The following is a 49,023-nucleotide window of genomic DNA, read 5'->3' as shown; positions in this document are numbered from 1 at the left end:
GTGCTGCCCGGCAAGGTCACCGTGCTCGGCGGCGGCGTCGTCGGCCTGCATGCCGCCCGCATGGCGGTCGGCCTCGGCGCCGACGTCACCATCATCGACCGCTCGATCCCGCGCCTGCGCCAGCTGGACGACCTCTTTACCGGCCGCGTCCACACCCGCTACTCCACAGTCGAGGCGCTTGAGGAAGAATGCTTCTCGGCCGACATCGTCGTCGGCGCCGTGCTCATCCCGGGTGCTGCTGCACCCAAGCTGGTGACCCGCGAAATGCTGTCGGGCATGAAGAAGGGCTCGGTGCTGGTCGACGTCGCTATCGACCAGGGCGGCTGCTTTGAGACTTCGCACGCCACCACCCATGCCGAGCCGACCTATGAGGTCGACGGCGTGATCCATTACTGCGTCGCCAACATGCCGGGCGCCGTGCCGGTGACCTCGGCGCACGCGCTCAACAACGCGACGCTGCATTATGGCCTGCAGCTGGCCGACAAGGGCCTGAAGGCGCTGGTCGACGACCACCATTTGCGCAACGGCCTCAATGTCCACAGGGGCAAGATCACCAATCGCGCCGTGGCCGAAGCACTCGGCTATGAGCTGGTCGAACCGAAAGTGGTTCTGGCTGCCTGACCAGACCTAAATCCTGATCTCACCTAAATTGGGAAGACTTGCTCCCGTCAGCCCGCCGGCTCATCCCGGTGGGTTTTTTCTTGCGGGCAAAACACCGGCAACAAAAAGCGGAGCCAAAGCCCCGCTTCCTCGATATCGAGATCCCCGCCGGTTCATCCGCGGTCGGCAACCCATCGACACTCACCTTTGAACGTATGAATGCGACGGCAGTACGACAGTTCGCCGCCAGTCGGCGCGCCACCGTGTGCCGGCGATAGTCGCGGCGCTGTGTGAAGCGTTTCACATCAGCCATCCGAAAAACCTGCACAGACAGGGGTGCCAACTTGACGGATCGAGCCGTCACACGGTTCCCAACTGCCCGCCAGACCAACGGCGGGCATTTTTTTGTCAGGCACGTTCGATTCGGCACTGATAGCAATTGTTGCGTGCCGAGCGGACATGGACGTAGGCGATATCGTCGCGTTCGAGCAGGGTTTCGGCCCGCGCCGTGATTGCTGAGGTCACGATGACGCCGCCACTGCCGTAGACGATGCGATTATCCCCGTCATAGCCACGCACGATGTAGTCGGGGCTTTCGAACACCTCTGGCAGCTGCTCGGTCTCGGCGGCGCGTTCGCATTCTTCCGCATGCAGGAAGATCGGACCAGTTTCAGCGTAAGGCTGCAGATCCGGGAATGGGCGATAGGCCAGAACGAGATAGACGTCGCCCCCGGCGATGTTCTTCAGACAATGCCGGCACGGCACCCCGTCGCCATCTGAAACCTTCCGCTCCGGCGTTTGCCCGTAGGCGTCCGGCCCGCCGCGCTGCAGCGCTCTCACATCTTCTGTCGGCAAGGCTTTGAACTGGACGGTCATGGCTAAATTTCCGGTGCGGTTGACCGGAAATTATGCCCCCGCCGAGGTGCTTCCCACCCGATTCCTGTCAACTGTCAGCAGCCCGGCCAGTCTCAGGCCGGACTGCTTCGGCATTGGGCAGGTCCCGCGCCGGCTCATCGGATGAAATCGTCGAAGCGGCGCAGCGTCACCCGGCGGCTGCGCCAGTTCTCGTCCTGGGTCCGCACGAGCAGGAATTCCTCGCCGTGAACGGTCGGTTCGGCCTTCAGTCGGAGAAAGTCACGGCCGCATGACGCTGGCCGAGCGCTCGGCGAACGACAGCGGATGCACGGTCTCCTTCTTTTGCGCCACCGGCGCAAAACCGAGCTTCTGGTAGAGCGGCAAGGCAGCCGGATGGTCGAGCGTACAGGTCTGCACCGTTACCCGTTTCGGCCCATACGACCATGCTGCGGCGATCGCCGCACCGAGGAACCAACGGCCGATGCCTTGCCCGGTCGCATGTTCCATCATGCCGAAATAAGCGAGTTCGACTTCCTCTGGCAAATGCGGCTTGAGGTCGAAGAACCCGGCCGGCGCGCCGTCGAGATAAAGCACCCTGATGTCGCGGTCCTCGCGGTGGATGCCGGCGGCAAGCTCGTCATCGTCCAGCCTCAGCACATTGACCCAGTGCCATTTGCGTCCGACCCGATCCATCAGATAGCGGTAGAAATGCAGCGGAATGTCCTTGGTCCTGAGCAGCGCGATCTGCCTGTTGTAGGGCAACGGCGGCGAATAGGCCGGCGGCACATGCATTTCCAGAAACGTGACCGTGACTTCGATGTCGTCCAGCGCGCCATTTTCCATCGCCATCATTCCTTGCCCGTCACCACAGGCGTGTCTGCCAGCCCGCCCCATTCCGTCCATGAGCCGTCATAGAGCCGGTTGTCGGTGTGACCGAGCGTCTCCAGCGCCAGAGTGACGACGGCCGCCGTTATGCCGGAACCGCAAGAGGTGACGACCGGTTTCGACAGATCGATACCGGCACCCTCAACGGCCTTGCGCAACTGGTCCTTCGACAACAGCGCGCCATTCTGTGACAGCGCCGAATAAGGCAAATTGTGCGCGCCGGGCATGTGGCCGGAGCGAACGCCGGCGCGAGGCTCAGGCTCGGTGCCGGTGAAACGGCCGGCGCCACGGGCGTCGGCAATCTGGCTTTCTTTCGTTTCGACGATGCGACGCATGTCGGCTAGGCTGGCGACGCGGGCGGCGTCGAAATCTGCGTGGAACACGTTTGGCGCGATCTTGGTCGGCTCCGCCGTCACCGGCCGGCCCGCCGCCTTCCAGCGGTCGAAGCCGCCATCCAGCACATAGACCTGGAACACGCCCATGACACGGAACATCCACCAGGCGCGCGGCGCCGAGAAGAAGCCCGGACCGTCATAGACGACGATGGTGTCGTCGGCCGAAATACCCATGGCGCCGACATATTGCGCGAAATGCTGCGGCGAAGGCAGCGTGTGCGGCAGCTTGGCATCTGGGTCCGAGGCCGCATCCTGGTCGAAGAAGCGCGCACCCGGGATATGCGCTGCCTCATACTCGGCGCGCGCATCGCGCTTCTGCGCCGGCAGGTACCAGGACGCATCGACGATCGTCAGGCCGGGCTCGCCAAGACGGCTCTGCAACCAGTCCGCATCGACTGTGAAAGGGCTGTCATCGGCCATCGTTGTTCTCCTGCCTTGTTGGCCGACTACTATATTTTGGCGGCCATTCGGTTCCGGATCCTGTTTGGCCCGACAATCTGAATGCGCAGCGAGCGCACGACGTAGTCAGCCGCAGCAGTGTGTTGATTCTGATTGTTTTCGTGTTTCGTGGCGAGTACGGAGTGATGGTTATGATCTGGGATGGGCGGGGTCAATAAAATCTCGACATGAGCAATCTCTTGTTTTCCCGAACTCCGAGCAATCCGGCTTCGCTCGGGCTTGTTTGCAATTTTCTTGCACACTATCCGCCTTTCGATGGTTACGAATTCGGCTTGATGGTGAAGACGCTACGCTATCAAATGGATCAGCAGACACATATGATCGGCTCGATCGACGACGTTATCGTGGCCTACGTTGGATGGATCCAGACCAGTCGCGAGATAGCGGAGGCATGGGCGAAGAATGGCGGTCCGCTCAATCCTTTTCCCGGCGGCGACGCTACCGCCGTCACGGTGCTGGCGACGCGGTCTTCGTCCCATATCCTGCCACTTATCAAGAACGCCAAGCTCATAAACCTTGACAAGTCGGTGTTCTGGAAACGCGACTTCATTGACAACCGCGGCTCGGTCAAGCGTGCCGTCCGCAAGCGCGACATCTGATGAGTTCGGCCAAGCCTGCCGAGGCACTGACGCAAGAAATACTTATCCGGCTGGATGACCGGTATGCCGCAATGTTCGTGCGCATCTGGCGGCCAGCCGGCACGCCTCACGCCACAGTTTTCTGCCTTCACGGCTTCACCGGCAATGGTGCCGATTTTAACTACCTCGCCACATTCTTGTGCCGCAATGGTTTCCTGGTTGTCTGCCCAGACCTGTTGGGGCGCGGGCGTAGCGCCTATCTGGGCTCCGGCTACGACATCAACGTCTATTCCAAGTGCCTGCGCGCGCTTGGCGAGTTCGCCGGCACGGAGAACCACTTCATCGGCACTTCGTGGGGCGGCACGATCTTGCTGTTGTTTCTGCACATGACTCGCTCCAAGGCCACGAAAATCGTTCTCAACGACGTTCCAATGCTCGGCGGGCCTAAGGTCGACGCTATGAGAGACGACGTCATGAAGGAAAGTGCGCTTAAATTTGAGAGCCGTGCGGCTGCCAAGGACTATCTGGCCACCACCAGATCCCTCATGGGGCCGGTCGAGGACGCAGTGTTCAATCGCTATGTGGAGAACCGGATCGCAGCCGGTCCCGCGGGCTTCCGGCTCGCCTATGACCCCGCAACGACGGGAAATTTTGGCGCACTGACCGGCCGCCGATACGATCTTTTCCCAATCGCTGCCAAGATCGACGCCCGCGTTCTGTTGATGTACGGCCGCGACAGCCAATTCGTCGACCGGCAGGCCATCGAGCGCACACGGCTCGCACGGCCTGATCTGTGGCTTGTCGACAACATCGATGCTGGCGATCCGCCATCGCTGATGACGCTGGACCAGGCTCTGCTCATCCTGGGGTTCCTGTCTGCGGCCTAAATCTGGCGTGTGATTGTGGGTTGGTTCCGGATATGCATTTCGACGATTTGTACAGTGAATACATCTCGGCGACCTATGATCGCCAAAGCTCAAGCGAAAATCCCGCCAAGATCCTGATTTGCACCACTCCGCGAACGGCCGGGCATTCCTATTGCCAAACCTTGCAACAGTTCGGCTTGGGAATCCCAACCGAGTATTTTCAGTGGCAGTATGCCTTGCCGCTGATGATACGCTGGTCGGCCGACAACACAATTGATCTTGAAAAACTCAACGAGCGGGCAATGGCCTATGGTCGCCAGCTCCTGGCGAAAAGGACTGAGAACGGTGTGTTCGCCGCCAAGATCTTTTTTGAAAACCTGCCATTCGCACGCAATTCAATCGGCAACGACGACGGCAACTCGTTCTATGTCTTCCTCTCAAGAAGAAACAAGGTGGATCAAACCATAAGCCTGCTTTCGATGCTCCATACTGGCCAGCCGTTCGACAGTCGGGAGACGCTGCCTGGAATCCCCAAGGTGACAATTTTGACCGAGAGGGTTGCCAGGGATACCGCCCAACATATTTTCGACAGCGAAATCAGGTGGAAAAATTACCTGAACACCCTTGATCAGAGCAGAGTGGCTGAGGTCTGCTACGAGGACTTCATCGCCAACCAGCAGGAAAACGTTTCCGCCACGATGAGCAACTGGTTCCCAGGTTTCGAGTTGAAATCAAAAGCCGTATCGACGGGTGCGCGCTATGCGCATGATGCCGAACTCAAGGCGATGATCAAAAGGCAATTTGGGGACTATGTCGCTCGGTTTTGGCAGGACCATGCCTGACCCTGCGTTTCATCGACGCGAAACACTGACGGAGGCACCCTGCGCCGGGCGCAGTGCCAGCGCATAGTCGAACCGGATGACATCGTCGGCCCGGCTAAAAGCAAACTGGCGCACAATGGCAAGGACTGCCTCCCGAACCTCCAGCCGGCCGAGACGCGCGCCACCGCACATGCGCGGTCCGGTGAGGAAAGGAATGAAGGCCCTCCGATCAAAGCTGTTGTCGAGGAACTCCTTCCGGCTGGCATCGAAGACACGCGGGTTTGACCAGAAAGCCGGGTTCTGGTGCACGCCGACGATCGACACCATGATCAATTGCCCGGCGTAGAGACGCCGACCTTCGAGAACCGTATCGGCACCGACTTCCCGGGTCAGGAACGGAATCGGCGGGAAAAAGCGCATCGTTTCGTTGATCATGCAGTCGGTATACGGCGTCTGCGCATCGCCCGAGAGAACCTCGGCATGGATACGGTCTTGCACCTGCTGGTTTGCCCCCAGTCGATCGATCACCCAAAGTGCGGTCGTCACCGATGTCTCGACGCCTGCGAAGAAGTTCATGACAAACTCCTCCACAGGCGAGAAGCCTTCGATATCTGTGGCTTCGCTTTTAAAGCGGTCCATCTCCGCAGCGGCGCGGGGATCCGCCATCAGCAGCGATGCGAAATCGNATGTAGCCGTGACTGGAGTTCAGACGTGTGCTCTTCCGATCTATTGGAGACGCCTCAGAACGTCGCGGACCCTGTCGAGCAGCAACAGCGTCGCCGCCATATCGGGAACAAGGCCGAAAGCCCGGTAAAATATGGTCATCGACGCGGCGAACAACGCTTGCTGGATGGCTGGTAGCGTGGCGTCGCTACTGGACAGACAGGTGGCGAAGATTTCCGCAACGGGATGCTGCTGCGCCGGCTTGGCGGCCGCCAAATAGACGTCCTGGGTGATGGTACGCCGGACCGACCAATCCTGATCGTTCGTGTTGAAACGGCTGAAACCGAGCGCCGAGATCAGGGAGAAGTTCTTCCGAAAGAGCTCCGGCGCCTTGACGATTGTGTCGACGGCTTCCGGATTGTCAAAGACAACCATGTTGCCGAAGTCGCTGGGCCGACCACTCGTTTCCGCCTGCCCGCCATGAGCAAAAAGCGCATAGACGAGGTTGTTGAGAACGCTTTCGATTTGTATCCGGTCGTCCATCGATGCCCCCCGCGCAGCCGTAGACACCAGGCGGCCAGCGCCGACATCTCGACCAGAAACTCCTACGCTATCATATTCGATTCGCAGAGATAAAACGGGTTCTGTGGCAAACGCGTAACACTGCCCGATAAATGATTATGGCAGCTATGACGAAAGGTGCCGCTGCGGTAGTGTGCGAGTGGGCTAATATCAATTCAGTTCGATTCCAGGCGGGGAAAAATGCGAAATCAGGTTTCAAGTAAGCTTCTTGCTACGGTTGCAGCGTCTGCCGCTTCGGTGACATCAGTTGGTGTGGTCGCGGCTCATGCCGCCGATGCACAGGTAACCGATCCTGCAGTGGTCGATTCCCGCATCAAGATTGCCTTCGAAGGCGCGGTCTATCAATCCAACGTCGACAAGCTTGGCGATACCAGCGACAAGCTCGGCAGTGGCAATGATTTCGGCGATCTCTACGGATCAGTGGCGCTCACCAAAGCGATTTCTTCGGATGTGGACTGGAGGCTCGCTGGTACTTTCCACGCCGGCCAGGACAACGACTTTAGTCTGAATGTCCCGCAAAGTGGCGGCGTCATCGGCCTGTCGTTCGGCAACAGCTACAATTTCCAGACGCTCGACTTCGATATCGGCAAGCATGTCGAGGCGCAGGGCGCCGACATCCGGTTCTTCGGCGGTCTGCGCTTGCTGCACTCCAAGGAGAAGCTGAATTTCAATGTGAGCGCCACTCCCAATGATCCGGCCGACAAGGGCGGCAACGCTGACAAGCTTGGCTCATCCGAGTTCTACGGCATCGGTCCGCGCCTCGGCGCCGAAGTCTACTATCCGCTGGGTGAAACGTGGGGTCTTACCGGTGCGGTTTCGGGCTCGGCTATGTGGGGCCGACGGACGGACAAGTTTAGCCTCCACGAACATGAGAGCGATCCAAGCGATCCTACTCCTGATCCAGATATCAACGTCAGCGAAAGCCAGCATTCCAACAAGGTTGTTACCAGCATAGACCTTTCCGGTGGCGTGACTTTCAAACCGTGGGAAAATACCACGTTCACCGCAGGCTATCGGGTCGAACAGTGGCACAATCTGCTTGAGATGGCGGACAAGAGCACCCAGACATTCAACGGCCCGTTCCTGCGCCTCGAAGTCAAGATGTAGGCCGGCGGTTCGAGCCTCCCAGCTCGGACTACTGCTTCGAACGGATTGCAATTGACGGAACAGGAAGTGGCGTTTGAATCTAGGGTTGCCGTCAATGGCAACGTCAAACTGCACTACACAGCGGCGGGCTCAGGCCCGCCGATTGTGTTTCTGCATGGCATTCCGGATCACGGAATGGGCTGGCGCCGGCAGATGCAAGCGCTCTGCGACCGATATCGGGTGATCGCGCCGGACCTGAGGGGCTTCGGACAAAGCGATGGACCACAAGGCCATGGCAACTATGCGCTGACCCACCTGGTCAACGACGTGCTGGCTGTTCTTGCAGCGGAAAAGCTGACCCAGGCCGCTATTGTCGGCCATGACTGGGGTGGCATCATCGCATGGTGGCTGGCCATACGCGTGCCGCAGGTCGTGCGCCATCTCATCCTGCTGTCGGCACCGCACCCCCGCAACTATCTGCGTGCGGTCGCCGATCCGGCCAATGCCGAGATCATCGGATATGTACGTGGCTTCCAGGTCCCGGGCGCCACCCAGATGCTGGACATCGACAAACTCGCCACCTGGGTCGCCGATCCGCAGGACAGGCAGGCCCTGACAGATTCGCTCAGGCGATCCGATCCGGAAGCGATGCTGGGCTACTACAGGGCCAACATACCGCTTGGCAGGGTGCCGGATCTGGGCCAGCTGCCTTTGGTCAAGGCGCCGACCCTTGTGCTGTTTGGCTCCGACGATCCCTATGTGCCGTCAAGCGCTTTTGACGGGACCTTCCGAGAAGTCGACAACGTTACCGCCTTGATTGCTGTGCCCGGGGCTGGCCACTTCATCCACCATCAAGCAGCCAAGTTTGTCACCGAGCAGATCGAAGCATGGGTTGAGCGATCACCGTCCAGTTTCCGACACCTTGGTTAAGCCAAGGTGTCTCAGACCGGCTGAGCAATATAGAGGCCACGTGCTATTTGACCCTAATTCGCCGGCAGCGGTCCGAAGCGAATGCGAAAACGCCGGTTTTCGCGGCCCTTCTTCTCGATCTTGCCGATATGGATTTCACCGACTTCGCCGGTGCTTTTGACATGGGTGCCGCCGCAGGGCTGGCTGTCGATCGAAGCGTTGTCGCCGATGCAGACCAGGCGGATCTTGCCGGTGCCGGCGGGCGGCCGGACATTCTTGGATTTCACCAGGCCAGGATTGGCTGCCAGTTCCTCGTCGGTGATCAGCCTGATGAAGATCGGATGATCGGCTCGCACCAGTTCCATCAGCCCGGCGGTGACGTCTTCCCTGGTGAAGCCGGCATCGGGAGCGTCGAAGTCGACGCGGCTGTCATCTTCGGAAACCGCAGCACCGGTAATCGGAAACGGACAGACTACGGTGAGCAAATGGCAAGCTGCGTGCATGCGCATCAGGAGATGCCGCCGCTCCCAGCCGATGGCGAGTTTCACCCGCTCGCCGACCTCGGGTGCCGGTTGCTCCGGCGCCGGCACATGGATGATCTCGTCCTTGGTCTCGCCGGTGATGGTGGCGGCAATGGCGATGCGGCTGCCGTCGGCGCGCTCTAATGTGCCGGTATCGCCAGGCTGGCCGCCCGATGTGGCATAGAAGATGGTCCGGTCGAGAATGATGCCGCCGCGCTCGTTGATGGCGACAACAGTGGCGTCAGCCGCTCTGAGATAGGCGTCGTCGCGAAACAGCGCTTCTGTTCTGTGCGCCATCAGGCGACCTTCTCATACGGCACCGGAATTGTGCTGCGCTCATCCATCCAGCCCGGCACCGGCAGGTTCTTCTCGCGCAGGAATTCCGGGTTGAACAGCTTCGACTGGTAGCGCGTGCCATAGTCGGCAAGGATGGTCACGATGGTGTGGCCGGGGCCAAGCTCGCGCGCCAGCCGTATCGCGCCGGCAATGTTGATGCCGGTCGAACCGCCGACGCACAGGCCTTCTTCCTGGATCAGGTCGAAGACGATCGGCAGCGCTTCCTCGTCCGGCACCTGGAACGAGAAGTCCGGCGTGAACCCATCGAGATTTGCCGTGATGCGCCCCTGCCCTATCCCTTCGGTGATCGAGCTGCCGTCGGACTTCAATTCGCCACTCGTGTAGAAGGAATAGAGCGCCGCACCTAGCGGATCGGCGAGCGCGATCTTGACGTTGCTGCTCCTGGCCTTCAGCCCGAATGCGACGCCGGCCAGCGTTCCGCCCGAACCCACCGCCGAGACGAAACCGTCGACCTTGCCGCCGGTCTGCGTCCAGATTTCTTCCGCCGTGGTGCGGATATGGCCGTCGCGATTGGCAACGTTGTCGAACTGGTTGGCCCAGATCGCGCCGTTCGGCTCCGACCTCGCCATCTGCTCGGCCAACCGCCCCGACAGTTTCACGTAATTGTTGGGGTTCTTGTAAGGCACCGCCGGCACCTCGATCAGCTCGGCGCCAAGCAGCTTGATCGTGTCCTTCTTTTCCTGGCTCTGGGTGTCGGGAATAACGATCACTGTGCGATAGCCCAGCGCCTTGGCAACCAGCGTCAGGCCGATGCCGGTATTGCCTGCCGTGCCTTCGACGATGACCCCGCCCGGCTTCAACAGCCCGCGCTGTTCGGCGTCGCGGATGATGAACAGGCCTGCGCGATCCTTGACCGACTGGCCGGGGTTCATGAACTCGGCCTTGCCCAGGATTTCGCAGCCGGTCTGCTCCGAGGCCTTGTTGAGGCGGATCAGGGGCGTGTTGCCGATCGCTTCGATCACAGAACGGGGCATCCGGGATTCCTTATGTAGCTGCGGCGAGACCCTAGAAACCCGAAGCTTGCGTTTCAAGGCAAGAATTCGCCTGGTCCAGTCGCATTTCGGGCACTGCAATCTCCCGCGGCCGGACAACGCGCGATGACGATCATTTCAACCAGTACGGAAAAGCGCTCTTTTCATTCGATTTTTTCACCGCTAGAGCACTAATGACAGATCGGCAGGGCGCAGAATGACACTTTACCGGGCCAACCCGAAGCACGGCGTCGCCTGGATAACCGGCGGCAGCAGCGGCATCGGCCGTGCGCTGGCAAAGGACCTCGCGGCAAAGGGCTTTGTCGTCGCGGTCACCGCACTCGACGGCGACCCACTCGACGCGCTCATCGTCGAGACTGCGCAGATGCCGGGACGTGTCGTCGCCTACCCTTGCGACGTCACCGATGAGCCGCGCATGGCAAGCACGGTGGCGGCGATCGAAAAGGAGCTCGGCCCGATCGTGCTCGCCGTCTTCAACGCCGGCAACTACATCGCCACGCCCGGCGAAGACCTCAGGGTCCGCGACTTTCGCCAGACCTTCGAGGTCAACTATTTCGGTATCATCAATGGCCTCGTCCCACTCATGGAGCGCATGCGCATCCGTGCGCGCGGCCATATCGTGCTTGTCGGGTCGGTCACCGCCTATTTCGGCTGGCCGACCACGGCGGCCTATGGCGGCTCGAAGGCGGCGATCAACATCCTGGCCGAGTCGCTGAAATACGATTTCGACAAGATGAATGTCCGCATCCAGGTGATGAATCCGGGCTTCATCGACACGCCGTTGACCGAAAAGAACATGCTGCCGATGCCGGGACTGATGCCGGTCAACCGCGCCTCGCGACGCATGCTGCGCGGCATCGAGCATGGCGGCTTCGAGGTTACCTTCCCTCACCGGCTGAGCTGGGGGCTGAAGCTGCTGGCACTGCTGCCAAGGCCAGTCTGCCGGTGGTTCATCAGCACGGCGACCCGCTGGACAGGGCGGCCGCTGAATTTCGACCGCAAGCCGCCGAACGAATAGCTGTCCACAGCCCGGCTGTTGCCTGACTGCACCGGCCGCCATAGGCTTTAGAATTGTTGTGGTGTCTGAGATGGGGCGACGGATCGTGCTTGCGGTGCTGGGCGTCGTCATCATCCTTGTCCTGGCCTTCCTGCTTGGTCCGCGCGTTCCCGTCGACACCACGATCCATTTCGATGACAAAGTGATCGGCGACGACCCGCAAGCGTATGTCGCGCGCGAAGAGGCTGCCGTGCCCAAAGTCCGCGACGGGCTCGAGAAAGAAATCATCTGGGCCGATCCGATGGTTCACGCCAGGACGCCATTGGCGATCGTCTATATCCATGGCTTTTCGGCATCGAAGGGCGAGGTTCGCCCGCTGGCCGACGAGGTCGCCGACCAACTCGACGCCAACCTTTTCTACACCCGCCTCACCGGTCATGGGCAGGACGGCGCCGCTATGGCGCAAGGCAGCGTCAATGCCTGGATCAATGACTATGAGGAGGCGCTCGCCATCGGCCGGGCCATCGGCGACAAGGTGATCGTCGTCGGCACCTCGACCGGTGGCTCGCTGGCGGCATGGGCGGCGACTGAGCCTGGCGCATCGGACGGCGTCGCTGCAATCGCATTCATCTCGCCGAATTTTGGCATCAGGGCTTCAGGCGCCGAGCTGCTGACCATGCCCTGGGGCAGGCAGATCGCCGAGTTCGTCGGCGGCAAGGAGCGCAGCTTTCCGACCCGCAACGCGCTGCACGAGAAATTCTGGACGCACACCTATCCAATGGCGGCCGTGCTACCGATGGCGGCGCTGACCAACCTTGCCTACGCAGCGCCTGTGGAGAAGGCAACCATACCGGCGCTGTTCATCTTCTCGGATTCCGACAAGGTGGTGCGCCAGGATCGCACCCGCGAAATCGCCGGCCGCTGGGGTGCACCGCATGAACTGGTGCCCGTCGACGACAATGGCGATCCCGACGACCACGTCATTGCCGGCGACGCGCTGTCGCCCTCGACCACGGCTTTCCTGGCGCAGCGGATCGTCGTCTGGGTCAAGGCAATTACCGGGCAGCCCTAAACGAAAAGGACGGCCGAAGCATTGCCCCGGCCGTCCTCATATACAATCGTCAGCAATCAAGCCAGGCTCGACGAGCCTGACCGGTTCGTCTGATCACGCAGCCCGCGCCGCGGGCCGCTTGCCGCCGAAGCGGCGCTTGTTGTTGCCCTTGAAGGCCTTGGCGCCTTCCGGCTTGCGCTCGCTTGCACCCGCAAAGGCCGGCTTGTCACCAAAACGCTTCTTGGCGAAGCCGTTGTTCTGGCCACCGGGCCGCCTGCCGTCGCGACGGCCATTGCGGTCGTTGCGATCGTTGGCGGGCTCGAAGCGCTCGTTCTTTTCGGCCGGATTGCGCACCGGATCCGGGCTGCCGAGATGGTCGGCAACGATCGGCAGCTTGCTGCGGATGATGCGCTCGACCTGACGCAGCTTGCTGTTTTCGGAAGGATCGCAAAGCGTGATGGCGATGCCGTCCATGCCGTTACGGCCGGTACGGCCGATGCGGTGGACATAGCTTTCGGCCTCATCCGGCAGATCGAAATTCACCACATGGCTGATGCCGGGGACGTCGATGCCGCGCGCCGCGATATCGGTCGCCACAAGAATGCGCACCGAGCCCTCGCGGAAATCGTTGAGCGCCTTCTGGCGGGCGTTCTGCGACTTGTTGCCGTGGATGACGGCGGCCTTGAAGCCGTCGCGCTCGAGGTCCTTGGTCACCCGGTCGGCGCCATGCTTGGTGCGCGAGAAGATGATGACGGACTTCATCGCTTCGTCGGCGAGCATCGTCGACAGCACCTGGCGCTTCTGCTTGGTGCGGGCAAAGACAACGCCCTGCACGATTTCGGCAGCAGCGGTGCTCTGCGGCGCGACTTCGACGCGGATCGGGTTCTTCAACAGGCCCTTCGCCAGTTCGGCGATTTCATTGGGCATGGTGGCCGAGAACAGCACCGTCTGACGGTCGGGCGCGGTCGCCTTGGCGATCCGCTTGACGTCGTTGATGAAGCCCATGTCGAGCATGCGGTCGCCCTCGTCGAGCACCAGCCATTTGGTGTCGGAGAGAATCAGGTCGCCCTCGCGCACCAGGTCGGTCAGGCGGCCGGGCGTGGCGATCAGGATGTCGACGCCGGGCGCAACCTTCTTCACCTGGCTGAAGCGCGAGACGCCGCCAAGCACGAGAGCGGTTGAGACATGCGCGCCCTTGGCGAGGATCTTGATGGTGTCCTCGATCTGGACGGCGAGTTCGCGCGTCGGCGCCAGGATCAGCGCACGGGTGGTCTTGGCCCGGCGCTTGGTGCCGAGCGCGATGATCTTCGACAGGATCGGCAGCGCGAAGGCCGCGGTCTTGCCGGAGCCGGTCTGGGCGATGCCGAAGATATCACGGCCTTCCATCTGCGGCGGGATCGCCTGCGTCTGGATCGGCTTCGGCTCGGTGAAGCCGGCGCCATGCGTCGCCTTGAGCAGCGCGCCGGTGATCCCAAGAGCTGCGAAACCGGTAAGGTCCGCAGTGGTGCCGGTCGAGATTGCGTTACCGGCTGAGGTGTTTTCGTTGGTCAAAATAGTCTTCTTTCACGCGGTCTTGGCCGCAAACATCGATGGCGGCAGGGCGCAACCTGCCGTCGAAAAATTTGATATGAAACGACAAGGCGGGCGGACGGTAACGTCCACTCGGCTGCGCTGTCGTGCCCGCAGGCGTCATGCCACGGGGCTCTTTCGCCACTTCGTGATGTATCGGAAAGAGAGGCCGATATACCGGAAAGAGGGAAAACAGACGCAACCAGTCTCATTTGTCGAGAAGGCCGGAATCTCCGGCCCAAGCGCCTATGGGCTGCATATGGCTGAGTTCGCTCCGGAATGCAAGGGGCCACATGTTGCAGCGCAATAATCGAGGCCGAAAGCGGCGCTTGCACACGCCTGCAGGCATCATTACCACAAATGCAGCTGCCATTTCTGGAGACCGAGCGATGAAGGACGTGCTGAAGGAACTCGAGCGCCGCCGCGAGATCGCCCGCATGGGTGGCGGCCAGGCCCGCATCGACGCCCAGCACAAGAAGGGCAAGCTGACGGCGCGCGAACGTACCGAGGTCTTTCTCGACGAAGGCTCGTTCGAGGAGTTCGACATGTATGTCGAGCATCGCTCGACCGACTTCGGCATGGAGAAGACCAAGATCGCCGGCGACGGCGTCGTCACCGGCTGGGGCACCGTCAACGGCCGTCCGGTCTACCTCTTCGCCAAGGATTTTACCGTGTTCGGCGGTTCGCTGTCGGAGGCGCATGCCGAAAAGGTCATCAAGGTGCAGGAGATGGCGCTGCGCAACCGCGCGCCGATCATCGGCATCTACGACGCCGGGGGCGCCCGCATCCAGGAAGGCGTGGCGGCCCTTGGCGGTTATGCCGAAATCTTCCAGCGCAACGTGCTGGCATCCGGCGTCATTCCGCAGATTTCCGTGATCATGGGCCCGTGCGCCGGCGGCGACGTCTATTCGCCGGCGATGACCGACTTCATCTTCATGGTGCGCGACACCTCCTACATGTTCGTCACCGGGCCGGATGTGGTGAAAACCGTCACCAACGAGACGGTGACGGCCGAGAGCCTTGGCGGCGCGTCCGTCCACACTACGAAATCCTCGATCGCCGACGGCGCCTACGACAATGACGTCGAGGCGCTGTTGCAGATGCGCCGGCTGGTGGATCTTTTGCCCGCGTCAAATACGTCGGAGCTTCCCGAGATCGAATGCTACCAGTCGGTCACCGACCATGACATGTCACTCGATCGGCTGATCCCCGACAACGCCAACAAGCCGTACGACATCAAGGAGCTGATCCTCAAAGTTGCCGACGAAGGCGATTTCTTCGAGATCCAGCAGAACTTTGCCAAGAATATCGTCACCGGCTTTGGCCGCGTCGAAGGCCGCACCGTCGGCTTCGTCGCCAACCAGCCGATGGTGCTGGCCGGCGTGCTCGATTCCGACGCCAGCCGCAAGGCGGCGCGCTTCGTGCGCTTCTGCGACTGTTTCTCCATCCCGATCGTCACCTTCGTCGATGTCCCCGGCTTCCTGCCCGGCACCGCGCAGGAATATGGCGGCTTGATCAAGCACGGCGCAAAACTGCTGTTCGCCTATGCCGAGGCGACCGTGCCGAAGATCACCGTCATCACCCGCAAAGCCTATGGCGGCGCCTATGACGTGATGGCCTCAAAACATCTGCGCGGCGACATGAACTATGCCTGGCCGACGGCGCAGATCGCGGTGATGGGGGCGAGAGGCGCGGTCGAGATCATCTACCGCAAGGACATCGGCGACGCCGAGAAGATCGCAGCCCACACAAAGGCTTACGAAGACCGCTTCCTGTCGCCCTTCGTCGCCGCCGAGCGCGGCTATATCGACGAAGTGATCATGCCGCACTCGACCCGCCGCCGTATTGCCCGCGCACTCAGGATGCTGCGCAACAAGGACATGCAGAACCCTTGGAAGAAGCACGACAACATCCCGTTGTAACATCCAATGTCGCGACTGATCATCAGCGCCGGTCGGCGGTTTGGCAGGTTCACGGTCCTGTTTTTCGTTGTTCCCGCCCTCGTCATCTTCTGCGTCTGGATGTCCCTGCTCGACAACCATCCGATCTGGTTTATCGCCAGCGGCTTTGTCGTCATGCCGATCGCCACCACGGCCTTGGCATTTCTGTTCGGCACATTGTTTGCGGGCTTCCGACGCAGCAAGATCAAAGGCGTCAGTGAAGCAGAAGCGCCCGGCCTGTGGGCGCTGTGGCGGAGCGTCGCCGGACCGCGCCGTGCTGCGCGCACGGTTGTCATACTAGAGGGCAACCTGAACGCCAGCGTGCGCGAAGAGCGCACGCTTCTCGGCCTTCTCGGCAATCGGCTGTTTCTAACCATTGGCATCCCTCTCCTCGCAGTGACCGACGAAAGAGCGCTTGCCGCGATCCTTGCCCATGAGGACGCGCATGTGCGCAACAAGGATACCAATGGCAGCCTCAATCTCGCTGAGTTCGAAAACGGTTTCGGATTTGTCTTCGAGTATGCCCCGCCCGGAACCACGATCACAGGCAGCCTGCTCCACGCCGCTATCGGCTGGCTGTCGCAATCGTTCGAGCGGGAAGAAATCCGGCTTTCGCGCGAAGCGGAGATCAAGGCAGATCGACACGCGGCATCCTCCGGCGACGCCGAGCACGCCGCACGCGCGCTGTTGCTTCTTGCCACGGCAGACGTGCATTTCACGGAGACGGTCTATGACCCTTTGCAGCATGAATTGCGAGGTGCTTTGCGTCCGCCGCGACCGCCGCTCGATCGCATGCTGGAAGCTGCCGGTCAGCTGCGAGAACCCAATTGCCTGAATGTTTGCGCCCGCAGGGCGTGGGCAAGCCCGGATGACGCAAAGTCCACCCATCCGTCTTGGGCTCAACGGCTGGCGGCGCTTGGCTACACGGAGCCGCCCGACCTGGACCCGATCGCCGTGACCGCGCTCTCGACGCTGCTGAACTCGAGCGTAGCACAGCGGCATATTGCGGAATTCGACACCAAATGGACTGCGCGGATGGAAGACCATCTGCAGCGCTGAACTGGTGGTCGCCCAACTCCCAGGCTCACTCCTCTTCTGCCGCCCCGAACCCCGCATCCCTGGGGGCGCTGGTCGCGCTCGCCCAAGGCGTCGCGTGGTTGTCGATGCGCATCTGGAAGATGAAATAGGTCGGCGAGCAGTAGCCGATGCCTTTCACCTTGGCGGCGCCCGGCGTGTCGGGCGGCAGCGACTGGCACATATAATCCTCGCGGCAGAAATGATCGGCCGAACAGGCGGGACGGTTGCCGCGGTTGACCGCGCCGCCGAGGCACTGGTCGAAATTGTTGGTGGCGACGCAGGTGTCGAATTTCTTGCCGCCGACCATGCCGCAAATTTCCGATGGCATCGGCTTGCCCGTCTTGAATGCGGCGAAGCTGCGGTCCTTGTCGTCGCAGGCGCGATAAGCGATGCCTGCCGGTACGCCGATTTTCGGTGGCCGGCAGGTGTAGGCGGTCCGCGAAAAGGTCGGCGCAAAAGCCGCGAACTGGCCGGTGATCTTGTAGCGGTCGTTGAACGGCTGAGACGGGTTGCTGGCGATCGACCCGGTCAGGCAGGGATGGCCCGAAAACATCTTTGGACTGTCCGTGGGCAACAGACATTGCGCCAACGCGGTATGCACGCCTGAAGCCGTCGCGAGCGGCGTGCAGACGGTGCCGCCACCGCATTGCCAGGTCGCGCCGAAGCGTCTTGCATCATCCGGCATCAGGCACGGCATCGCCATCTCGGCCGGGGCGTAGTCGACATCGCCGGCATCGGTCCATGTCGCTGGCGGCGCGAAGGACAGCGGCCGGTAGCGACCAGGCGGGCTCGACGGCCGGCTTTCACTTCATTGGCCTCGACGACAAAACGACGTCGCCTCTCAACCGGATCGAGGTCGGCATCTCGCCGCATCTCCATGCCGAGATTCCGCGACGTGAGGCCTGGCTGCGCGCGACGGAAGAAGGCAAGGAGCCGAACCGCTGCCCTGGCAGGCGCCATTGTCCAGCCGCTCGACCAGCGCCTCCGGTGTCCGCACCAGCTTTAGCGCCGCATAGTCCAAGCCGGCGAAATCCGCTGGCTGGAACAGCGGCGTGAACGGATGGTTGGCCTGTCTCGCGCTGCCGAAGGTCGACCACGAAATGATTTTCTTCGCCAGGAATTCGTCGGGGATTTCGTAGACGCCGAGATCGACCGCCGCGACATTGGCGATGACATAGTCGGCGAGCCTTTTCTTGAGTGCAGCATCGTCGGAGAGCCGCGCGACGTCTGGCGTATTCTCCAGCGGATTCTCGCTGACGGTAGCGCCATCGATGCCGAAGATCCGCATCAGATAGGCCGCCTGCCCGCCGAACTCGGTCTCCTGGCCCGAGGGAAAGCGCACCACCTGCGCGTTGAGTTCGAGCTGTTTGAAAGTCAGTTCCTCCGGTGCCAGCGGCCCGCCGGCCAGCCAGCCGGCATCGACGTTTTCGTCGATCTGCGGTGTCCAGCGCCCGGCAACGCCGACGCAGCCACCATCGGCATCCGGCGCCACGCTGTAGACGGCGTTGAAATTGAATGGCAGCCGCGATGCCAAAACCTTGCCGTTCTTGCGGAAACTGTAGGCCAGGCGATAGATGAAGCGCACCTCGCCACAGCTCTTGTCGCCTTGCAGCGCGGTGAAGTCACGCCGGTCCAGCCGGTTGACGACGCCGACCAGGCGGAAGCGCGCGGCCTCGGTCTTCAGCCAGCGCATATCCATGATGCGGCCGACATTGCCGTCGGTCACCTCGTAGAGCGTGCGCCCGCCGGCCTTTATCTCGGCCCGCAGCGTGGCAATATCGGCCGCCACCATGTCGACAACAGCACGATAGGCCGGCACCTCACTGTAGAGCATCTTCAGATCGTCCGCGCCGTCGACGGCGAAAATGCCGGCGAAGCCAAACCCCTTGGCATCGAGGGCGGCGAGCACCGCCGGATCGTCGACGATGGTCACCGGCTGCTCAGCGCGCACGCCATGCGAGGCGAACAGCGCGATGATGGCTGCAATGGCGAGCGCGAAACGCTTCATCCGATCGGCACCTTCTGCCGTGCCTCGACAAGTTCACGCAGCACCGGCACCAGCGCCAGCGGCAGATCCTCGGCGATCAGACCCGGTCCGAAGCGGCTGCCGGCCTCGGCATGGATCCAGACCGCTGCGCAGGCGGCCTCGAATGCCTGCATGCCCTGCGCCAGCAGCGCGGCGACAATGCCCGCCAGCACGTCGCCGGAACCGGCGGTGGCGAGCCATGGTGCACCATTGGCGTTGATCACCGCGCGGCCGTCCGGCGCCGCGATGACGGTGTCGGCGCCCTTGTAGACCATGATGGCGTTGGCTCGTTCAGCGGCTGCGCGCGCCTTGGCGAGTTTCGACTGCTTCTTGTCCTTCGCGATGTCGGGAAAAAGTCTGGCGAATTCGCCCTCATGCGGCGTCAGCACCAATACCGGCGCCAACGGGAGCAGCGCGGCGTCGAACAGGGCCTGAGGCTGATGCGCCAATGACGTGATGGCGTCAGCATCCAAGACAATGGCAGGGCGCTGAATTCCGAATGAACTCGTCGACGTGCGGTTTAGGTCAGCGACCGTCGCGATCAATTGCAACGCGAAATCCCCCACCTTGGGTTTCGGCCCGAGCCCTGGTCCGAACACAAGTACTTCGGGGTGCCTCGCCGACAAAAATTCCTGCACTTCCTCCATCGAACCGGCCTCGCGCAGCATGATCGATGTCAGATGCGCGGCGTTTACCTGCATGGCATTTTCAGGCGAGAGCACGGTCACCGCCCCTGCCCCGGCTCTGGCTGCAGCCATCGCCGACAGCCGCGCCGCACCTGTCGCGCTCGGCCCGCCGGAAAAGACGCTGACGTGGCCGCGCTTATACTTATGTGTATCGACCGCCGTTTTCGGAAAACTGTATAGCCAGAAATCAGGCGTGTTCTCGAACGTCTTGATCTTGAACTCATCGACGATCGCATCCGGAATGCCGATATCGGCGATGATGATCTCGCCGCAGAGGCTGCGCCCCGGCATCAGCAGATGGCCGGGCTTTTTCCGCACGAACGTCACCGTCACGTCGGCCTTGAAATAAGCGTTGCTCAAGCCGGTCTCGCCCGACACACCAGAAGGCAGATCGATTGACACCACAGGCACGCGCTCCGCCGCGGCCAATCCTGAGACGGCAGAGGCATGCAGGGATATCTTCTTCGACAATCCCGCACCATAGAGCGCGTCCACGACGACTTCACCCGGTTCCGGGTAGCAGTGTCCGATGTGCTCGACCGGCAGATTGCAGGCCTCGGAAGCTCGCGCCGCATCACTCCCGGGCTTCTGCTTGCCTTCGGCCCAGAGCGCCACATTCACACCAGCCTCGGCCAGCAACCGCGCTACAACATAGCCGTCGCCACCATTATTGCCGGGGCCGCACAGCACGTGCACGCGGCTTGCTGCGGGATAGCGTGCCAGGACCACAGCAGCGACCGCTTCGCCGGCGCGCTGCATCAGGCCATAGCCGTCGAGCGGACCGGCCGCGATCGCCAGCCGGTCGGCCTCGCCCATCTCGGCCGGCGACAGGACTTCATTGCTCATGGATTGCCGATCCGCATTTCGTTCAAGGCCGACCCCTTTGTCTCTATCGAGCATTGTCCAGTTTCGGATTCGAAGCAAACGGCCAGGTGCTGCGTTGGCGTGCGGCCAATCCTTTCGCAGACTGGTGCCACGGTTCCGCGCGGGCCTGCAAAATGCGCAATCTGCCTAATTATCGTGCAGACGCCCGAAGCGGCAATGTGTAGGCTTCGGGCAGCTTTGCCGCAGCCGAAGCAGAGGATGACGCGAATGTGCATCCCGGCGCGGCGCGGCATTGGAATTGCGCGAAACCGCTTCGCGTGGGCTGAAATTGGCACAGTTCGTGCTTGATGGAGGCGCAAGCGGGGCGCACAACCCGTTTTTTTGGCAGTGGAGGCCACTTTTTACATGAAAAAGATCGAAGCGATCATCAAGCCGTTCAAGCTAGACGAAGTGAAGGAAGCGCTTCAGGAGGCCGGTCTGCAAGGCATTACCGTCACCGAGGCTAAGGGCTTTGGCCGCCAGAAAGGCCATACCGAACTCTATCGCGGCGCCGAATATGTCGTCGACTTCCTGCCCAAGGTGAAGATCGAAGTGGTGCTGGGCGACGACGCCGTCGAAGGCGCCATCGAAGCCATCCGCAAGGCGGCGCAGACCGGCCGCATCGGCGACGGCAAGATCTTCGTCTCCAATATCGAGGAGGTCGTTCGCATCCGTACCGGCGAAACGGGGATGGACGCCGTCTGAGCTTTCTGATTTCAGATTAACGTCTCCTCGAAACGTCATCACACAGGGAAGAAACGACATGACGACAGCCAAAGACATCATGAAGCAGATCAAGGACAACGACGTGAAATTCGTCGACCTGCGCTTCACCGATCCGAAGGGCAAGCTGCAGCACGTCACGATGGATGTCATCGAGGTCGAGGAAGACATGTTCGCCGACGGCGTCATGTTCGACGGCTCCTCGATCGCCGGCTGGAAGGCGATCAACGAGTCCGACATGGTGCTGATGCCCGATGCGGACACCGTCCACATGGATCCGTTCTTCGCCCAATCGACCATGGTCATCCTGTGCGACATTCTCGATCCGGTCTCCGGCGAATCCTACAACCGCGACCCGCGCGGCACCGCCAAGAAGGCCGAGGCCTACATGAAGGCCGAAGGCATCGGCGACACCATCTATGTCGGCCCCGAAGCCGAGTTCTTCGTCTTCGACGACGTCAAGTACAAGGCCGATCCCTACAACACCGGGTTCAAGCTGGACTCGACCGAACTGCCGTCCAACGACGACACCGACTACGAGACCGGCAATCTCGGCCACCGCCCGCGCGTCAAGGGCGGCTACTTCCCTGTGCCGCCGATCGACAGCGCGCAGGACATGCGCTCCGAAATGCTGACCGTGCTCGCCGAAATGGGCGTGCGCGTCGAAAAGCACCATCACGAGGTTGCCGCTGCCCAGCACGAGCTCGGCATCAAGTTCGACACGCTGGTCCGCAACGCCGACAAGATGCTGATCTACAAATATGTCGTGCACCAGGTCGCCAACGCCTATGGCAAGACGGCCACCTTCATGCCGAAGCCGATTTTCGGCGACAACGGCTCGGGCATGCACGTCCACCAATCGATCTGGAAGAACGGCAAGCCGACCTTCGCCGGCAATGAATATGCCGGCCTGTCGGAGTCGTGCCTGTTCTACATCGGCGGCATCATCAAGCACGCCAAGGCCATCAACGCCTTCACCAACCCGCTGACCAACTCCTACAAGCGCCTTGTGCCTGGCTATGAAGCCCCGGTGCTGCTCGCCTACTCCGCGCGCAACCGTTCCGCCTCCTGCCGCATTCCGTTCGGCTCGTCGCCGAAGGCCAAGCGCGTCGAGGTCCGCTTCCCCGATCCGGGCGCGAACCCCTACCTCGCTTTCGCCGCCATGCTCATGGCCGGCCTCGACGGCATCAAGAACAAGATCCACCCGGGACAGCCGATGGACAAGGATCTCTACGATCTGCCGCCGAAGGAACTGAAGAAAATCCCGACCGTCTGCGGCTCGCTGCGCGAAGCCCTGCAGAGCCTGGACAAGGATCGCGGCTTCCTGAAAGCCGGCGGCGTCTTCGACGACGACCAGATCGACAGCTACATCGAGTTGAAAATGGCCGAAGTGATGCGCTTCGAAATGACCCCGCATCCGGTCGAATACGACATGTACTATTCGGTCTGAACGATAAGCCTCAGCGACAAGGAAAAACCCCGGCGTCAGTTCAGACGCCGGGGTTTTTGTTTGACCAATAGCAGACCGTAGACGTGGTAGCAGCAGGCTACGGCGCAGGCTTACGAAGCCTGCGCCGCTATAGATGCTTAGGCGGCCGCCGAAACCTGGGCGCTGGTCGAAACCTCCGCGATGGTCTTCAGGATCTGCGAAGCGATCTGGTAGGGGTCGCCCTGCGAGTTCGGGCGGCGGTCTTCCAGGTAACCCTTGTAGTCATTGTTGACGAAAGAATGCGGCACGCGGATCGAAGCGCCGCGGTCGGCGATGCCGTAGCTGAAGCGGTTCCACGGAGCGGTCTCATGCTTGCCTGTCAGGCGCTTGTCGTTGTCCGGGCCGTAGACGGCGATGTGGTCCATCAGGTTCTTGTCGAATTGAGCCATCAGCGCTTCGAAATAGGCCTTGCCGCCGACTTCGCGCATATAGGCGGTCGAGAAGTTGGCGTGCATGCCCGAGCCGTTCCAGTCGGTGTCGCCGAGCGGCTTGCAGTGATACTCGATGTCGATCTCGTATTTTTCGGTCAGGCGCTGCAAGAGATAGCGGGCCATCCACATCTGGTCGGCGGCCTTCTTGGAGCCTTTGCCGAAAATCTGGAATTCCCACTGGCCCTTGGCCACTTCGGCGTTGATGCCTTCATGGTTGATGCCTGCTGCGAGGCAGAGGTCGAGATGCTCCTCGACGATCTGGCGCGCGATCGGGCCGACATTCGAATAGCCGACGCCGGTGTAGTACGGGCCCTGCGGCGCCGGATAGCCGCTCTCGGGGAAGCCGAGCGGACGGCCGTCCTTGTAGAAGAAATACTCCTGCTCGAAGCCGAACCAGGCGCCCTCGTCGTCGAGGATGGTGGCGCGCTTGTTGGACACATGCGGCGTCACGCCATCTGGCATCATCACTTCGCACATCACCAGCACGCCATTGGTGCGGGCCGGATCGGGGAACACGGCAACCGGCTTCAGCACGCAATCGGAGCTATGGCCTTCGGCCTGCTGCGTCGAGGAACCGTCAAAGCCCCACAGCGGCAGCTGCTCGAGCGTCGGGAACTCGGCGAACTCCTTGACCTGGGTCTTGCCGCGAAGATTGGGGACCGGCGTGTAACCATCGAGCCAGATATACTCGAGCTTGTATTTCGTCATTCTAGAGCCTCTCGTTGCTTGATCACCGAACCTGGATGACGCCGGCGCGCCGAGCCATCCAGCAGCCCAGCTGCCAAGCCAATAAATGCAAATCGTGTGCCACTTCAGTTGGTCAGGGTGCGGCAAAAATGCCCTTTCATGCCGGTGACGAAGGCAAGCCGCCTAAGCAATGCGCCCGGATCGATCAAAGGCAGAATTTGCTTAAATAACAGGCAAATGCCGATCTTTCTTTAGGCATCTTGCCTAAATGGATTGCAGGACTTACCTTGATGGAAAGATGAATCGAAGAGCCTCTCCAGAAGAAAGGAGACCGACCATGGAAATCACCTCAGCCCGTCCGTCGGCCAAAATCCTGATGTTCCCGGTGGCAGCGCGTGCGGGTGCCTCAAATTTAGGCGTAAAGGCCAAGTTTGCGGCAGAGCTTGCTTCGCTGCGCGATCAGCCGCTTGACCATGGCGAGGCCTGGTATCATGAGGCCGCCATTGCGGACGCCGAACAGCCTCGCAAGAGCTAGGCGTCTTCCGCGCTGACAGATCGAACAGGCCCACAAATGAAAAACCCGGCGCGATCGCTCGCGCCGGGTTTTTTGTATGACACAGACCTGTCGGCTACTGTTTGGTATGCAGGTCGGTGCCGAGCGTATCCCTGACGAAGATCATGCCGATGATCAGCGACATTGCCGCGATCACCACCGGATACCAGAGCCCGTAGTAGATATCGCCCTTGTAGGCACTGAGCGCGAACACGATCGCCGGGAGGAAGCCGCCGAACCAGCCATTGCCGATGTGGTAGGGCAGCGACATGCCGGTGTAGCGGATGCGGGTCGGGAACATCTCAACCAGGATCGCCGCGACCGGCCCGTAGACCATGGTCACGTAGAGGACCAGGATGAACAGGATGCCGATGACCTTGGCCCAGTTGACCTGTGCCGGGTCGGCAAACATCGCAAACGCACCCGCTGCCGGAATGCTGTAGACGGTCACCTCGGTGGCGCCGGCTGCCTCATCCTTGGTCAGCACCTTGTCCTTGATCGCCTGCTCGGTCGGGACTGCGGTCTTTTCGCCTGCGCGGATGGCTGCCGCGTCGAGCTTCAGTTCGGGGTTGGCCGCGACAAAGGCGTCGAGCTTCTGGTCGGCAACCTTGGCGGCAGCGCGCTTCAGCGGATAACCACCATCCTGCAAGGCAATATTGATTGCCTTGCCGAAGGCTGCCTCTTTGGCCTTCAATTGATCGCCAGCCGCGACCGCGTCATAGGATTCAGCTGTCTCGTTGCCGATCTTGACTGTAGCAGGCGTTCCAGCCGCTGCCGTCGTCACGACGTCATAAGGCACCGAGTTCTTGCTGAGAAAGGCGGTCGCGATATCGCATGACGTCGTGTATTTGAAAGTGCCCGTGGGGTTGAACTGGAATTTGCAGTCGCCAGGCGCGGCGGTCACAGTCGCACGCGTTGTCTGTTGTGCCGTTGCCAGAGCTGGATTAGCCGCCCAGGTCAGCGCCTTAAACAGCGGGAAAGTGGTGACGATCGCCAGCGCAAGACCGGCCATGATAATCGGCTTGCGGCCGATCTTGTCGGAAAGCCAACCGAACACGACGAAGAAGATCGCGCCTACCGCCAGCGCGATGGCGACCATGATGTTGACCGACTGCGCGTCCACCTTGAGCACATTGGTAAGGAAGAACAGTGCGTAGAACTGGCCGTTGTACCAGACCACGGCCTGGCCGGCGGTGAGGCCGAAAAGCGCCAGCAGCGCAATTTTTGCATTCTTCCATTGGCCGAAGGCTTCCGACAAAGGCGCCTTGGAGCCCTTGCCCTCTTCCTTCATACGGACGAAGGCCGGCGATTCCGAAAGCGTCAGGCGAATCCAGACCGATATTGCGAGCAGGATGGCCGAGAGTAGGAATGGAATGCGCCAGCCCCAGGCCGCGAAATCCTCCTTGCTCAACGAATTCTGCACGGCCAGGATGATGATCAGCGACAGGAACAGGCCAAGCGTCGCTGTCGTCTGAATCCACGACGTATAGAAGCCACGGCGATCGTCGGGTGCATGTTCGGCGACATAGGTCGCGGCACCGCCATACTCACCGCCGAGCGCCAGGCCCTGCAGCATGCGCAGCCCAACCAGGATGATGGGCGCCGCGATGCCCCAGCTCGCCGAACCGGGAAGCAGGCCGACCAGGAAGGTCGACAGGCCCATGATCGTGATGGTGACGAGGAATGTGTATTTGCGGCCGACGAGATCGCCGATACGGCCGAACACCAGCGCGCCGAACGGCCGCACGAGGAAGCCGGCAGCGAAAACCAGCAGCGTGAAGATGTTGCGCGTCCCCTCCGGATAAGAGGCGAAGAATGTGGTGCCGATTGCGGCCGCCAATGCGCCGTAGAGATAGAAATCATACCATTCGAAAACCGTGCCGAGCGAGGAAGCGAAGATGACTTTCTTCTCCTCCCGCGTCATGCCGCGGCTGCTTCCGCCGGCGGTCGATGCCAATGCCATTGAACTGTCCTCCCGTGAATCGTCTGCCTTCGACGCTGGGCGTCATCGTCGGCGTTCCCTCCGAACGCGACTCGAACCAGCCATCGGCGTAAAAAATGACAGAAAGCGACCCCCGGAGGCAGACAGACCTTGGATTTATGACTTTGGTATTAGGTGCAGTGCGGCAAAAGGCCGAGGATCAGGTCTTCAGCGCGTCGAGCAGGCCGACGGCCGCCATCATGTCGCGTTTGCGGGCCGAGCGGCGTGCGACAGCCTCGGCGTCCTGGCCCCAGTGCTCGACCTGCCAGTCCTCGTCGACATGGCCGGCGGCCCAGGCCGCGTCGCCGTCGAGCGCGCCGTAATCGACCGCCAGCGCCAGCAGCGCCGACCCGGTCAGCGAAGTCATGACATGGATTGCAGCCAGCCGCAGCGGCTCGGCACGCTGGGCAAGATGGGCGCCGAGGACGGCGAGGCTTTCGCGCGGCTGCTCGACATGGATGATGCCCTCGGCGAGGTTGAACCGAGCCCCTAATGTCGCCCTCGCCCAGTCGATCACCGGATCCCAATGCTGGTTCTGCCGCTCGACCAGCCCCTGCGGCGCGTCGGCGCGGTAGCAGGTCAGATCGGACGAGGCGAAGCGCAAGACGTCCTCCAGCACCGCCTGCGGGTCGCTGGCGACGCCGTCGATGGCGGTGTTGACCAGACGCAGCACCGGCATCGTGACCGGGTCGATGGTCTCGCCCTGTGCAGCGAACTCATTGGCGACCAGGGCGGCGGCCTTTTCGGTCGGCAGCGCCAGCAGCGCCTTGCCCGGCGTGCGCACCGGCTTGCCATCGAGTTGGACGACAAAACCGTCCTCCACAGCTACGACCGACACGTCCTTGTAGAAGCGCTTCGGCAGGTGCGTCTTCATCTGGATCTGGGCGCGGCGGACCGGATCCGGATCGGACAGATGCTTTCCCGCTTCGAGGTCGTTGAGGATGTCACGCATGGTCGAACTTTCTATCCAGGTACCTGCTTGCGCGCCGGCCGGTTGACGATGATCAGGCCGACTGCGATCAGCCCAAGCGCCACAAAGATCCTGGTCGTTGGCGCCTCGCCAAGAATGATAGCGCCGCAGAGAACGCCGAACACCGGCGACAGGAAGGCGAAGCTCGACAGGCCCGATGCCGGATAGCGCCTGAGCAGCCAGAACCACAGCACATAGGTGAAGGCAACTATATAGAGCGACTGGAACAGCAGCGCCAATGTCGGCAAGGCACTGACCGCGCGGATCGGCGGGCCGGCGAAAGGCAGAACCAGGACACCGACAATGGCCGCACCGGCCAGCTGATAAAGCAGCAATTTCTCGGCACTGGTCTCGACCAGTTTCGAACGCTTGATGACGATGCTGGTCGCCGCCCACAGGATGCCCGAGCCGAGGCTGAGCAGATCGCCCATCAAGGTCACGTCTGTGCCGCCGGCAATCCCGTCGGAAAACACCGCCACAAGGCCACAGAAGGCAAGCACGAGCCCGCCAAGCTTGCGCGCGTTGATACGCTCACCGAGCAGGAAATGGCCGCCGATCAGGACCCAGAACGGCATGGTGTTGGCCAGCAGTGTGTTGCGAGCAACGGTCGTGTATTCCAGCCCGATATAGAGGCACAGGAACTCGACGCCGAACAGCACGCCGACAATGATGCCGGCGACAAGCGACCCGTCGGCCTTAAACAACCTGATGCCGCGCAGCCAGCACCAGCCGAGCACACAGAGCCCGCCAATGATCGAACGTGCGATCGAGACGAAAACCGGATCGAAGCCGGCATAGGAGATCTTGGCGGCGACGTAGTTCAGCCCCCAGGAAAAGGTCAACCCGACCATGATGGAAGCAGCCGCCAGATCGACCGCATCGCGGCGATCCAATGCCGAGGCGACGGCCAATGTCAGTCCTCCGCGCTGGCGTCGTCGAAGCCGATCAGGTTCCAGCTCTGGCGCATATGCGGCGGCATCGGCGCGGTGACGTCGATGACGCCCTTGTCCGGGTGCGGAATGACGATGCGGCGCGCATGCAGATGCAGGCGGTTTTGAATGCCGCCCGGAAAGTCCCAGTTGGTGTCGGCCTCGAAATATTTAGGGTCGCCGAGGATCGGGCAGCCGATATAGGCGGCATGAACGCGCAGCTGGTGGGTGCGGCCAGTGTACGGCTCCATTTCCAGCCAGGTCATCGTCTGAGCCGCCTGCTCGATGATGCGATAGTAGGACACGGCGTGGTCGGCGCCCTTTTCGCCATGGGCTGCCACGCGCACGCGGTCGCCGTCCTCGGTCGGCTCCTTGATCAACCAGGTCGAGATCTTGTCCTCGCGCTTGGGCGGGACACCTTTGACCAGCGCCCAATAGGTCTTCTTGGTCTCACGCGCCCGGAATGACTCGGAAAGCTTCATCGCCGCAAGCCTTGTGCGAGCAACCACCAGCACGCCCGATGTGTCGCGGTCGAGCCGGTGCACCAGGCGCGGCTTCTCGCCCTTCTGGCTGCGCCAGGCCTCCAGCATGTCGTCGACATTGCGGGTGACGCCCGAGCCGCCTTGCACCGCCAGGCCCGCCGGCTTGTTGAAGACGAAGACTTTTGGATCTTCGTGGATCAGCATCTTGGCCAGCACATCGGCGTCGCCCTGGTTGCGGATCGAGTAACCCGTAAGCGCACTCTCGCCCTTCTTGTCGACCTCGAGCGGCGGCACACGCACCACCTGGCCGGGCTCGACACGGCTGTCGGCCTTGACCCGGCCGCCATCGACGCGGATCTGGCCCGAGCGCAGCAACTTCTGCAGATGGCCAAAGCCGAGACCGGGGAAATGGGTCTTGAACCAGCGATCGAGCCGCATGCCCGCCTCGCCGGCCTCCACCGTGATCTGTTCTACGCCTGCCATGATTTTCGCTTTATCCGTTTCTAACGCGTGACCCCGAAAATCTACTCCGGCTTTCGGAAAGGATCATGCGCAAGATCAAAGTTTCTGCAGCGCGTCCAGGAGGATGCGCCGTGCTCTAGGCCGGGCAATAACACTATGAAACGGTTCTTGCGAGCCAAAGTCCCAGAAACAGGGCGATAATGGCGCCAACGACGCTGGCCAGCGCATATCCCAACGCCGGCAGCGTCGCTCCGCGCTCCCATAGGGTCGCGAAATCGAGCGAAAAGGCGGAGAAGGTGGTGAAGCCGCCAAGGATGCCGGTGGCGACGAACAGCCGGAGCTCATTGGAACCGCCGCGCCGCATCAGCGCGGCGATGAACAACCCCATGGCAAATGAGCCGACGATGTTGATCGCCATCGTCCCCCAGGGATAATTGGGGCCGACGAGGCGCAAGGTGCCGATGTTGGTCAGGTGGCGGATGCCGGCGCCGATGCCGCCGCCGACCACAACAAGAAGCAGATTGAACATGCCCGTTTACTGCCCGGCCAAGGCAGTGCGGTCAATCCCTTCAGGCCAACGCCTCAGGTCGTCTCGACCTTCTTTGCCTTGCTCGAGCCGATCATCTTCCAGTTCTTGTAGAACATGGAATTGATGCGCTCGACGGTGACCGAAACGATGGCCAGAAGTCCGGCGATGAAACCGGGGAACGGCGACGGGCGGATTATGTCCATGAACACGCAGTAGCGGCGTCCGTCATACTCGTTGACCGAGCGGTGCAGCAGCGTGTCGTCGAAAATATAGAGCGGGTTGTCGTGCCAGTAATTCCTGGCGCCGTTGCATTCGACGAAAACCTCTGCCTTCACCGGCAAGAGATTGTAGAGGATGCGCAGGCTGAGCCGCAGCGGTCCGAAATGCCAGGAAGTCGATTCCTTGCCTCTGAAGACAGACACGGCAATGGTCTTGATGTATTTGAAATCCTTGAATTCCGCGACATTGTCGATCCGGTGCTTGCCGTACCACTGATAGACATACATGCCGCGACGACCGGTGCCGAAATTGGCGTCGATATCGGCGATGATCTCGTCCTTGCGCGCCTTGAAGACGTCAAGAACCTCGTTGACCTCGCGCTGATAATCGGCAGGAAACTGCTCCAGCTTCCACACACCCGGGTTGCCGTAGCAAACGAGGTCCACCAGCAGATTGAAGGGCGACAGCAGCCAGGTGAAGATGCCATTGCCGAGGAAATAGCCGCGCAACAGCGACAGATCCTTGTTGGCGTTGCGCAGCACATCGATCAGGCCGCAGACGATCCAGATCGTGGTCAGGATCGGAATGAAATAGAATCCGAGCGCGAGCAGCGGGACAGCAATCACAGCCTGGCGAAGCATTTTGCGAAGGGATTTTGTCATTTCTGTTCGCGCGGCGCGCTGTCCCCGTTCCGAATTATCGCCCGTCCTGGCAGCCTCCCGGCCGAGTCATGCGACGTGATAGGGCTTTTTGTCATGCGGTACAATCACACTGCTGTGACTGGCGGGGACAGAATTTCAGTTCATCGCGGGCAGGCCGAGTTCGTCCCGTTTGTCCCGCGCACCTATTTTTCCCGCTCGTTGCGCAGCTTTGCCCAATAGTCCAGCCGTTTCTTGATATCGCGCTCGAAGCCGCGTTCGGGCGGATCGTAAAAGGTCTGCCGGCCCATCTTTTCGGGGAAATAGTCCTGGCCGGAAAAGGCATCGGGCTGGTCATGATCGTAGCGGTAGCCGGCGCCATAATCCTCCTCTTTCATCAGCTTGGTCGGCGCGTTGAGGATGTGCTTGGGCGGCAGCAGCGAACCGAACTCCTTCGCCGCCCGCGTGGCTGCCTTGAAGGCGGTATAGACGGCGTTGGATTTGGGCGCGGTGGCGAGATAGACGGTGGCCTCGGCGAAGGCCAGTTCGCCTTCGGGCGAGCCGAGATAGTCGTAGGCGTCCTTGGCGGCGTTGGCGATAACCAGTGCCTGCGGGTCGGCCAGCCCGATATCCTCCATCGCCATGCGCACCAGCCGGCGGCCGAGATAGAGCGGATCCTCGCCGGCGTCGAACATGCGGGCAAGATAATAAAGCGCCGCGTCCGGGTCGGACCCACGCACCGATTTGTGCAGCGCCGAGATCAGATTGTAGTGACCGTCCTGGCCCTTGTCATAGATCGGCGCGCGGCGCTGGACGATGCGCTGCAGCCCTTCGGGATCGAAAACCTCGCCGGGTTTGGCGGCGCGCCAGACTTCCTCGGCCAGCGTCAGCGAGGCCCGGCCGTCACCATCGCTCATGCGGATGAGCATCGCCCGCGCCTCTTCATCGAGCGGCAGCGCCCTGCCCTCTGTCTCCTCCGCGCGCGTCATCAGCTTGGCGATGCTCTCCTCGCCCAGCGAGTGAAACACCAGCACCCGCGCTCGCGACAGAAGCGCGGCGTTCAGCTCGAACGATGGATTTTCGGTGGTGGCGCCGACCAGAACAACTGTTCCATCCTCCATGACCGGGAGGAAAGAGTCCTGCTGGGCACGGTTGAAGCGATGGATCTCGTCGACGAACAGCAGCGTCTGCCGGCCATTGGTTCGCCGCAGCTTCGCTGCCTCGAACACTTTCTTCAGGTCCGCGACGCCGGAAAACACCGCCGATATCTGCTCGAACGCAAGACTGGTCTCACCGGCCAACAGCCGTGCAACGGTTGTTTTGCCGGTTCCCGGCGGTCCCCAGAAAATCATCGAGCCGAGCGAACCCGAGTTGATCAGCCGCGTCAGCGCGCCGTCCGGCCCGGTCAAATGCTCCTGGCCGACGACCTCGCCAAGATTTTTCGGGCGCAGCCGATCGGCCAAAGGCCGGCCGGGCGGCGCTCTTTCCGGTTCATCGACGCTGAACAGATCGGCCATCTAGGTCTTCTGGTTGGAGCACGATCCTCAGAAATGGGAAGATCGCCTCAGTAACGCAACACCTGGCGCAGTATCTGCCCGCCGCGCTCGACGGTAAAGCGCCACCAGCGTGTATCCTGCTGGGCAAGCTGCGCCAGTGTCGCCGCCGTATCGACCGTCGTGCCGTTCACCTCGCGCACGATGTCGCCCGGCTGGAAGCCGAAATCGGCGGCCGGCGAATCGCGGTTGATGTCGACCACGGTGACGCCCTTGAGGTCGGTGCGCAGGCCGAGGCGCTGGGCGAGCCTGGGCGACAGTTCCGCGACCTTGGCGCCGGAAAACGGGCTGCGGCCATGCAGCGTCACTTCCGAAGCCTTGGCTCCTTCCGGCGCGCGCTCCAGTGCGATCTCCATCGTCGCCTGCTGGCCCTTGCTCAGGATGGCGAAGGTCGCCTTGGTGCCGATCGACAGGGTCGCCATGCGGTAATCCAGCGCCTCGATGCCTTCGACCGTCGTGCCATTGAGCTGCAGCACGACATCGCCGGGCTTCAGCCCTGCCTTGGCCGCCGGTCCGGCTTCCTCAACCGACGACACCAGCGCGCCGGTCGGCTTCTCCATGCCAAGCGATTCGGCGATCTGCGGTGTGACCGCTTCGAACTCGGCGCCTATATAAGGCCGCTCGAAGAAATCGAGCCCGGCCTTGGCCGCGTCGGCGAAGGCGCGCACCATGTTGGCCGGGATGGCAAAGCCGATGCCGATCGAGCCGCCGCTGCGGCTGTAGATGGCGGTGTTGATGCCGACCAGCTGGCCGCCCATGTTGATCAGCGCGCCGCCGGAATTGCCGGGATTGATGGCGGCGTCGGTCTGGATGAAGTAGCCCGAATCCGAAACGCCGATATGGCTGCGGGCAAGCGCCGACACGATGCCGCTGGTGGTGGTCTGGCCGACGCCGAACGGATTGCCGATGGCCAGCACCAGGTCGCCGACCTCGAGCGCGTCGGAATCGCCGATGGCGATCACCGGAAAGGGCTTGTCGGAGTTGATCTTGAGCACGGCGAGGTCAAGCGTCTCGTCCTTGAGCATGACCTTCGAGGTGAATTCGCGCCCGTCGGCGGTCGCGACCTTGACCTCGTCGGCATCCTTGATCACGTGGAAATTGGTGACGACGACGCCGCTTGGATCGACCAGCACGCCCGAGCCGAGCGAGGATTGCGCGCGCGGCTGCGCGCGGCCGAAGAATTCCTCGAAGAAAGGATCGCCGTCGAAGGGCGACGTGACCTTGGCCGTCTGCGAAGCATAGACATTGACCACCGCCGGCGCCGTCTGCTTGACCAGGGGCGCAAACGACAGCTGTACCTCTTCGCGGCCGAACGGCACGCGCTTGTCGGGACCGGAGGTGCCGTTCTCGCCTTCGACGCCATGCAGGAGGTCGGTCAGCACATCGGAGAGCCCCGGATCGGCTGGCTTGGCGGCGTCCTCGGCCAGAGCCTGCCTGACTGTCGGCGCGGCTGCGAACGCCATCATGGCGAAGAGCAGAACAAGAGACAGTCGGTTGGCGCGCATTCGCGAATCCTCCAAGGCAAGTTCGGGGGCATTGTCCCGACGATTGTGCAGAATGAAAGGCTAATGCACTGAAATGCGGCGATTGTCGTGCAAAAGCACTTGGCCGGCAGGCAAAAAAGCCTGGCGAAGCATGCCCTCGCGACAATGCAAAAAAGGGGCCCGAAGGCCCCTTGAAGTCATTCCTGAAAAACCGAGCCTTATGCGGCAGCGGCTTCCTCGTCGGTGCCTTCGGCCTCGATGCGGGCGCGGTCGCCGGCGCCCTTGGCCGAGGTGTCGCGATCGACGAACTCGATGACTGCCATGGCGGCATTGTCGCCGTGGCGGAAGCCGGCCTTCATGATGCGCAGATAGCCGCCATTGCGGGTGGCGTAGCGCGGCGCGATGGTGTCGAACAGACGCTTGACGACGCCTTCATTGCCGATCTGGGCAATGACCTGGCGGCGCGCATGCAGGTCGCCGCGCTTGCCGAGCGTCACCAGCTTCTCGACGATCGGACGCAAATCCTTCGCCTTCGGCAGGGTGGTGACGATCTGTTCGTGTTCGAGCAGCGACACGGCGAGGTTGGCGAACATCGACTTGCGATGGCTAATGCTTCGGGCGAAGCGGCGGCCTTTAAAACCGTGGCGCATGGCTCTTTTCCTTCTTCAGTTGTTCAAGAGGCCGTGGCCTCTGATGGTTTTCCGCATGACCGTCGGATCGAGCGGCCCACGCCGCCGATCCTTGGAAATTCATGCTCAATATTGGTCTTCGTAACGCTTGGCGAGGTCTTCGATGTTTTCCGGCGGCCAGTCCGGCACTTCCATGCCGAGGTGCAGGCCCATCGCCGCGAGCACTTCCTTGATCTCGTTCAGCGACTTGCGGCCGAAGTTCGGGGTGCGCAGCATCTCGGCTTCGGTCTTCTGGATGAGATCGCCGATGTAGACGATGTTGTCGTTCTTCAGGCAGTTGGCCGAACGCACCGAAAGCTCGAGTTCGTCGACCTTCTTGAGCAGCGCCGGGTTGAAGGCGAGCTCTGTGACGGCTTCGGTGGCGACTTCCTTCTGCGGCTCGTCGAAATTGACGAACAGGCCAAGCTGGTCCTGCAGGATGCGGGCAGCGAATGCCACCGCGTCCTCGCCCGAGATCGAACCGTCGGTCTCGATGGTCATGGTCAGCTTGTCATAGTCGAGAACCTGGCCCTCGCGGGTATTTTCGACCTTGTAGGAGACCTTCTTGACCGGCGAATACAGGCTGTCGACCGGGATCAGGCCGATCGGCGCGTCTTCGGCGCGGTTGCGGTCGGCCGGCACGTAACCCTTGCCGGTGTCGACGGTGAATTCCATGCGGATTTCAGCGCCCTCGTCCAGCGTGCAGATGACGTGGTCCGGGTTGAGGATCTCGACGTCGCCAACCGTCTGGATGTCGCCAGCCAGAACCGCACCCGGGCCCTGCTTGCGAACGACCATGCGCTTGGGACCATCGCCTTCCATGCGGATGGCGATTTCCTTGATGTTGAGGACGATGTCGGTCACGTCCTCACGCACGCCGGCAATCGACGAGAATTCATGCAGAACGCCGTCGATCTGCACGGCGGTGACAGCCGCACCGCGCAGCGAAGACAAAAGCACGCGGCGCAGCGCGTTGCCGAGCGTCAGGCCGAAGCCGCGCTCGAGCGGCTCGGCGACCAGCGTGGTCAGCGTCTTCTTCTTCGACGAGAACTCGATCTTGTTCGGCTTGATCAGTTCCTGCCAATTTTTCTGGATCATGATGCTTTCCTTCCGTTGACCCGCCACCATCCAATCGTGGCGGGCGACCTGGAGTGCCGTGGAGGAGCGCCTTGAGGCGCTCACGCGGCGTTCGGTAATGTCTTAGACGCGGCGCTTCTTGCGCGGGCGGCAGCCATTGTGCGGGATCGGCGTCACATCACGGATCGAGGTGATGGTGAAGCCGGCAGCCTGCAGGGCGCGAAGCGCCGATTCACGACCGGAGCCGGGTCCGCAGACCTCGACTTCGAGCATGCGCATGCCGTGTTCCTGGGCCTTCTTGGCGACGTCTTCGGCAGCCATCTGGGCGGCAAACGGGGTCGACTTGCGCGAACCCTTGAAGCCCTGGGCACCGGCCGACGACCAGGCAATGGAATTGCCCTGCGCGTCGGTGATGGTGATCATCGTGTTGTTGAAGGTCGAATTGACGTGGGCAACGCCCGACGAGATGTTCTTGCGTTCGCGACGGCGAACACGAGCGGCTTCCTTGGCCATGATAGTCCTTTCAGTTGATCTCTACACCGCCGTAATGCCAGCGGCTCCACCTTTGAAAGCGAGTAGTGAGCAGGGACCAGCGAATAGGGAACCCCTACTCGCTAATAGCCACTCGCTATCGCTCACTTACTTCTTCTTGCCGGCGATCGACTTGGCCGGGCCCTTGCGGGTGCGTGCATTGGTGTGCGTGCGCTGGCCGCGAACCGGCAGCGAACGGCGGTGACGCAGACCGCGGTAGCAGCCGAGGTCCATGAGGCGCTTGATGTTCATCGACACTTCGCGGCGCAGGTCGCCTTCGACCTGGTAGTCGCGGTCGATGGTCTCGCGGATCTGCAGCACTTCCGCGTCCGTCAGCTGGTTGACGCGGCGCTCGGCCGGGATGCCGACCTTGTCGACGATCTCCTGGGCGAACTTCTTGCCAATGCCGTGAATGTACTGAAGCGCAATGACGACGCGCTTGTTGGTCGGAATGTTGACGCCGGCTATACGAGCCATATTCTTCTCTTCTCCATGTGGGACCGGCCGGCCTTCAAAACAAGGCATGCGCGGCGCTGTTCAAATTACCCCGCGTCCGGTGGAGGCCGGCCCTTGCGGGAGTTCCCTAGTTTCAATGCGGCTGCCTTGCCCTTGCGGACAAGCAAGCCTCATGCCTGATAGGAAGACGGGCCGCCATAACCCAGCGAACCGTTCCAGTCAAGCGCAATCTTTACTTTGCCGTAACGGTTTCCCGCGTCACCGCCGCGAGCAGCGCTTCAATCTCCGCCGTCACGGTGTCGACAGGGGCCATGCCGTCGACACTCCTAAGCGAGCGTTTGGCATAATAATAGCCGATCAGCGGCGCGGTCTTCTTGTAATATTCCCGCAGGCGCTCTTCGAACACCACCGGATTGTCGTCCTTGCGCACCGGCTGTCCGGCGGCCTTGGCGTCGTCGGCGCGCTTGACGATGCGGCCGACCAGCGCTTTGTCGTCGACGACGAACTCGATCACGGCATCGAGGCCAATGCCGCGCTCGGCGAGCATCGATTCAACCGCATCAGCCTGCACCAGCGTGCGCGGATAGCCGTCGAGAATGAAACCGTTGGTGCAATCGGGCTGATCGATGCGCTCGGCCACGATGGCGTTGACGATGGCGTCGGAAACCAGCTCGCCGGCATCCATCACCGCCTTGGCGCGCTTGCCGACTTCGGTGCCGGCCTGCACGGCCGCCCGCAGCATGTCACCCGTCGACAGCTGCGGTATGCCGTATTTTTCTACCAGTCTTTGTGCTTGCGTCCCCTTGCCCGCTCCTGGCGGCCCAAGCAATATCAATCTCATCTGGCCTTCTTCCCCCCGCGCAGCTTCGACTTCTTGATCAGGCCCTCATACTGGTGCGCGATCAGGTGACCCTGGATCTGCGCCACCGTATCGAGGGTTACACTGACCACGATCAGAAGCGATGTGCCACCGAGGTAGAATGGTACGCCAGTCGCCGAAATCAGGAACTCGGGCAGCAGGCACACCAGCACCAGATAGATGGCGCCGACGACGGTGATGCGCGTCAGGACATAGTCGATGTAATCGGCAGTGCGCTCACCCGGACGGTAGCCCGGAATGAAGCCGGAATGCTTCTTGAGCTGGTCGGCGGTGTCCTTCGGATTGAACACGATGGCCGTGTAGAAGAAGGCGAAGAACACGATCATTGCCGCATAGAACAGCATGTAGAGCGGCTGGCCGTGGCCGAGCGAAGCGAGCACGGTGCTTGCCCAGGCCGGCAGGTTTGTCGTCTGCGAGAAGCCGGCGACCGTTGCCGGCAGCAAAAGCAGCGACGACGCGAAGATCGGCGGAATGACGCCCGACGTGTTGAGCTTCAGCGGCAGATGCGAGGTATCGCCCTGGAACATGCGGTTGCCGACCTGGCGCTTCGGATACTGGATCAGCAGGCGGCGCTGCGCGCGCTCGAAGAACACGATCAGCGCGATGACGATGATGGCCAGCACGATGATCGCGAGTATCAGCCCGGTCGATAGGGCGCCGGTGCGGCCGAGCTCCAGCGTGCCGGAGATGGCGCGCGGCAGGCCGGCGACGATGCCGGAAAAGATGATCAGCGAAATGCCGTTGCCGATGCCGCGGGCGGTGATCTGCTCGCCCAGCCACATCAGGAACATGGTGCCGCCAACCAGCGTGACGACGGTCGAGATGCGGAAGAACATGCCGGGATCATTGACGATGCCGTTGCCGCCTTCCAGGCCCACTGAAATGCCGTAGGCCTGCACCAGCGCCAAGAGCACCGTGCCGTAGCGCGTGTACTGGTTGATGACCTTGCGGCCCTGCTCGCCTTCCTTTTTCAGCGCTTCCAGCGACGGAATGACCGAGGTCATCAGCTGCATGATGATGGAGGCTGAGATGTAAGGCATGATGCCGAGCGCGAAGATCGCCATGCGCTGCACGGCGCCGCCGGCGAACATATTGAACATGCCGAGCACGCCCTTGGCCTGCGAAGAGAAGGCCTGCGCGAATGCATCCGGATTGATGCCGGGCAGCGGGATATAGGTGCCGAGGCGATAGACGAGCAGCGCGCCGACGGTGAACCAGATTCGCTTCTTCAGGTCCTCCGCCTTGGCGAAAGCCGCAAAGTTCAGATTCGAGGCTAGTTGTTCAGCAGCCGAAGCCATGCCTGATTCTCCGCTAGAGCATGATGCCGAAAAGTGTGAAGCGGTTTTCGGACAACGTCATGCGCTACTTCTTTGATTTGTATGTCACGCTCGATGCCCGCAGCTCAGGCGGCGCGTGGCACCGAAGCTCACGAGATAAGCTCCGGGCTCTAAACATGCAAGCGGCCGCGTTGACGCGGCCGCCTAATTGATTGGATCAAAGCGCAATCATGAACAAAAACGGATACCGTTCCTGCCGACCGCGCTTCAAATTGCCGTTACTCCGCTGCCGCTTCCGGCAGCTTGACCGAACCGCCGGCCTTTTCGATCTTCTCGATCGCGGCCTTGGAGGCGCCGGCGACGTCGAAGGCAAGCTTTGCCTTGAGCTCGCCGTCCGAGAGGATGCGCACGCCGTCCTTGACGCGGCGGATGACGCCGGCGGCAACGAGTGCCTCGGCCGTCACGGTCGCCTTGGCGTCGAGCTTCTTGGCATCGAGCGCCGTCTGGATACGAGCCAGCGACACGACGACAAAGCTCTTGGCGAAGATGTTGTTGAAGCCACGCTTCGGCAGGCGCCGATAGAGCGGCATCTGGCCGCCCTCGAAGCCGTTGATGGCAACGCCGGAGCGCGCCTTCTGGCCCTTGACGCCGCGACCGCCGGTCTTGCCGGAGCCGGAGCCGATGCCACGGCCGAGACGCTTCTTGGAGTGCGTCGCGCCGTCCTTGTCACGCAGATCGTTGAGTTTCATCTGGGTTCTCCTGCGCTTTTGCTCAGCCCTCGTCCACGACGCGGACGAGATGCTGGACGGCAGCGATCATGCCGCGCACCGAGGGAGTGTCCTCCAGCGTGCGCTGCTTGTGCATCTTGTTGAGGCCGAGGCCGACCAGCGTTGCGCGCTGTTCCTTCGGGCGGCGGATCGGCGAACCGATCTGCTCAACGGTGATGGTCTTGGTTGCTTTCTTGGCCATGGTCAAAATCCCTGGTCAGATCGACTATTCTTCAGCCGCAACGGCGGTGCCGCGGCGGGCCTGAAGGGTCGAATACTTGATGCCGCGCGCAGCAGCCACATCCTTGGGATGCATCTGGCTCTTCAGCGCGTCGAATGTGGCCCGAACCATGTTGTAGGGGTTCGACGAACCCATCGACTTGGCGACCACGTCATGCATGCCGAGCGTCTCGAAGACAGCGCGCATCGGGCCGCCGGCGATGATGCCGGTACCCTGCTTGGCAGCGCGCAGCAGCACGCGTCCGGCGCCCCAGCGTCCTTCGACGTCGTGGTGCAGCGTGCGGCCCGAGCGCAGCGGCACGAAAATCATGTCGCGCTTGGCCGACTCGGTTGCCTTGCGGATCGCTTCCGGCACTTCGCGCGCCTTGCCGTGACCGAAGCCGACGCGGCCCTTCTGGTCGCCGACGACGACGAGTGCTGCAAAACCGAAGCGACGGCCGCCCTTGACGACCTTGGCGACGCGGTTGATGTGGACGAGCTTGTCCACCATGCCGTCATCGCGTTCTTCACGATCGCGGCCGCGGCCGCCATCCCTACGTTCCTGTGCCATATCCTGTTCCTTGTTCTTTTCCGGAAGCACGGTTGCTGATAAGATCCGGTGCGCCTCTTTGGGTCACCGGGGGCGAATTATTTTTCCTTGCATGATCTTGTCCGAAAAGTCTGCAACTTTTTGCTGCGCTGACCTTCGGTTCGGGATCAGGCAATTAGAAGCTCAGACCGCCTTCACGGGCAGCCTCGGCCAGCGCCTTGACGCGGCCGTGATAGATATAGGCGCCGCGGTCGAAGACGACTTCCTTGACGCCGGCCTTCGAAGCACGCTCGGCGATCAGCTTGCCAACAGCGGCTGCTGCCTCGGTGTCGGCGCCGGTCTTGAGCGAACCCTTGAGGTCCTTCTCGAGTGTCGACGCAGCCGCGATGGTATGGCCCTTGGCGTCGTCGATGACCTGCACGTAGATGTTCTTCGACGTGCGGTGAACCGAGAGACGCGGACGTTCGCCGGCGACCTTCTTGATCTGGCGGCGGACGCGCTGCGCGCGGCGCTGGATGGATTCCTTGGTAGCCATGATAATCTTCCTTGCCTTCAAAAAACGGGGGCCGCCATGTGCGGTAGGCGAAAGCGCCTCCCGCGACCGCTCCCCGCGGCGTTGCACTTCTTTGGCTTGGCCTTTTCCGAAAAGTCTGCAACTTTTCGGGGCCAGGCCTACTACTTCTTCTTGCCTTCCTTGCGGACGATCTTCTCGCCGGCATAGCGGACACCCTTGCCCTTGTAGGGCTCGGGACCGCGATACTCGCGGATCTCGGCTGCAACCTGGCCGACCTGCTGCTTGTCGATGCCGGTCACGGTGATTTCCGTCGGCTTTGGCACAGTGATCGTGATGCCGGCCGGCGTCTCGTAAACGACGTCGTGGCTGAAGCCAAGCGCCAGCTGCAGGTTCTTGCCCTGAAGTGCCGCGCGATAGCCGACGCCGGTGATCTCGAGCTTCTTCTCGAAACCGTCCTTGACGCCCTGCAGGATGTTGACGATCTGCGTGCGCGACATGCCCCACTTGGAGCGGGCGGTCTTGGTCTGGTCGCGCGGCTGGACAGCGATTTCGCTGCCTTCCATCTTGACCAGCACTTCGTCGTTCACCACGAACTTCAGCTCGCCCTTGGGGCCCTTCGCCGTCACGGTCTGGCCGTTGACGGTCGCGGTCACGCCCTGCGGCAGCGAAACGGGTTTCTTTCCAATACGAGACATTTGGTTGTCCTCGTCACTTCTCTTGTTTCAGGTCTGCCGAATTAGAAAATCTGGCAGAGGATTTCGCCGCCGACATTCTGTTCGCGTGCTTCGTGATCGGCCATCACGCCCTTCGGCGTCGAAAGGATGGCGATGCCGAGGCCGTTGGCGACGTGCGGGATCGACTTGGCCGAAACGTAAACGCGGCGGCCAGGCTTCGAGACGCGGGCGATTTCGCGCACGACCGGAGCACCGTCGAAATACTTCAGCTCGATTTCGATTTCGGACTTGCCGTTGTCGAAGTCGGTCTGGCTGTAGTCGCGGATATAGCCTTCAGCCTTCAGCACGTCGAGGACGCGGGTACGCAGGCGCGACGCCGGCGTCGAAACGCTCGACTTCTTACGGCCATACGCGTTGCGGATGCGGGTCAGCATATCGCCGAGAGGATCGCTCAATGACATGTTATGTCCTCCTTACCAGCTCGACTTGACCAGGCCCGGGATCTGGCCGTTATTGCCGAGATCACGAAGCGCGATGCGCGATACTTTGAGCTTGCGATAATAGGCGCGCGGACGGCCGGTAACTTCGCAGCGGTTGCGGATGCGGATCTTGGCCGAGTTGCGCGGCAGGGCAGCAAGCTTCAGCTGAGCGCGGAAACGCTCTTCCATCGGCTTGGACTGGTCCATGATGATCGCCTTGAGCGCTGCGCGCTTGGGACCGTACTGGTCGGCAAGCTTGCGGCGCCTGTTGTTCTTCTCGACTGAGCTGGTCTTTGCCATTTCAGATTTTTCCTTTTCTCGCTGCCGTTACTGGCGGAAGGGGAAGTTGAAGGCCTTGAGCAATGCCCTGGCTTCGTCGTCCGTCTTCGCAGTCGTACAAACGATGACGTCCATGCCCCAGATCTGATCAACCTTGTCGTAGTTGATCTCCGGGAACACGATGTGTTCCTTGATGCCCATGGCGTAGTTGCCACGGCCATCGAAGCTCTTCGGATTCAGTCCGCGAAAGTCGCGGACGCGCGGCAGTGCGATGTTCACGAGACGGTCGAGGAACTCGTACATGCGTTCCTTGCGCAGCGTGACCTTGGCGCCGATCGGCATCTTCTCGCGGACCTTGAAGCCGGCGATCGAATTACGGGCGCGGGTGACGACGGCCTTCTGGCCGGCGATCATCGCCAGGTCTTCGGCCGCGATCGAAGGCTTCTTCGAATCCGCGGTCGCTTCGCCGACGCCCATGTTCAGCACGATCTTGTCGATGCGCGGAACCTGCATCTCGTTCTCGTAGCCGAACTGCTCCTGCAGCGCCTTGCGGATGGTCTCGTTGTAGACCTGCTTGAGGCGCGGCGTGTTCTGGGCCTTGGACTGTTTGCTTTCAGCCTTGGGCTTCGTGGTTTGAGCCTTAGCCATTGATGACTTCTCCCGAGCGCTTGGCGACGCGCACCTTCTTGCCGTCCTTCTGGAAGATGAAGCCGACGCGGGTCGGCTTGCCATCCTTGGGGTCGGCGAGCGCGATGTTCGACAGCTGGATCGGCGCTTCCTTGGTGATGATCCCGCCCTCTTGGGACTGGGACTGCTTCTGGTGACGACGGATCATGTTGACGCCGCGCACCAGCGCGGTGTCTTCCTTCGGCTGAACCGAGAGGACTTCGCCCGAACGGCCCTTGTCCTTGCCGGCCAGCACGACGACCTTGTCGCCTTTTCTAATCTTTTGCATTGGTCCGGCTCCTTACAGCACTTCAGGCGCGAGCGAGATGATCTTCATGTGGTTCTTGGCGCGGAGTTCGCGCGGAACCGGTCCGAAGATACGCGTGCCGATCGGCTCTTTCTTGTTGTCGACGAGAACGGCCGCGTTCTTGTCGAAACGGATCACGCTGCCGTCCGGGCGGCGGATGTCCTTGGCCGTGCGAACCACGACCGCCTTCATCACATCGCCCTTCTTAACGCGGCCGCGCGGAATGGCTTCCTTGATCGACACCACGATGATGTCGCCTACGGAAGCGTATTTCCGCTTCGAGCCGCCCAGCACCTTGATGCACATGACACGACGGGCGCCGGAATTATCCGCGACGTCGAGGTTTGTTTGCATCTGAATCATGACTGGCCGCCTTCTTCTCTTCTAACGGGACGGGCTCAAAGCCCCTCCCCGGTCTGTCCAAAATTCGGTTTGTTACGCCTGGTCCGAAGACACGACGATCCAGCGCTTGTCCTTGGAAATCGGCTTCGATTCCTGGATGAACACCTGATCGCCGACCTTGTGGGCGTTGTTCTCGTCGTGCGCCTTGTACTTCTTGGTCATGCGCACGGTCTTCTTCATCACGGGATGCGTGAAGCGCCGTTCGACCTTGACGACTACCGTCTTCTCGTTCTTGTCGCTGACGACAGTGCCCTGCAGAATGCGCTTTGGCATGATTTTCGTCCTTAAGCCTTCTTGGCCGCGGACTTTTCCGCAGCGATGGTCTTGATACGCGCAATGTCCTTGCGAACCTGCCGCACGCGCGCGGTCTTCTCGAGCTGGCCGGTGGCCTTCTGGAAGCGCAGGTTGAACTGCTCCTTCTTCAGGCTGGCCAGATCGTCGGTCAGCTGGTCCTGGGTCTTGGTCCGGATGTCTTCGGCTTTCATGATCAGCCCGTCCTTATTCTGCGATGCGCTGTACGAAGCGCGTCCTGACCGAGAGCTTGGCCGCGCCGAGACGCAGCGCCTCACGGGCGGTTTCTTCGTTGACGCCGTCGATCTCGAACATGATGCGGCCCGGCTTTACGCGCGCCGCCCAGTAATCGACAGCGCCCTTGCCCTTGCCCATGCGCACTTCAGTCGGCTTCGACGTCACCGGCACATCAGGGAAAATACGGATCCACACGCGGCCGGCACGCTTCATCTCACGAGTGATCGCGCGGCGGGCCGCTTCGATCTCACGCGCGGTGACGCGGTTCGGCTCAAGCGCCTTCAGCCCGAAACCACCGAAATCCAGGTTGGTGCCGCCCTTTGCGGTACCATGGATACGGCCCTTGAACTGCTTGCGGAACTTTGTGCGCTTTGGCTGCAGCATCGTTCTAACTCCAAATTCCTAAATAATCAGGCGTTTTCGCGACGACGACCGCGTTCGCGATCACCACCACCGCCATGCGCAGCATCACCCTCGGTCGCGCGACGCTCCGAAGCCATCGGATCGTGCTCGAGGATTTCGCCCTTAAACACCCAGACCTTGACGCCGCAGATGCCGTAAGCCGTGTGCGCTTCGGCCGTGCCATAGTCGACATCGGCGCGCAGCGTATGCAGCGGCACGCGGCCCTCGCGGTACCATTCCATGCGCGCAATCTCGGCGCCGCCGAGACGGCCGGCGCAGTTGATGCGGATGCCTTCGGCGCCAAGGCGCATGGCCGACTGAACGGCGCGCTTCATGGCGCGGCGGAACGCGATACGACGCTCGAGCTGCTGGGCGATCGACTGGGCGACCAGGGTTGCGTCGATTTCCGGCTTGCGCACTTCAACGATGTTCAAGTGCGTCTCGGACTTCGTCATCTCCATCAGCTTCTTGCGAAGCTTTTCGATGTCGGCGCCCTTCTTGCCGATGATCAGGCCCGGGCGCGCCGCATGGATGGTGACACGGCACTTCTTGTGCGGGCGCTCGATCACGACCTTGGAAATCGCAGCCTGCTTGAGTTCCTTTTCAAGATATTTGCGGATCTTGATGTCCTCATGCAGCAGCTTGCCGTACTCGCCGGTGTTCGCGAACCAGCGCGAATCCCAAGTGCGGTTGATGCCGAGGCGCAGACCGATCGGATTGACTTTCTGACCCATTATGCGGCCTCCCCTTTTTCTTCGACTTCACGAACGACGATCGTGAGGTGCGAGAACGGCTTTTCTATACGGCTGGCGCGACCGCGGCCACGAGCATGGAACCGCTTCATGACGATCGACTTGCCGACATAGGCTTCCGCCACGATCAGCGCATCGACGTCGAGGTCGTGGTTGTTTTCCGCGTTGGCGATCGCCGATTCCAGCGTCTTCTTGACCGTGCCGGAAATCCGCTTGGCCGAGAATTCGAGATCGGAAAGCGCTGTCGCGACCTTCTTGCCGCGGATCAGCGCGGCAACCAGGTTCAGCTTCTGCGGGCTGATACGGATCGTGCGCAGAACGGCGCGCGCTTCGTTGTCAGCAAGCCTGCGCGGAGCTTTGGCCTTGCCCATGATTATTTCCTCTTCGCCTTCTTATCCGCGCCGTGACCGTAATAGGTCCGGGTCGGAGCGAATTCACCGAACTTGTGACCGACCATGTCCTCGTTCACCGAGACCGGAACATGCTTCTGGCCGTTGTAGACACCGAAGGTGAAGCCGACGAACTGCGGCAGGATGGTGGAGCGACGGCTCCACATCTTGATCACCTCATTGCGACCACCTTCACGAACCTTGTCCACCTTCTTGAGAAGGTAGCCGTCGATGAAGGGGCCTTTCCAAATAGAACGAGTCACTTGGCGTTACCTCTTCTTAGCTCTTGCGCTGATGGCGCGAGCGCAGGATGAACTTGTCGGTCGCCTNGGTCGCCTTGTTGGACCGCGTCTTCTTGCCCTTGGTCGGCTTGCCCCACGGGCTGACCGGATGACGGCCACCGGAGGTGCGGCCTTCACCACCGCCATGCGGATGGTCGACCGGGTTCATGGTCACGCCGCGATTGTGCGGGCGCTTGCCGCGCCAGACCGTGCGGCCGGCCTTGCCGTCGTTGATGTTGCCGTGGTCGGGGTTCGACACGGCGCCGACGGTGGCCATGCAGGAGCCGTGAACGACCCGCTGCTCGCCCGAGTTGAGGCGCAGGATCGCCATGCCCTGGTCGCGACCGACCAGCTGTCCGTAGCCACCTGCCGAGCGGGCAACCTGGGCGCCCTTGCCCGGCTTCAGCTCGATGTTATGGACGATCGTGCCGACCGGCATCGAGGCCAGCGGCATCGCATTGCCTGGCTTCACGTCGACCGATTCACCGGCCACGATCTTGTCGCCGGCGGCAAGGCGCTGCGGAGCGATGATGTAGGACAGCTCGCCATCGTCATACTTGATCAGCGCGATGAAGGCGGTGCGGTTCGGATCGTATTCAATGCGCTCGACCGTGCCGACGACGTCGAACTTGCGGCGCTTGAAGTCGATGATGCGGTACGAACGCTTATGACCGCCGCCGATGAAGCGGGCCGTGATGCGGCCGTGATTGTTGCGGCCGCCCGACTTGGTCAGGCCTTCGGTCAGTCCCTTGACGGGCTTGCCCTTGTAGAGGCCCGAGCGGTCGACGATGACCAACTGGCGGGTGCTCGGCGTTACCGGGTTGAATTTTTTAAGTGCCATGTTTGTTGTCCTCGCGGCCTAGCTCAGAGACCCGTCGCGACGTCGATCGACTGGCCGTCGGCCAGTGTCACAATCGCCTTCTTGACGTCGCTCTGGCGGCCGATCGTGCCGCGGAAGCGCTTGATCTTGCCCTTGCGGACAAGCGTGTTCACGGCCGTAACCTTGACGCCAAACAGCGCTTCGACAGCGGCCTTGATTTCCGGCTTCGACGCCTTCTTGGCGACGTTGAAAACAACCTGGTTGTTCTCGGAAGCCATGGTCGACTTTTCGGTGATCGCCGGCGAGACGATCACGTCGTAATGACGGAGGTCGGTCATTTAAAGCGCTCCTCGAGAGCCTCGACGGCGGCCTTCGAAAGGACCAGCGTGCCGCGGCGCAGAATGTCGTAGACGTTGATGCCCTGGATGGGCAGCACGTCGATGTTCGGGATGTTGGTCGCCGCCAGCTTGAAGTTCTGGTCAAGCTCGGCACCGCCGATCACCAAGGCGTTGGTCAGGCCCAGTGTCGCGAAATTCGCGATCAGCGCCTTCGTCTTGGCCTCGGTCAGCTTCAGCTCGTCGATGATGATGATCGACGCGCTCTTGGCCTTGGCCGAGAGAGCATGCCGCAAGCCCAGAGCGCGCACCTTCTTCGGCAGATCGTGCTCGTGGCTGCGAACGACCGGGCCGTGGGCCTTGCCGCCGCCGCGGAACTGCGGAGCGCGTGCCGAATGGTGACGGGCGCGGCCCGTACCCTTCTGCTTGTACATCTTAGCGCCGGTGCGCGCGATTTCGGCGCGTCCCTTGGCCTTGTGCGTGCCCTGCTGGCGCTTGGCCAGCTGCCAGCGCACGACGCGCTGCAGGATGTCCTCGCGCGGATCAAGGCCGAAAATCTCCTCGGAGAGTTTCACCTTGCCGGCGTCCTTGCCGCCAAGCGTTGTGATCTTGAGATCCATTATTCTGCTCCCTCTGCGGCCGGAGCCTCGTTCTTGGCGCCACTCTCGGCAGCAACGGCGCGGATCGCGGCAGGCTTCGGCGCATTGGCCGGCAGTGCCACCTTGGCCGCATCGCGGACCAGGATCCAGGCGCCCTTCGATCCGGGAACCGCACCGCGGATCAGGATCAGGCCGCGATCGGCGTCGGTCGAAACGATCTCGACATTCTGTGTGGTGACGCGGGTGTCGCCCATGTGGCCAGCCATATGCTTGCCCTTGAACACTTTGCCCGGGTCCTGACGCTGGCCGGTCGAACCGTGCGTACGGTGCGAAACCGAGTTACCGTGCGTCGCGCGGCCACCACCCATGTGATGGCGCTTGATGACGCCCTGGAAACCCTTGCCGATCGTCGTGCCCGTCACATCGACCTTCTGGCCGGCGACGAAGTGCTCGACGGTGATCTCGGCGCCGACATCGATCATGTTGTCGGCGGAGACGCGGAACTCGGCGACCTTCGCCTTCGGCTCGACGGAAGCGGTCGCGAAATGGCCGCGCATCGCCTTCGACGTGTTCTTCACCTTGGCAAGGCCAACGCCGAGCTGGACGGCCGTATAGCCGTTCTTCTCCTGCGTGCGCTGAGCCACGACCTGGCAGTTCTCCATCTGGAGAACGGTGACGGGAACATGTTCCCCGGCATCATTATAGATGCGGGTCATTCCCACCTTCTTTGCAATCACACCTGAACGCATCGGTTCAATTCCTTTAGAGTTCCGGGCCAGGGGCACCGCCCCTTACCGCGCTCTCATTCCCTTAGAGCTTGATCTCGACGTCGACACCGGCGGCCAGATCGAGCTTCATCAAAGCATCGACCGTCTGCGGGGTCGGATCGACGATGTCGAGCAGACGCTTGTGCGTGCGCATCTCGAACTGCTCGCGGCTCTTCTTGTCGACGTGAGGCGACCGGTTGACCGTGAACTTTTCGATCCGCGTCGGCAGCGGAATGGGGCCGCGGACGTTTGCTCCGGTGCGCTTGGCCGTCGACACGATTTCTTTCGTCGAGGCGTCAAGCACGCGGTGATCAAACGCCTTCAGGCGGATGCGGATATTCTGTCCGTTCATGCGTCACTTCCTTGTTCTGGCGCGGCGCGGGCAAATCCTGCGCCCGCGACAGATCGGTTTAAGTCTAAATTACTCTTTGATGGTGACGACGATGCCGGCACCGACGGTACGGCCGCCTTCACGGATGGCGAAGCGCAGCTTCT

At 61.7% G+C, this 49,023-nt stretch carries 59 protein-coding genes and 2 pseudogenes; 13 read left to right on the top strand and 48 right to left on the bottom strand.

Translation table 11 applies throughout. From position 1 onward, the window contains the following. Positions 1-621: NAD-binding protein (locus X726_RS142080; RefSeq protein ID WP_023672797.1), on the top strand; the 621-nt coding region annotated here is incomplete at its 5' end. A 387-nt stretch (positions 622-1,008) separates the two neighbouring features. Here the strand turns inward: X726_RS142080 and X726_RS142085 are convergent. The 4 genes and pseudogenes from X726_RS142085 to sseA all read right to left on the bottom strand — a co-directional run bounded on the left by X726_RS142085 (position 1,009) and on the right by sseA (position 3,155). After that, on the bottom strand, positions 1,009-1,476 hold the full coding sequence (locus X726_RS142085; protein ID WP_023672796.1) for a DUF1203 domain-containing protein: 468 nt from the start codon (positions 1,474-1,476) through the stop codon (positions 1,009-1,011). A 134-nt stretch (positions 1,477-1,610) separates the two neighbouring features. Further along, a pseudogene (locus X726_RS1000000172010) lies at positions 1,611-1,703 on the bottom strand (OmpA family protein); the annotation flags it as partial. A 31-nt stretch (positions 1,704-1,734) separates the two neighbouring features. Then, entirely contained in the window at positions 1,735-2,298 is a 564-nt protein-coding gene (locus X726_RS142090) for a GNAT family N-acetyltransferase (protein WP_023682574.1), read from the bottom strand. A gap of 5 nt (positions 2,299-2,303) precedes the next feature. Beyond that, positions 2,304-3,155, bottom strand: a complete 852-nt coding sequence (gene sseA, locus X726_RS142095; RefSeq protein WP_023672794.1) for a 3-mercaptopyruvate sulfurtransferase — start codon at positions 3,153-3,155, stop codon at positions 2,304-2,306. Between the two features lie 206 nt (positions 3,156-3,361). On the opposite strand from sseA, the gene X726_RS142100 reads away from it, so the two are divergent. The 3 genes from X726_RS142100 to X726_RS142110 are packed head-to-tail and all read left to right on the top strand — an operon-like array spanning position 3,362 to position 5,480. Continuing rightward, entirely contained in the window at positions 3,362-3,793 is a 432-nt protein-coding gene (locus X726_RS142100; protein ID WP_023672793.1) for a hypothetical protein, read from the top strand. Further along, on the top strand, positions 3,793-4,659 hold the full coding sequence (locus X726_RS142105) for an alpha/beta hydrolase (protein WP_023672792.1): 867 nt from the start codon (positions 3,793-3,795) through the stop codon (positions 4,657-4,659). The genes X726_RS142100 and X726_RS142105 overlap by 1 nt, the downstream gene beginning before the upstream one ends. 32 nt (positions 4,660-4,691) lie before the next feature. Next, on the top strand, positions 4,692-5,480 hold the full coding sequence (locus X726_RS142110; protein ID WP_023672791.1) for a Stf0 family sulfotransferase: 789 nt from the start codon (positions 4,692-4,694) through the stop codon (positions 5,478-5,480). Positions 5,481-5,489: 9 nt separating this feature from the next. On the opposite strand, the gene X726_RS142115 is transcribed toward X726_RS142110, so the two are convergent. Further along, positions 5,490-6,125, bottom strand: coding sequence for a cytochrome P450 (locus X726_RS142115; protein ID WP_023672790.1), 636 nt, complete (start codon positions 6,123-6,125; stop codon positions 5,490-5,492). A gap of 759 nt (positions 6,126-6,884) precedes the next feature. Here X726_RS142115 and X726_RS142125 point away from each other — a divergent pair. Beyond that, positions 6,885-7,811 carry an Lpg1974 family pore-forming outer membrane protein gene (locus X726_RS142125; protein WP_156931562.1) on the top strand — a complete coding sequence of 309 codons (927 nt, stop codon included), beginning with the start codon at positions 6,885-6,887 and terminating at the stop codon, positions 7,809-7,811. Between the two features lie 51 nt (positions 7,812-7,862). Beyond that, positions 7,863-8,720, top strand: a complete 858-nt coding sequence (locus X726_RS142130) for an alpha/beta hydrolase (protein WP_023672787.1) — start codon at positions 7,863-7,865, stop codon at positions 8,718-8,720. 53 nt (positions 8,721-8,773) lie between these two features. Here the strand turns inward: X726_RS142130 and X726_RS142135 are convergent, their stop codons facing one another. Continuing rightward, positions 8,774-9,517: an alanyl-tRNA editing protein gene (locus X726_RS142135; protein WP_023672786.1), complete on the bottom strand. Its 744-nt coding sequence runs from the start codon at positions 9,515-9,517 to the stop codon at positions 8,774-8,776. Then, a complete protein-coding gene (locus tag X726_RS142140; RefSeq protein ID WP_023672785.1) occupies positions 9,517-10,551 on the bottom strand; it encodes a cysteine synthase A in 1,035 nt (344 codons plus the stop codon). Before X726_RS142140 ends, X726_RS142135 begins: the two co-directional genes overlap by 1 nt. 214 nt (positions 10,552-10,765) lie before the next feature. Here X726_RS142140 and X726_RS142145 point away from each other — a divergent pair, with 214 nt between their 5' ends. Both X726_RS142145 and X726_RS142150 read left to right on the top strand, forming a co-directional pair. Beyond that, positions 10,766-11,587, top strand: a complete 822-nt coding sequence (locus X726_RS142145) for an SDR family oxidoreductase (RefSeq protein WP_023672784.1) — start codon at positions 10,766-10,768, stop codon at positions 11,585-11,587. Positions 11,588-11,657: 70 nt separating this feature from the next. Next, the gene (locus X726_RS142150) at positions 11,658-12,638 is read left to right on the top strand and encodes an alpha/beta fold hydrolase (protein ID WP_023672783.1); all 981 of its coding nucleotides are present in this window, start codon (positions 11,658-11,660) and stop codon (positions 12,636-12,638) included. A gap of 93 nt (positions 12,639-12,731) precedes the next feature. On the opposite strand, the gene X726_RS142155 is transcribed toward X726_RS142150, so the two are convergent. Then, positions 12,732-14,135 (bottom strand): DEAD/DEAH box helicase, encoded by a 1,404-nt coding sequence (locus X726_RS142155; RefSeq protein WP_286461048.1) that lies wholly within the window; start codon positions 14,133-14,135, stop codon positions 12,732-12,734. A 440-nt stretch (positions 14,136-14,575) separates the two neighbouring features. Here X726_RS142155 and X726_RS142160 point away from each other — a divergent pair, with 440 nt between their 5' ends. Further along, positions 14,576-16,108, top strand: a complete 1,533-nt coding sequence (locus tag X726_RS142160) for an acyl-CoA carboxylase subunit beta (protein ID WP_023672781.1) — start codon at positions 14,576-14,578, stop codon at positions 16,106-16,108. A gap of 6 nt (positions 16,109-16,114) precedes the next feature. After that, complete coding sequence (locus X726_RS142165) at positions 16,115-17,185, top strand: M48 family metallopeptidase (protein WP_023672780.1); 1,071 nt, start codon at positions 16,115-16,117, stop codon at positions 17,183-17,185. 25 nt (positions 17,186-17,210) lie between these two features. Here X726_RS142165 and X726_RS1000000169760 read toward each other — a convergent pair whose 3' ends face one another. The 3 genes from X726_RS1000000169760 to X726_RS142170 all read right to left on the bottom strand — a co-directional run bounded on the left by X726_RS1000000169760 (position 17,211) and on the right by X726_RS142170 (position 20,761). Beyond that, positions 17,211-17,888 (bottom strand): hypothetical protein, encoded by a 678-nt coding sequence (locus tag X726_RS1000000169760; RefSeq protein WP_156940716.1) that lies wholly within the window; start codon positions 17,886-17,888, stop codon positions 17,211-17,213. A 156-nt stretch (positions 17,889-18,044) separates the two neighbouring features. Next, positions 18,045-19,211, bottom strand: coding sequence for a hypothetical protein (locus tag X726_RS1000000171295; RefSeq protein WP_023672778.1), 1,167 nt, complete (start codon positions 19,209-19,211; stop codon positions 18,045-18,047). Beyond that, positions 19,208-20,761, bottom strand: coding sequence for a bifunctional ADP-dependent NAD(P)H-hydrate dehydratase/NAD(P)H-hydrate epimerase (locus X726_RS142170; RefSeq protein ID WP_023672777.1), 1,554 nt, complete (start codon positions 20,759-20,761; stop codon positions 19,208-19,210). The genes X726_RS1000000171295 and X726_RS142170 overlap by 4 nt, the downstream gene beginning before the upstream one ends. Positions 20,762-21,145: 384 nt before the next feature. Between X726_RS142170 and X726_RS142175 the strand changes: the two genes are divergently transcribed. Both X726_RS142175 and glnA read left to right on the top strand, forming a co-directional pair. Further along, entirely contained in the window at positions 21,146-21,484 is a 339-nt protein-coding gene (locus tag X726_RS142175) for a P-II family nitrogen regulator (RefSeq protein ID WP_006205430.1), read from the top strand. Between the two features lie 58 nt (positions 21,485-21,542). Beyond that, positions 21,543-22,952 (top strand): type I glutamate--ammonia ligase, encoded by a 1,410-nt coding sequence (glnA, locus tag X726_RS142180; protein WP_023672775.1) that lies wholly within the window; start codon positions 21,543-21,545, stop codon positions 22,950-22,952. A 137-nt stretch (positions 22,953-23,089) separates the two neighbouring features. On the opposite strand, the gene X726_RS142185 is transcribed toward glnA, so the two are convergent. Continuing rightward, positions 23,090-24,130 carry a glutamine synthetase beta-grasp domain-containing protein gene (locus X726_RS142185; protein ID WP_023672774.1) on the bottom strand — a complete coding sequence of 347 codons (1,041 nt, stop codon included), beginning with the start codon at positions 24,128-24,130 and terminating at the stop codon, positions 23,090-23,092. A 316-nt stretch (positions 24,131-24,446) separates the two neighbouring features. Here X726_RS142185 and X726_RS142190 point away from each other — a divergent pair, with 316 nt between their 5' ends. Next, positions 24,447-24,644 carry a DUF2735 domain-containing protein gene (locus tag X726_RS142190; protein ID WP_023672773.1) on the top strand — a complete coding sequence of 66 codons (198 nt, stop codon included), beginning with the start codon at positions 24,447-24,449 and terminating at the stop codon, positions 24,642-24,644. 94 nt (positions 24,645-24,738) lie between these two features. Here X726_RS142190 and X726_RS142195 read toward each other — a convergent pair whose 3' ends face one another. The 36 genes and pseudogenes from X726_RS142195 to X726_RS1000000169750 all read right to left on the bottom strand — a co-directional run. After that, positions 24,739-26,625, bottom strand: coding sequence for an MFS transporter (locus X726_RS142195; protein ID WP_023672772.1), 1,887 nt, complete (start codon positions 26,623-26,625; stop codon positions 24,739-24,741). A gap of 178 nt (positions 26,626-26,803) precedes the next feature. Then, on the bottom strand, positions 26,804-27,595 hold the full coding sequence (locus tag X726_RS142200; protein WP_023672771.1) for an ATP12 family chaperone protein: 792 nt from the start codon (positions 27,593-27,595) through the stop codon (positions 26,804-26,806). An 11-nt stretch (positions 27,596-27,606) separates the two neighbouring features. Then, complete coding sequence (locus tag X726_RS142205; RefSeq protein ID WP_023672770.1) at positions 27,607-28,524, bottom strand: DMT family transporter; 918 nt, start codon at positions 28,522-28,524, stop codon at positions 27,607-27,609. A 2-nt stretch (positions 28,525-28,526) separates the two neighbouring features. Then, positions 28,527-29,507 (bottom strand): RluA family pseudouridine synthase, encoded by a 981-nt coding sequence (locus X726_RS142210; protein WP_023672769.1) that lies wholly within the window; start codon positions 29,505-29,507, stop codon positions 28,527-28,529. Between the two features lie 133 nt (positions 29,508-29,640). After that, positions 29,641-30,015 (bottom strand): fluoride efflux transporter CrcB, encoded by a 375-nt coding sequence (gene crcB / locus X726_RS142215; RefSeq protein WP_023672768.1) that lies wholly within the window; start codon positions 30,013-30,015, stop codon positions 29,641-29,643. A 53-nt stretch (positions 30,016-30,068) separates the two neighbouring features. Next, positions 30,069-30,896, bottom strand: coding sequence for an aspartyl/asparaginyl beta-hydroxylase domain-containing protein (locus tag X726_RS142220; protein ID WP_023672767.1), 828 nt, complete (start codon positions 30,894-30,896; stop codon positions 30,069-30,071). A 182-nt stretch (positions 30,897-31,078) separates the two neighbouring features. Beyond that, positions 31,079-32,389 carry a replication-associated recombination protein A gene (locus tag X726_RS142225; protein ID WP_023672766.1) on the bottom strand — a complete coding sequence of 437 codons (1,311 nt, stop codon included), beginning with the start codon at positions 32,387-32,389 and terminating at the stop codon, positions 31,079-31,081. 47 nt (positions 32,390-32,436) lie between these two features. Next, a complete protein-coding gene (locus tag X726_RS142230; protein WP_023672765.1) occupies positions 32,437-33,930 on the bottom strand; it encodes a DegQ family serine endoprotease in 1,494 nt (497 codons plus the stop codon). Positions 33,931-34,127: 197 nt separating this feature from the next. Beyond that, a complete protein-coding gene (gene rplQ / locus X726_RS142235; RefSeq protein ID WP_023682598.1) occupies positions 34,128-34,559 on the bottom strand; it encodes a 50S ribosomal protein L17 in 432 nt (143 codons plus the stop codon). A 105-nt stretch (positions 34,560-34,664) separates the two neighbouring features. Beyond that, entirely contained in the window at positions 34,665-35,675 is a 1,011-nt protein-coding gene (locus X726_RS142240) for a DNA-directed RNA polymerase subunit alpha (RefSeq protein WP_023682599.1), read from the bottom strand. A 102-nt stretch (positions 35,676-35,777) separates the two neighbouring features. Continuing rightward, on the bottom strand, positions 35,778-36,167 hold the full coding sequence (rpsK, locus tag X726_RS142245; protein WP_006205444.1) for a 30S ribosomal protein S11: 390 nt from the start codon (positions 36,165-36,167) through the stop codon (positions 35,778-35,780). A gap of 126 nt (positions 36,168-36,293) precedes the next feature. Next, positions 36,294-36,662: a 30S ribosomal protein S13 gene (gene rpsM, locus X726_RS142250; protein WP_006205445.1), complete on the bottom strand. Its 369-nt coding sequence runs from the start codon at positions 36,660-36,662 to the stop codon at positions 36,294-36,296. A 211-nt stretch (positions 36,663-36,873) separates the two neighbouring features. Beyond that, positions 36,874-37,482, bottom strand: a complete 609-nt coding sequence (locus X726_RS142255; RefSeq protein ID WP_023688414.1) for an adenylate kinase — start codon at positions 37,480-37,482, stop codon at positions 36,874-36,876. After that, positions 37,479-38,819 (bottom strand): preprotein translocase subunit SecY, encoded by a 1,341-nt coding sequence (gene secY / locus X726_RS142260; RefSeq protein ID WP_023672761.1) that lies wholly within the window; start codon positions 38,817-38,819, stop codon positions 37,479-37,481. The genes X726_RS142255 and secY overlap by 4 nt, the downstream gene beginning before the upstream one ends. A gap of 257 nt (positions 38,820-39,076) precedes the next feature. After that, positions 39,077-39,547 (bottom strand): 50S ribosomal protein L15, encoded by a 471-nt coding sequence (gene rplO / locus X726_RS142265; RefSeq protein WP_023672760.1) that lies wholly within the window; start codon positions 39,545-39,547, stop codon positions 39,077-39,079. Between the two features lie 22 nt (positions 39,548-39,569). Next, entirely contained in the window at positions 39,570-39,767 is a 198-nt protein-coding gene (rpmD, locus tag X726_RS142270; RefSeq protein ID WP_006205449.1) for a 50S ribosomal protein L30, read from the bottom strand. 24 nt (positions 39,768-39,791) lie between these two features. Further along, positions 39,792-40,355 (bottom strand): 30S ribosomal protein S5, encoded by a 564-nt coding sequence (gene rpsE, locus X726_RS142275; RefSeq protein ID WP_006333394.1) that lies wholly within the window; start codon positions 40,353-40,355, stop codon positions 39,792-39,794. Between the two features lie 154 nt (positions 40,356-40,509). After that, positions 40,510-40,869: a 50S ribosomal protein L18 gene (gene rplR, locus X726_RS142280; protein ID WP_023682602.1), complete on the bottom strand. Its 360-nt coding sequence runs from the start codon at positions 40,867-40,869 to the stop codon at positions 40,510-40,512. A 140-nt stretch (positions 40,870-41,009) separates the two neighbouring features. Next, entirely contained in the window at positions 41,010-41,543 is a 534-nt protein-coding gene (gene rplF, locus X726_RS142285) for a 50S ribosomal protein L6 (RefSeq protein WP_023682603.1), read from the bottom strand. A gap of 41 nt (positions 41,544-41,584) precedes the next feature. Then, the gene (gene rpsH, locus X726_RS142290; protein ID WP_006205453.1) at positions 41,585-41,983 is read right to left on the bottom strand and encodes a 30S ribosomal protein S8; all 399 of its coding nucleotides are present in this window, start codon (positions 41,981-41,983) and stop codon (positions 41,585-41,587) included. Positions 41,984-41,995: 12 nt separating this feature from the next. Next, complete coding sequence (gene rpsN, locus X726_RS142295) at positions 41,996-42,301, bottom strand: 30S ribosomal protein S14 (RefSeq protein WP_010909282.1); 306 nt, start codon at positions 42,299-42,301, stop codon at positions 41,996-41,998. Between the two features lie 27 nt (positions 42,302-42,328). After that, positions 42,329-42,928: a 50S ribosomal protein L5 gene (rplE, locus tag X726_RS142300; protein WP_023672755.1), complete on the bottom strand. Its 600-nt coding sequence runs from the start codon at positions 42,926-42,928 to the stop codon at positions 42,329-42,331. Beyond that, the gene (gene rplX / locus X726_RS142305) at positions 42,921-43,235 is read right to left on the bottom strand and encodes a 50S ribosomal protein L24 (protein WP_013531428.1); all 315 of its coding nucleotides are present in this window, start codon (positions 43,233-43,235) and stop codon (positions 42,921-42,923) included. The genes rplE and rplX overlap by 8 nt, the downstream gene beginning before the upstream one ends. Before the next feature lie 12 nt (positions 43,236-43,247). Beyond that, the gene (rplN, locus tag X726_RS142310) at positions 43,248-43,616 is read right to left on the bottom strand and encodes a 50S ribosomal protein L14 (protein ID WP_006205457.1); all 369 of its coding nucleotides are present in this window, start codon (positions 43,614-43,616) and stop codon (positions 43,248-43,250) included. A gap of 72 nt (positions 43,617-43,688) precedes the next feature. Then, positions 43,689-43,928 carry a 30S ribosomal protein S17 gene (rpsQ, locus tag X726_RS142315; protein ID WP_010909280.1) on the bottom strand — a complete coding sequence of 80 codons (240 nt, stop codon included), beginning with the start codon at positions 43,926-43,928 and terminating at the stop codon, positions 43,689-43,691. Between the two features lie 11 nt (positions 43,929-43,939). Further along, the gene (rpmC, locus tag X726_RS142320) at positions 43,940-44,140 is read right to left on the bottom strand and encodes a 50S ribosomal protein L29 (protein ID WP_006205459.1); all 201 of its coding nucleotides are present in this window, start codon (positions 44,138-44,140) and stop codon (positions 43,940-43,942) included. A 13-nt stretch (positions 44,141-44,153) separates the two neighbouring features. Then, positions 44,154-44,567: a 50S ribosomal protein L16 gene (rplP, locus tag X726_RS142325; RefSeq protein ID WP_006205460.1), complete on the bottom strand. Its 414-nt coding sequence runs from the start codon at positions 44,565-44,567 to the stop codon at positions 44,154-44,156. A gap of 26 nt (positions 44,568-44,593) precedes the next feature. Continuing rightward, entirely contained in the window at positions 44,594-45,319 is a 726-nt protein-coding gene (rpsC, locus tag X726_RS142330; protein ID WP_023672753.1) for a 30S ribosomal protein S3, read from the bottom strand. Continuing rightward, positions 45,319-45,708 carry a 50S ribosomal protein L22 gene (gene rplV, locus X726_RS142335; protein WP_006205462.1) on the bottom strand — a complete coding sequence of 130 codons (390 nt, stop codon included), beginning with the start codon at positions 45,706-45,708 and terminating at the stop codon, positions 45,319-45,321. Before rplV ends, rpsC begins: the two co-directional genes overlap by 1 nt. 2 nt (positions 45,709-45,710) lie before the next feature. Continuing rightward, the gene (gene rpsS, locus X726_RS142340) at positions 45,711-45,989 is read right to left on the bottom strand and encodes a 30S ribosomal protein S19 (RefSeq protein ID WP_006205463.1); all 279 of its coding nucleotides are present in this window, start codon (positions 45,987-45,989) and stop codon (positions 45,711-45,713) included. Between the two features lie 16 nt (positions 45,990-46,005). Beyond that, positions 46,006-46,848: a 50S ribosomal protein L2 gene (gene rplB, locus X726_RS142345; protein ID WP_023708486.1), complete on the bottom strand. Its 843-nt coding sequence runs from the start codon at positions 46,846-46,848 to the stop codon at positions 46,006-46,008. A gap of 23 nt (positions 46,849-46,871) precedes the next feature. Further along, on the bottom strand, positions 46,872-47,165 hold the full coding sequence (locus X726_RS142350; RefSeq protein ID WP_023672751.1) for a 50S ribosomal protein L23: 294 nt from the start codon (positions 47,163-47,165) through the stop codon (positions 46,872-46,874). Continuing rightward, positions 47,162-47,782, bottom strand: a complete 621-nt coding sequence (gene rplD / locus X726_RS142355; protein WP_023672750.1) for a 50S ribosomal protein L4 — start codon at positions 47,780-47,782, stop codon at positions 47,162-47,164. Before rplD ends, X726_RS142350 begins: the two co-directional genes overlap by 4 nt. Then, positions 47,782-48,510 carry a 50S ribosomal protein L3 gene (rplC, locus tag X726_RS142360; protein WP_023682606.1) on the bottom strand — a complete coding sequence of 243 codons (729 nt, stop codon included), beginning with the start codon at positions 48,508-48,510 and terminating at the stop codon, positions 47,782-47,784. Before rplC ends, rplD begins: the two co-directional genes overlap by 1 nt. A 61-nt stretch (positions 48,511-48,571) precedes the next feature. Continuing rightward, on the bottom strand, positions 48,572-48,880 hold the full coding sequence (gene rpsJ / locus X726_RS142365) for a 30S ribosomal protein S10 (protein WP_010909272.1): 309 nt from the start codon (positions 48,878-48,880) through the stop codon (positions 48,572-48,574). 69 nt (positions 48,881-48,949) lie between these two features. Beyond that, a pseudogene (locus tag X726_RS1000000169750) lies at positions 48,950-49,023 on the bottom strand (elongation factor Tu); the annotation flags it as partial.

Source organism: Mesorhizobium sp. LSJC285A00, assembly GCF_000503155.1.
GTDB lineage: Bacteria > Pseudomonadota > Alphaproteobacteria > Rhizobiales > Rhizobiaceae > Mesorhizobium.
This window is presented reverse-complemented; position numbering and strand designations above follow the sequence as displayed.

Excerpts from the sequence above, each read along its gene's own strand:
- X726_RS142105 (WP_023672792.1), top strand. The coding sequence starts at position 3,793 with ATGAGTTCGGCCAAGCCTGCCGAGGCACTGACGCAAGAAATACTTATC.
- rpsK (WP_006205444.1), bottom strand. The coding sequence starts at position 36,167 with ATGGCCAAGGAAGCCGCTCGTGTTCGCCGTCGCGAACGCAAGAACATC.
- sseA (WP_023672794.1), bottom strand. The coding sequence starts at position 3,155 with ATGGCCGATGACAGCCCTTTCACAGTCGATGCGGACTGGTTGCAGAGC.
- rpsN (WP_010909282.1), bottom strand. The coding sequence starts at position 42,301 with ATGGCAAAGACCAGCTCAGTCGAGAAGAACAACAGGCGCCGCAAGCTT.
- X726_RS142190 (WP_023672773.1), top strand. The coding sequence starts at position 24,447 with ATGGAAATCACCTCAGCCCGTCCGTCGGCCAAAATCCTGATGTTCCCG.
- rplF (WP_023682603.1), bottom strand. The coding sequence starts at position 41,543 with ATGTCTCGTATTGGAAAGAAACCCGTTTCGCTGCCGCAGGGCGTGACC.
- X726_RS142240 (WP_023682599.1), bottom strand. The coding sequence starts at position 35,675 with ATGATCCAGAAAAATTGGCAGGAACTGATCAAGCCGAACAAGATCGAG.
- rplC (WP_023682606.1), bottom strand. The coding sequence starts at position 48,510 with ATGCGTTCAGGTGTGATTGCAAAGAAGGTGGGAATGACCCGCATCTAT.
- rpsH (WP_006205453.1), bottom strand. The coding sequence starts at position 41,983 with ATGTCATTGAGCGATCCTCTCGGCGATATGCTGACCCGCATCCGCAAC.
- rpmC (WP_006205459.1), bottom strand. The coding sequence starts at position 44,140 with ATGAAAGCCGAAGACATCCGGACCAAGACCCAGGACCAGCTGACCGAC.
- X726_RS142220 (WP_023672767.1), bottom strand. The coding sequence starts at position 30,896 with ATGACAAAATCCCTTCGCAAAATGCTTCGCCAGGCTGTGATTGCTGTC.
- glnA (WP_023672775.1), top strand. The coding sequence starts at position 21,543 with ATGACGACAGCCAAAGACATCATGAAGCAGATCAAGGACAACGACGTG.
- X726_RS142170 (WP_023672777.1), bottom strand. The coding sequence starts at position 20,761 with ATGAGCAATGAAGTCCTGTCGCCGGCCGAGATGGGCGAGGCCGACCGG.
- rplQ (WP_023682598.1), bottom strand. The coding sequence starts at position 34,559 with ATGCGCCACGGTTTTAAAGGCCGCCGCTTCGCCCGAAGCATTAGCCAT.
- X726_RS142090 (WP_023682574.1), bottom strand. The coding sequence starts at position 2,298 with ATGGAAAATGGCGCGCTGGACGACATCGAAGTCACGGTCACGTTTCTG.
- rplD (WP_023672750.1), bottom strand. The coding sequence starts at position 47,782 with ATGGATCTCAAGATCACAACGCTTGGCGGCAAGGACGCCGGCAAGGTG.
- rplE (WP_023672755.1), bottom strand. The coding sequence starts at position 42,928 with ATGGCTAAGGCTCAAACCACGAAGCCCAAGGCTGAAAGCAAACAGTCC.
- X726_RS142175 (WP_006205430.1), top strand. The coding sequence starts at position 21,146 with ATGAAAAAGATCGAAGCGATCATCAAGCCGTTCAAGCTAGACGAAGTG.
- rplN (WP_006205457.1), bottom strand. The coding sequence starts at position 43,616 with ATGATTCAGATGCAAACAAACCTCGACGTCGCGGATAATTCCGGCGCC.
- rplX (WP_013531428.1), bottom strand. The coding sequence starts at position 43,235 with ATGCAAAAGATTAGAAAAGGCGACAAGGTCGTCGTGCTGGCCGGCAAG.
- X726_RS142100 (WP_023672793.1), top strand. The coding sequence starts at position 3,362 with ATGAGCAATCTCTTGTTTTCCCGAACTCCGAGCAATCCGGCTTCGCTC.
- rpsJ (WP_010909272.1), bottom strand. The coding sequence starts at position 48,880 with ATGAACGGACAGAATATCCGCATCCGCCTGAAGGCGTTTGATCACCGC.
- rplV (WP_006205462.1), bottom strand. The coding sequence starts at position 45,708 with ATGGGCAAGGCCAAAGCTCCGCGCAGGCTTGCTGACAACGAAGCGCGC.
- X726_RS142115 (WP_023672790.1), bottom strand. The coding sequence starts at position 6,125 with ATGGCGGATCCCCGCGCCGCTGCGGAGATGGACCGCTTTAAAAGCGAA.
- X726_RS142195 (WP_023672772.1), bottom strand. The coding sequence starts at position 26,625 with ATGGCATTGGCATCGACCGCCGGCGGAAGCAGCCGCGGCATGACGCGG.
- X726_RS142125 (WP_156931562.1), top strand. The coding sequence starts at position 6,885 with ATGCGAAATCAGGTTTCAAGTAAGCTTCTTGCTACGGTTGCAGCGTCT.
- rplO (WP_023672760.1), bottom strand. The coding sequence starts at position 39,547 with ATGAAACTCAACGATCTGCGTGACAAGGACGGCGCGACGCACTCCAAG.
- X726_RS142210 (WP_023672769.1), bottom strand. The coding sequence starts at position 29,507 with ATGGCAGGCGTAGAACAGATCACGGTGGAGGCCGGCGAGGCGGGCATG.
- X726_RS142110 (WP_023672791.1), top strand. The coding sequence starts at position 4,692 with ATGCATTTCGACGATTTGTACAGTGAATACATCTCGGCGACCTATGAT.
- crcB (WP_023672768.1), bottom strand. The coding sequence starts at position 30,015 with ATGTTCAATCTGCTTCTTGTTGTGGTCGGCGGCGGCATCGGCGCCGGC.
- X726_RS142140 (WP_023672785.1), bottom strand. The coding sequence starts at position 10,551 with ATGCCCCGTTCTGTGATCGAAGCGATCGGCAACACGCCCCTGATCCGC.
- X726_RS142160 (WP_023672781.1), top strand. The coding sequence starts at position 14,576 with ATGAAGGACGTGCTGAAGGAACTCGAGCGCCGCCGCGAGATCGCCCGC.
- X726_RS142350 (WP_023672751.1), bottom strand. The coding sequence starts at position 47,165 with ATGACCGACCTCCGTCATTACGACGTGATCGTCTCGCCGGCGATCACC.
- X726_RS142150 (WP_023672783.1), top strand. The coding sequence starts at position 11,658 with ATGGGGCGACGGATCGTGCTTGCGGTGCTGGGCGTCGTCATCATCCTT.
- rpsE (WP_006333394.1), bottom strand. The coding sequence starts at position 40,355 with ATGGCACAGGAACGTAGGGATGGCGGCCGCGGCCGCGATCGTGAAGAA.
- X726_RS142165 (WP_023672780.1), top strand. The coding sequence starts at position 16,115 with ATGTCGCGACTGATCATCAGCGCCGGTCGGCGGTTTGGCAGGTTCACG.
- rpsC (WP_023672753.1), bottom strand. The coding sequence starts at position 45,319 with ATGGGTCAGAAAGTCAATCCGATCGGTCTGCGCCTCGGCATCAACCGC.
- secY (WP_023672761.1), bottom strand. The coding sequence starts at position 38,819 with ATGGCTTCGGCTGCTGAACAACTAGCCTCGAATCTGAACTTTGCGGCT.
- X726_RS142225 (WP_023672766.1), bottom strand. The coding sequence starts at position 32,389 with ATGGCCGATCTGTTCAGCGTCGATGAACCGGAAAGAGCGCCGCCCGGC.
- rpsM (WP_006205445.1), bottom strand. The coding sequence starts at position 36,662 with ATGGCTCGTATAGCCGGCGTCAACATTCCGACCAACAAGCGCGTCGTC.
- rpsQ (WP_010909280.1), bottom strand. The coding sequence starts at position 43,928 with ATGCCAAAGCGCATTCTGCAGGGCACTGTCGTCAGCGACAAGAACGAG.
- rplP (WP_006205460.1), bottom strand. The coding sequence starts at position 44,567 with ATGCTGCAGCCAAAGCGCACAAAGTTCCGCAAGCAGTTCAAGGGCCGT.
- X726_RS142135 (WP_023672786.1), bottom strand. The coding sequence starts at position 9,517 with ATGGCGCACAGAACAGAAGCGCTGTTTCGCGACGACGCCTATCTCAGA.
- X726_RS142185 (WP_023672774.1), bottom strand. The coding sequence starts at position 24,130 with ATGACGAAATACAAGCTCGAGTATATCTGGCTCGATGGTTACACGCCG.
- X726_RS142255 (WP_023688414.1), bottom strand. The coding sequence starts at position 37,482 with ATGAGATTGATATTGCTTGGGCCGCCAGGAGCGGGCAAGGGGACGCAA.
- X726_RS1000000171295 (WP_023672778.1), bottom strand. The coding sequence starts at position 19,211 with ATGAAGCGTTTCGCGCTCGCCATTGCAGCCATCATCGCGCTGTTCGCC.
- X726_RS142230 (WP_023672765.1), bottom strand. The coding sequence starts at position 33,930 with ATGCGCGCCAACCGACTGTCTCTTGTTCTGCTCTTCGCCATGATGGCG.
- X726_RS142200 (WP_023672771.1), bottom strand. The coding sequence starts at position 27,595 with ATGCGTGACATCCTCAACGACCTCGAAGCGGGAAAGCATCTGTCCGAT.
- rpmD (WP_006205449.1), bottom strand. The coding sequence starts at position 39,767 with ATGGCCAAGAAAGCAACCAAGACCATCACCGTTGAGCAGATCGGTTCG.
- rplR (WP_023682602.1), bottom strand. The coding sequence starts at position 40,869 with ATGGCTACCAAGGAATCCATCCAGCGCCGCGCGCAGCGCGTCCGCCGC.
- X726_RS1000000169760 (WP_156940716.1), bottom strand. The coding sequence starts at position 17,888 with ATGCCGGATGATGCAAGACGCTTCGGCGCGACCTGGCAATGCGGTGGC.
- X726_RS142085 (WP_023672796.1), bottom strand. The coding sequence starts at position 1,476 with ATGACCGTCCAGTTCAAAGCCTTGCCGACAGAAGATGTGAGAGCGCTG.
- X726_RS142145 (WP_023672784.1), top strand. The coding sequence starts at position 10,766 with ATGACACTTTACCGGGCCAACCCGAAGCACGGCGTCGCCTGGATAACC.